This window comes from Candidatus Schekmanbacteria bacterium (genome assembly GCA_016219965.1).
In the GTDB taxonomy this organism is placed as follows: domain Bacteria; phylum Schekmanbacteria; class GWA2-38-11; order GWA2-38-11; family J061; genus JACRJM01.
In genome coordinates this window covers 1-57,671 of record JACRJM010000014.1, presented here as the reverse complement: position 1 = coordinate 57,671, position 57,671 = coordinate 1, and the positions used below count along the sequence as shown (strand labels likewise).

The 57,671-nt window shown below is 40.4% G+C and carries 52 protein-coding genes and 9 tRNA genes (1 of these 61 running past the window's edge); 38 read left to right on the top strand and 23 right to left on the bottom strand.

Features of this window, described 5'->3' with window-relative positions:
• The 3 genes in view from HZA77_13075 to HZA77_13065 are tightly spaced (at most 2 nt apart) and all read left to right on the top strand, a layout consistent with a single transcriptional unit that may run on beyond the window.
• On the top strand, positions 1-1,667 hold the 3' portion of the coding sequence (locus HZA77_13075; GenBank protein MBI5376358.1) for a VWA domain-containing protein. The gene continues 79 nt to the left of window position 1, outside the view; only the last 1,667 of its 1,746 coding nucleotides appear in the window; its start codon lies off the left edge, out of view; its stop codon occupies positions 1,665-1,667.
• Between the two features lie 2 nt (positions 1,668-1,669).
• Entirely contained in the window at positions 1,670-3,163 is a 1,494-nt protein-coding gene (locus HZA77_13070; GenBank protein ID MBI5376357.1) for a BatD family protein, read from the top strand.
• Complete coding sequence (locus tag HZA77_13065) at positions 3,160-3,933, top strand: tetratricopeptide repeat protein (GenBank protein MBI5376356.1); 774 nt, start codon at positions 3,160-3,162, stop codon at positions 3,931-3,933. Before HZA77_13070 ends, HZA77_13065 begins: the two co-directional genes overlap by 4 nt.
• A 133-nt stretch (positions 3,934-4,066) precedes the next feature.
• On the opposite strand, the gene recA is transcribed toward HZA77_13065, so the two are convergent.
• Together recA and HZA77_13055 are read right to left on the bottom strand one after the other, a co-directional pair.
• Positions 4,067-5,101, bottom strand: a complete 1,035-nt coding sequence (recA, locus tag HZA77_13060; protein MBI5376355.1) for a recombinase RecA — start codon at positions 5,099-5,101, stop codon at positions 4,067-4,069.
• Between the two features lie 86 nt (positions 5,102-5,187).
• Positions 5,188-6,342 (bottom strand): FAD-binding oxidoreductase, encoded by a 1,155-nt coding sequence (locus HZA77_13055; GenBank protein MBI5376354.1) that lies wholly within the window; start codon positions 6,340-6,342, stop codon positions 5,188-5,190.
• Between the two features lie 103 nt (positions 6,343-6,445).
• Here HZA77_13055 and HZA77_13050 point away from each other — a divergent pair, with 103 nt between their 5' ends.
• Together HZA77_13050 and HZA77_13045 are read left to right on the top strand one after the other, a co-directional pair.
• Positions 6,446-6,874: a 4Fe-4S dicluster domain-containing protein gene (locus tag HZA77_13050; GenBank protein MBI5376353.1), complete on the top strand. Its 429-nt coding sequence runs from the start codon at positions 6,446-6,448 to the stop codon at positions 6,872-6,874.
• 20 nt (positions 6,875-6,894) lie between these two features.
• Positions 6,895-8,790 carry an aldehyde ferredoxin oxidoreductase family protein gene (locus tag HZA77_13045; protein MBI5376352.1) on the top strand — a complete coding sequence of 632 codons (1,896 nt, stop codon included), beginning with the start codon at positions 6,895-6,897 and terminating at the stop codon, positions 8,788-8,790.
• Here HZA77_13045 and HZA77_13040 read toward each other — a convergent pair.
• From HZA77_13040 to HZA77_13025, 4 genes are all read right to left on the bottom strand, one after another.
• A complete protein-coding gene (locus HZA77_13040) occupies positions 8,781-9,017 on the bottom strand; it encodes a hypothetical protein (protein MBI5376351.1) in 237 nt (78 codons plus the stop codon). The genes HZA77_13045 and HZA77_13040 overlap by 10 nt on opposite strands.
• 485 nt (positions 9,018-9,502) lie before the next feature.
• Positions 9,503-10,588, bottom strand: a complete 1,086-nt coding sequence (locus HZA77_13035; protein MBI5376350.1) for a hypothetical protein — start codon at positions 10,586-10,588, stop codon at positions 9,503-9,505.
• Positions 10,585-11,568 (bottom strand): ParB N-terminal domain-containing protein, encoded by a 984-nt coding sequence (locus HZA77_13030; protein ID MBI5376349.1) that lies wholly within the window; start codon positions 11,566-11,568, stop codon positions 10,585-10,587. The genes HZA77_13035 and HZA77_13030 overlap by 4 nt, the downstream gene beginning before the upstream one ends.
• Positions 11,550-12,383 carry a glycosyltransferase family 2 protein gene (locus HZA77_13025; protein ID MBI5376348.1) on the bottom strand — a complete coding sequence of 278 codons (834 nt, stop codon included), beginning with the start codon at positions 12,381-12,383 and terminating at the stop codon, positions 11,550-11,552. Before HZA77_13025 ends, HZA77_13030 begins: the two co-directional genes overlap by 19 nt.
• A gap of 65 nt (positions 12,384-12,448) precedes the next feature.
• Between HZA77_13025 and HZA77_13020 the strand changes: the two genes are divergently transcribed.
• Both HZA77_13020 and HZA77_13015 read left to right on the top strand, forming a co-directional pair.
• Entirely contained in the window at positions 12,449-13,177 is a 729-nt protein-coding gene (locus HZA77_13020; GenBank protein MBI5376347.1) for a nucleoside phosphorylase, read from the top strand.
• A gap of 92 nt (positions 13,178-13,269) precedes the next feature.
• A tRNA-Gly gene (locus HZA77_13015) sits at positions 13,270-13,341 on the top strand.
• A 27-nt stretch (positions 13,342-13,368) separates the two neighbouring features.
• Here HZA77_13015 and HZA77_13010 read toward each other — a convergent pair.
• From HZA77_13010 to HZA77_12995, 4 genes are all read right to left on the bottom strand, one after another.
• Entirely contained in the window at positions 13,369-14,376 is a 1,008-nt protein-coding gene (locus HZA77_13010) for a 7-cyano-7-deazaguanine synthase (protein ID MBI5376346.1), read from the bottom strand.
• Positions 14,373-15,530 carry a 1-deoxy-D-xylulose-5-phosphate reductoisomerase gene (locus tag HZA77_13005; protein ID MBI5376345.1) on the bottom strand — a complete coding sequence of 386 codons (1,158 nt, stop codon included), beginning with the start codon at positions 15,528-15,530 and terminating at the stop codon, positions 14,373-14,375. The genes HZA77_13010 and HZA77_13005 overlap by 4 nt, the downstream gene beginning before the upstream one ends.
• Before the next feature lie 17 nt (positions 15,531-15,547).
• Positions 15,548-16,423: a CoA ester lyase gene (locus tag HZA77_13000; GenBank protein MBI5376344.1), complete on the bottom strand. Its 876-nt coding sequence runs from the start codon at positions 16,421-16,423 to the stop codon at positions 15,548-15,550.
• A gap of 165 nt (positions 16,424-16,588) precedes the next feature.
• Positions 16,589-16,825 (bottom strand): DUF4926 domain-containing protein, encoded by a 237-nt coding sequence (locus tag HZA77_12995; GenBank protein MBI5376343.1) that lies wholly within the window; start codon positions 16,823-16,825, stop codon positions 16,589-16,591.
• A 351-nt stretch (positions 16,826-17,176) separates the two neighbouring features.
• Here HZA77_12995 and serS point away from each other — a divergent pair, with 351 nt between their 5' ends.
• Together serS and HZA77_12985 are read left to right on the top strand one after the other, a co-directional pair.
• A complete protein-coding gene (serS, locus tag HZA77_12990; GenBank protein MBI5376342.1) occupies positions 17,177-18,445 on the top strand; it encodes a serine--tRNA ligase in 1,269 nt (422 codons plus the stop codon).
• Between the two features lie 87 nt (positions 18,446-18,532).
• Entirely contained in the window at positions 18,533-19,183 is a 651-nt protein-coding gene (locus HZA77_12985) for a sulfite exporter TauE/SafE family protein (GenBank protein ID MBI5376341.1), read from the top strand.
• 2 nt (positions 19,184-19,185) lie between these two features.
• Here HZA77_12985 and HZA77_12980 read toward each other — a convergent pair whose 3' ends face one another.
• Together HZA77_12980 and HZA77_12975 are read right to left on the bottom strand one after the other, a co-directional pair.
• Positions 19,186-21,033 carry an O-antigen ligase family protein gene (locus HZA77_12980; GenBank protein MBI5376340.1) on the bottom strand — a complete coding sequence of 616 codons (1,848 nt, stop codon included), beginning with the start codon at positions 21,031-21,033 and terminating at the stop codon, positions 19,186-19,188.
• Between the two features lie 14 nt (positions 21,034-21,047).
• Positions 21,048-22,787: a hypothetical protein gene (locus tag HZA77_12975; GenBank protein MBI5376339.1), complete on the bottom strand. Its 1,740-nt coding sequence runs from the start codon at positions 22,785-22,787 to the stop codon at positions 21,048-21,050.
• A 335-nt stretch (positions 22,788-23,122) separates the two neighbouring features.
• Between HZA77_12975 and HZA77_12970 the strand changes: the two genes are divergently transcribed.
• The 5 genes from HZA77_12970 (at position 23,123) to HZA77_12950 (ending at position 27,537) form a co-directional block, all read left to right on the top strand.
• A tRNA-Ser gene (locus HZA77_12970) sits at positions 23,123-23,224 on the top strand.
• Between the two features lie 392 nt (positions 23,225-23,616).
• Positions 23,617-24,258, top strand: a complete 642-nt coding sequence (locus tag HZA77_12965; GenBank protein MBI5376338.1) for an HNH endonuclease — start codon at positions 23,617-23,619, stop codon at positions 24,256-24,258.
• A gap of 924 nt (positions 24,259-25,182) precedes the next feature.
• Positions 25,183-25,896, top strand: a complete 714-nt coding sequence (locus tag HZA77_12960; protein MBI5376337.1) for a hypothetical protein — start codon at positions 25,183-25,185, stop codon at positions 25,894-25,896.
• Positions 25,897-26,039: 143 nt separating this feature from the next.
• Positions 26,040-26,390 (top strand): hypothetical protein, encoded by a 351-nt coding sequence (locus HZA77_12955; GenBank protein ID MBI5376336.1) that lies wholly within the window; start codon positions 26,040-26,042, stop codon positions 26,388-26,390.
• A gap of 85 nt (positions 26,391-26,475) precedes the next feature.
• A complete protein-coding gene (locus HZA77_12950; protein MBI5376335.1) occupies positions 26,476-27,537 on the top strand; it encodes an SUMF1/EgtB/PvdO family nonheme iron enzyme in 1,062 nt (353 codons plus the stop codon).
• 651 nt (positions 27,538-28,188) lie between these two features.
• On the opposite strand, the gene HZA77_12945 is transcribed toward HZA77_12950, so the two are convergent.
• From HZA77_12945 to HZA77_12930, 4 genes are all read right to left on the bottom strand, one after another.
• Positions 28,189-28,578 carry a hypothetical protein gene (locus tag HZA77_12945; GenBank protein ID MBI5376334.1) on the bottom strand — a complete coding sequence of 130 codons (390 nt, stop codon included), beginning with the start codon at positions 28,576-28,578 and terminating at the stop codon, positions 28,189-28,191.
• A gap of 23 nt (positions 28,579-28,601) precedes the next feature.
• On the bottom strand, positions 28,602-29,198 hold the full coding sequence (locus tag HZA77_12940; GenBank protein MBI5376333.1) for a tyrosine-type recombinase/integrase: 597 nt from the start codon (positions 29,196-29,198) through the stop codon (positions 28,602-28,604).
• A gap of 380 nt (positions 29,199-29,578) precedes the next feature.
• On the bottom strand, positions 29,579-29,734 hold the full coding sequence (locus tag HZA77_12935; GenBank protein MBI5376332.1) for a hypothetical protein: 156 nt from the start codon (positions 29,732-29,734) through the stop codon (positions 29,579-29,581).
• 14 nt (positions 29,735-29,748) lie between these two features.
• Positions 29,749-31,308: a hypothetical protein gene (locus HZA77_12930; protein MBI5376331.1), complete on the bottom strand. Its 1,560-nt coding sequence runs from the start codon at positions 31,306-31,308 to the stop codon at positions 29,749-29,751.
• A gap of 308 nt (positions 31,309-31,616) precedes the next feature.
• Between HZA77_12930 and HZA77_12925 the strand changes: the two genes are divergently transcribed.
• The gene (locus HZA77_12925) at positions 31,617-31,829 is read left to right on the top strand and encodes a helix-turn-helix domain-containing protein (protein ID MBI5376330.1); all 213 of its coding nucleotides are present in this window, start codon (positions 31,617-31,619) and stop codon (positions 31,827-31,829) included.
• Positions 31,830-31,863: 34 nt separating this feature from the next.
• On the opposite strand, the gene HZA77_12920 is transcribed toward HZA77_12925, so the two are convergent.
• Entirely contained in the window at positions 31,864-32,577 is a 714-nt protein-coding gene (locus HZA77_12920; GenBank protein ID MBI5376329.1) for a hypothetical protein, read from the bottom strand.
• A 164-nt stretch (positions 32,578-32,741) separates the two neighbouring features.
• Between HZA77_12920 and HZA77_12915 the strand changes: the two genes are divergently transcribed.
• The 6 genes from HZA77_12915 to HZA77_12890 all read left to right on the top strand — a co-directional run bounded on the left by HZA77_12915 (position 32,742) and on the right by HZA77_12890 (position 35,866).
• Positions 32,742-32,951 (top strand): helix-turn-helix domain-containing protein, encoded by a 210-nt coding sequence (locus HZA77_12915; GenBank protein ID MBI5376328.1) that lies wholly within the window; start codon positions 32,742-32,744, stop codon positions 32,949-32,951.
• An 11-nt stretch (positions 32,952-32,962) separates the two neighbouring features.
• Positions 32,963-33,430: a hypothetical protein gene (locus HZA77_12910; GenBank protein ID MBI5376327.1), complete on the top strand. Its 468-nt coding sequence runs from the start codon at positions 32,963-32,965 to the stop codon at positions 33,428-33,430.
• Between the two features lie 27 nt (positions 33,431-33,457).
• Positions 33,458-33,679: a hypothetical protein gene (locus HZA77_12905; protein ID MBI5376326.1), complete on the top strand. Its 222-nt coding sequence runs from the start codon at positions 33,458-33,460 to the stop codon at positions 33,677-33,679.
• 26 nt (positions 33,680-33,705) lie between these two features.
• Positions 33,706-34,182, top strand: a complete 477-nt coding sequence (locus HZA77_12900; protein ID MBI5376325.1) for a hypothetical protein — start codon at positions 33,706-33,708, stop codon at positions 34,180-34,182.
• 532 nt (positions 34,183-34,714) lie between these two features.
• A complete protein-coding gene (locus HZA77_12895; GenBank protein ID MBI5376324.1) occupies positions 34,715-35,776 on the top strand; it encodes a site-specific integrase in 1,062 nt (353 codons plus the stop codon).
• Between the two features lie 3 nt (positions 35,777-35,779).
• Positions 35,780-35,866: transfer RNA gene (locus tag HZA77_12890), tRNA-Ser, on the top strand.
• Between the two features lie 35 nt (positions 35,867-35,901).
• Here HZA77_12890 and HZA77_12885 read toward each other — a convergent pair.
• Both HZA77_12885 and HZA77_12880 read right to left on the bottom strand, forming a co-directional pair.
• Positions 35,902-36,180 (bottom strand): TIGR04076 family protein, encoded by a 279-nt coding sequence (locus HZA77_12885; GenBank protein MBI5376323.1) that lies wholly within the window; start codon positions 36,178-36,180, stop codon positions 35,902-35,904.
• A 20-nt stretch (positions 36,181-36,200) separates the two neighbouring features.
• Positions 36,201-36,473, bottom strand: a complete 273-nt coding sequence (locus HZA77_12880; protein MBI5376322.1) for a TIGR04076 family protein — start codon at positions 36,471-36,473, stop codon at positions 36,201-36,203.
• Positions 36,474-36,620: 147 nt separating this feature from the next.
• Here HZA77_12880 and HZA77_12875 point away from each other — a divergent pair, with 147 nt between their 5' ends.
• From HZA77_12875 to HZA77_12850, 6 genes are all read left to right on the top strand, one after another.
• Entirely contained in the window at positions 36,621-39,017 is a 2,397-nt protein-coding gene (locus HZA77_12875; GenBank protein ID MBI5376321.1) for a hypothetical protein, read from the top strand.
• A complete protein-coding gene (locus tag HZA77_12870; GenBank protein MBI5376320.1) occupies positions 39,014-41,815 on the top strand; it encodes a hypothetical protein in 2,802 nt (933 codons plus the stop codon). Before HZA77_12875 ends, HZA77_12870 begins: the two co-directional genes overlap by 4 nt.
• Positions 41,816-41,935: 120 nt before the next feature.
• Positions 41,936-42,025: transfer RNA gene (locus HZA77_12865), tRNA-Ser, on the top strand.
• Positions 42,026-42,177: 152 nt separating this feature from the next.
• Positions 42,178-42,251 (top strand) — tRNA-Arg (locus HZA77_12860).
• A 19-nt stretch (positions 42,252-42,270) separates the two neighbouring features.
• Entirely contained in the window at positions 42,271-43,143 is an 873-nt protein-coding gene (locus HZA77_12855; protein MBI5376319.1) for a carbon-nitrogen hydrolase, read from the top strand.
• A gap of 46 nt (positions 43,144-43,189) precedes the next feature.
• A complete protein-coding gene (locus HZA77_12850) occupies positions 43,190-44,191 on the top strand; it encodes an agmatine deiminase family protein (protein ID MBI5376318.1) in 1,002 nt (333 codons plus the stop codon).
• A gap of 105 nt (positions 44,192-44,296) precedes the next feature.
• Here HZA77_12850 and HZA77_12845 read toward each other — a convergent pair whose 3' ends face one another.
• On the bottom strand, positions 44,297-46,078 hold the full coding sequence (locus HZA77_12845; GenBank protein MBI5376317.1) for a diguanylate cyclase: 1,782 nt from the start codon (positions 46,076-46,078) through the stop codon (positions 44,297-44,299).
• 110 nt (positions 46,079-46,188) lie between these two features.
• Between HZA77_12845 and HZA77_12840 the strand changes: the two genes are divergently transcribed.
• The 3 genes from HZA77_12840 to HZA77_12830 all read left to right on the top strand — a co-directional run bounded on the left by HZA77_12840 (position 46,189) and on the right by HZA77_12830 (position 51,965).
• Entirely contained in the window at positions 46,189-46,422 is a 234-nt protein-coding gene (locus tag HZA77_12840) for a hypothetical protein (protein MBI5376316.1), read from the top strand.
• Positions 46,423-46,585: 163 nt separating this feature from the next.
• Positions 46,586-49,666, top strand: a complete 3,081-nt coding sequence (locus HZA77_12835; GenBank protein ID MBI5376315.1) for a hypothetical protein — start codon at positions 46,586-46,588, stop codon at positions 49,664-49,666.
• Between the two features lie 31 nt (positions 49,667-49,697).
• Positions 49,698-51,965, top strand: coding sequence for a beta-propeller domain-containing protein (locus HZA77_12830; GenBank protein ID MBI5376314.1), 2,268 nt, complete (start codon positions 49,698-49,700; stop codon positions 51,963-51,965).
• Between the two features lie 37 nt (positions 51,966-52,002).
• Here the strand turns inward: HZA77_12830 and HZA77_12825 are convergent, their stop codons facing one another.
• The 3 genes from HZA77_12825 to HZA77_12815 all read right to left on the bottom strand — a co-directional run bounded on the left by HZA77_12825 (position 52,003) and on the right by HZA77_12815 (position 53,322).
• On the bottom strand, positions 52,003-52,329 hold the full coding sequence (locus tag HZA77_12825; GenBank protein ID MBI5376313.1) for a nucleotidyltransferase domain-containing protein: 327 nt from the start codon (positions 52,327-52,329) through the stop codon (positions 52,003-52,005).
• Positions 52,302-52,694 carry a HEPN domain-containing protein gene (locus tag HZA77_12820; GenBank protein ID MBI5376312.1) on the bottom strand — a complete coding sequence of 131 codons (393 nt, stop codon included), beginning with the start codon at positions 52,692-52,694 and terminating at the stop codon, positions 52,302-52,304. The genes HZA77_12825 and HZA77_12820 overlap by 28 nt, the downstream gene beginning before the upstream one ends.
• Positions 52,695-52,833: 139 nt before the next feature.
• A complete protein-coding gene (locus HZA77_12815; GenBank protein MBI5376311.1) occupies positions 52,834-53,322 on the bottom strand; it encodes a Mut7-C RNAse domain-containing protein in 489 nt (162 codons plus the stop codon).
• Positions 53,323-53,372: 50 nt separating this feature from the next.
• On the opposite strand from HZA77_12815, the gene pabB reads away from it, so the two are divergent.
• The 8 genes from pabB to HZA77_12775 all read left to right on the top strand — a co-directional run.
• Positions 53,373-54,761 (top strand): aminodeoxychorismate synthase component I, encoded by a 1,389-nt coding sequence (gene pabB, locus HZA77_12810; GenBank protein ID MBI5376310.1) that lies wholly within the window; start codon positions 53,373-53,375, stop codon positions 54,759-54,761.
• A 99-nt stretch (positions 54,762-54,860) separates the two neighbouring features.
• Positions 54,861-55,718: an aminotransferase class IV family protein gene (locus HZA77_12805; protein ID MBI5376309.1), complete on the top strand. Its 858-nt coding sequence runs from the start codon at positions 54,861-54,863 to the stop codon at positions 55,716-55,718.
• A gap of 279 nt (positions 55,719-55,997) precedes the next feature.
• Positions 55,998-56,630, top strand: coding sequence for a nucleotidyl transferase AbiEii/AbiGii toxin family protein (locus HZA77_12800; protein MBI5376308.1), 633 nt, complete (start codon positions 55,998-56,000; stop codon positions 56,628-56,630).
• A 230-nt stretch (positions 56,631-56,860) separates the two neighbouring features.
• Positions 56,861-56,932: transfer RNA gene (locus tag HZA77_12795), tRNA-Thr, on the top strand.
• 62 nt (positions 56,933-56,994) lie between these two features.
• Positions 56,995-57,077: transfer RNA gene (locus tag HZA77_12790), tRNA-Tyr, on the top strand.
• Positions 57,078-57,146: 69 nt separating this feature from the next.
• Positions 57,147-57,220, top strand: a tRNA-Gly gene (locus tag HZA77_12785).
• 27 nt (positions 57,221-57,247) lie between these two features.
• Positions 57,248-57,320: transfer RNA gene (locus tag HZA77_12780), tRNA-Thr, on the top strand.
• 51 nt (positions 57,321-57,371) lie between these two features.
• Positions 57,372-57,671, top strand: a 300-nt coding sequence (locus HZA77_12775; GenBank protein ID MBI5376307.1) for a 50S ribosome-binding GTPase, incomplete at its 3' end; no start/stop codon positions are given.

Genomic DNA, 57,671 nt, shown 5'->3' with positions numbered 1-57,671 from the left:
GAGATACCAAAAGAAAAGCATTCCTCTTTTACGGGGATTCTCTTCATAAAAAGCTTTTCCCGGCTGACAATTACAAAGTGAATGCAGTTAAAGCGACCCTGATTCTTGTTGCTATAGTCCTGATGGTTGCCGCACTTTTAAGACCGCAGTGGGGTTTCAAGTGGATTGAAAAAAAACATGAAGGCGCTGATATACTTATCGCACTTGATGTTTCAGAAAGCATGCTTGCCGGAGATCTGGAACCTAACCGTTTGGAGAGGGCAAAGCTGGAAATAAAAGATATGCTTAAGATTGCCGGAGGAGACAGGGTCGGGCTTATGGTTTTTTCAGGGGATGCATTTCTTGTTTGTCCTCTTACACTTGATTACGGGACTGTAGCGGCTTTTCTCGACGATATTAATACTGATACTTTATCGGCGGAAGGGACCGCTTTTGACCGTGCCATAAGAAGATCAATCAATGCTTTTGACATGAAGAAGAACAACAGCAAGGCAGTAATATTTTTAACCGATGGTGAAGACCATTCTGCTGAAATGTCTCTTGCAGTTGATGATGCCGTGAAAAACAAGATCAGGATATTCTGTGTTGCTATGGGTACAGAAAAGGGTGCTCCGATTCCAATGAAAGATGGTGTATTTAAAAAAGATTCTTATGGGAATGTTATCGTTACAAGGCTTAGTCTTGAGCCGCTGAAAGCTATGGCAGTAAAAACAGGGGGCTCTTTCGTGATCGGAGAGCTTTACAATAATACCCTTGAAGAGTTGTACAACGGCGATATCAGGAAAATGCCAGGTTCGAAAGAACAAAGCGGAGAAAAAGAAAAGAAATGGAATGAAAGATATAAGTTGTTCCTGATACCTGCTTTTGTCCTGCTTATATTGGAATATTTTTATCAGGGGGGAGCTGTCATCAACGGTAAAGAAAAGAGATGGAAGTTTTCCTTTCTTATTCTGCTGGCAATTCTTTATTCAGGGAATGCAGAGTCCTCGGTGCTCTCTGGCGATATGACGAATATATTCGAGTCATATAATGGGGAAAAATATGAAGATGTCCTTGAAAAATTATCAATGGAAGAAATCGAATCCCCCCAAAATGTATATATAAAATATAATATTGGGAATTGCCTTTATAACCTGAAACGTTACAGAGATTCCGAAAAATATTATAAGCTTGTTGTCAAAATGTCTGCTGACAGGGTGCTTATGGAAAAAAGTTTTTACAACATGGGGAATGCCTTTTTCAGAGAAGGAAAAATTCTTGAAGCGATAAAAGCATACAGTGAGGCTTTGGCAATAGATGGAAACGATTCTGATGCAGCATATAACCTCGAGTTTGCAAAAAAGAAATTGGAAAGTATTTCAAAAAAGGAAACGAGTTCTGTTAAGAACGCTATGAATGAGAATGACAAGACTCAGAATCTGATGAAAGAGGATAAGAAAATGAATGATGATAGAAATCCTGATTTAAGCAGTAAGGATTCGGGCAGTACTAATACCAGCAAGTTGAACGAAGGCAGAGACGAGACTGCAACGACTAAAAGATCCATATCAAGAGCAGAGGCTGATGCTTTTCTTGGGAGTATCACCGATAGCAAGAAAAAGGTATTGTCCCGCCAGATCCAGTCAGGTTTTCCTTCATCGCAACCCGGAACGGATAAAGACTGGTAAGAATGAAAAAAATCAAAGGACTATTTTTATTATTTATTGCATTTTTAAACGCATCTCTTCTTCCTGCGGTTGCTCAAAAATCTTATTCAGCAGAAAATGCGGACAATGAAAGCCAGCAGGTCTTTTCAGAGGGGAAAGAGATTTTTGTAAAAGCCGAGGCCTCACCTTCCAGAGCGTATGTAAATCAGCAGATAATCTACAGCCTCAAATTCTACAGAAGAGTACCGGTAAAAAATGCGTCACTTGAAAGGCAGGTGTTTGAAAGATTTATTTCAGAAGATATGGGGACAGACAAGGAGTATCCGGTAACTGTTGCTTCTAAGGAATATTATGTATATGAGAAAAACTTTGTTCTCTTTCCTACGAAAGCAGGAGAGTTTAAAATTCCGTCTGCCGGAATAACCTGTGATGTGCTGGTCCGGGTTGGAGAAAATTCCGGAGATTTTCTGAATCCATTTTCTAGCAATCTGAGGGGTGAAACACATACATTTATTTCAAATCCTGTAACTGTTGAGGTTATGGAGGTTCCTGAAAATGGGCAACCTGCCGGATTCAACAATATGGTCGGGAAATACAGCATAAAGGCAGAATTATCAAAAACCAGAATCAATGCAGGAGAGACAACACTGTTGACAATAACAGTGAGTGGGAAGGGAAACATAAAAGATGTGGTTCTTCCTCTTTTGCCGGAAATAACAGGAGTAAAGGTTTATGAGGAACAGCCTGTTGTTACGCTTTTTAACAGCAGCGGAGTTTATTCGGGCGAGAAGGTTTTTAAGAAAACGCTTGTTTCTTTCAAGGGGGGAAAAATAGTTATTGATCCTGTAAGAATCTCATTTTTTGATCCTGAAGAAGGAAGATACGAGTCTGTAGAAACAAAAAAAATATATGCTGAAATTGCCGGCAGCTCAAAATCTGAAACAGAAAATGCTTATACACTTCAATCTCCGGAAGGCAGTCATGCTAATGAGGTTAGACAGATCGCTTTTGACATACTGCCGATAAAAACTTCCCTCAATCCTTCCATGTCTTATTTGAAGTTCCATGAAATTAAGACACTGATGATGTTGCTGATAATCCCTCCGGCAGGTTATGTCTTTCTGCTTGCATGGCAGAGGAGAAGACGCAGGTATCGTGAAGACATCAGATTTACGAGAAGCGCAAAGGCTTTAGCTAAAGCGATGCACACACTTAAAGATGCTGAAGAAAGATTGTCCGAAGGAGCTGTCATGGAGTCCTGTGAGATGACTCTCAGGGGGGTTAAAGGTTATTTTGGCGATAAATTCTGCGTAGAAGGAGAGGCCCTTACAGGCAAAGAATTGTGCGATGTCCTTTCTGGTGCCAATATCAAAGAAGAAAAAAAGGATGAAGTGAAAGAAATAATCAATGATTTAGAACAGATGATCTTTGCTTCCAATGCTGTCTCACAGGAGAAGACAAAAAAAATCATTAAGATTGCGCGAACGTCTATAACCGATTGTGAGAAATTATTATGACCAAGGTTATATTGAAGATGTTATGCTTCTTCTTTCTGGTTATTATGTCTTTTGAATGTTCTGCTGAGGTTAAAGAAAGACAAGAAAGTATTTTTTTGGAGGCAAACAATCTCTATGCTGCCGGGAAATATGAGCAGGCTTTGAATAATTATATGAAGATTGCTGAAACAGGATTAAAGGATGAAAATTTATTTTACAATATCGGCAATTCCTATTTCAGGCTGGGGAGGACAGGATTAGCAATACTCTACTATGAAAAGTCCATTATACTTAACCCAAGGGATCAGGATGTTGCTGCAAACCTTCAATACGCAAAAAAAATAATTGTTGATAAGATCGATGAGAGAGGAAGCGGCAGGTTGTTAAAAACGTTATTCCTGCATGATGTTTTAAGCCTTAGAGAATTAGTTTCCCTGTTTCTTTCTCTGTATCTTTTTTTCTGGGTGCTCCTGATCATAAGGATTAAATACAAAAATGTCTGGACTGGGAGAACCGCACTCTCCTGTTTTCTGCTCCTGTTGTTTTGTGCTGCTTCGCTTGGCTCAATCTACTGGAGTAACAACATATATGAGAGAGCAGTCATAACCGACAAAGAAGCAGATGTAAGGTCAGGAAATGATGTGAATTCTGTAACATTATTCAGGCTTCACGAAGGAAGTGAAGCCTTTGTCCTTGATAAGAACGGCAGTTGGGTGAAAATCGAACTTGAAGACGGCAAAAAAGGCTGGATTCAGAAATCATCTATCAAAAACATCAGCGACAATCTTTGATCTGTTTTAAAATTTACTGGATTATGTATGACTCATGGCTTGGCAGTTCCGCTTTGGCACTGACCAGCAGGTGCCTGCCGCGGAATCTGCCAAGCCTGCTCATTAGAGTAATCTGATGAGGGTTATAAATATATTATACTTCCTGTTCCGGAACTTTGACCTTTGTCAGTCCTGATTTAAGGTAAACTTCTTCCTTTATCTTATTGCAGATATCAGGGTTTTCCTTAAGGAAGACTTTTGCATTATCTCTCCCTTGACCTATCTTTTCCCCTTTATAGGCATACCAAGCCCCGGCTTTTTCAACTATGTTCATTTCAGAAGCCTTGTCTACCAGGTCTCCTTCCTTTGAAATCCCCTCGCCGTACATAATGTCAAACTCCACTTCCTTAAATGGAGCGGCAAGTTTGTTTTTCACTATCTTTACCCTGGTCCTGCTCCCTGTTATCTGCTGCCCGTCCTTTATTGATCCGATCTTGCGGATATCCAGTCTTACAGATGCATAAAACTTGAGGGCATTTCCACCGGTAGTTGTCTCAGGATTTCCGAACATTACGCCTATCTTCTGTCTTATCTGGTTGATGAATATCATTACTGTGCTTGACTTGCTGATAATCCCGGTGAGTTTTCTTAGCGCCTGTGACATAAGGCGTGCCTGAAGCCCCATGTGGCTGTCCCCCATCTCTCCTTCTATCTCTGCACGGGGCACGAGAGCTGCTACGGAATCGATGATAATTAAATCAATGGCGCCGCTTCTTACAAGAGTTTCCGCTATTTCAAGCGCCTGCTCTCCTGTATCAGGCTGTGATATAAGAAGCTCATCAGTGTTGACGCCGAGTTTTGCAGCATATATGGGGTCAAGGGCATGCTCTGCATCTATAAAGGCGCAGTTTCCTCCAATCTTCTGGGATTCTGCTGCTGCCATGAGTGCAAGTGTAGTTTTTCCAGATGCCTCAGGACCGTAGATCTCGATTATCCTTCCTCTCGGCAGGCCGCCTATACCCAGAGATATATCCAGCCCGATTGAACCGGTAGATATTGTCTGTACGTCCAATGCCTCCTTTGAGCCAAGTTTCATTATGGCTCCTTTCCCGAACTGCTTTTCTATCTGAGAGAAGGCTAAATCCAGTGCTTTTTTCCTTGATTCTTTTCCAGTTTCTTTTTCTGCCATGTTATACTCCTTATGCTTTAATTAGCTTTTAGTTGCTAATTATTACATTTGCTAAAATAAAATATCAAGACTTATCTGTGGGAACATCATATAACGCCCTTTTCAGAAAGAGCAAACTTTTTATTAAACCTTTCGAGATTAAAAATTTCTGCTTTCACCCATGTGATGGTTTTCCCATTTATAATTTCTGACAACAGCTTTCCTGCTGAGGCAGAGTGCATTATCCCGTGTCCGCTAAATCCTGCTGCAAAATAAAATCCTCCGAGCTCCGGAGATTCGCAGATTATGGCATTCTGGTCAGGGGTGAGTGTGCGGACACCTGCCCAGCCCGTAACTATTTCTGTCTCTTCAAGCTCAGGGACGCGGTTAATCGCTTTTTCCACCATTACAGGAAGGCTTTCCCAGTCAAGTGTGCAGTCGACTTCTTCTGTTTCATTTTTGTCTGCAGCGCTTAAAAGAAGTCCTCCGCTTTCTGGTCTGAAATAAAAAGGATTGTCGAAATCAATTGTAATAGGAGAGTCTTTGGGAACAATGTTTGTAGGTGCTGTTATAAAAACATTTCTCTTGAAAAGGGTTACAGGAATCTCAAGACCTGCAAGACGTGTTACCTTTCCCGCCCATGGACCTGCTGCATTGATGGCGTTCCTGCAGTTTATGGTTTCTCCCGAGCTTAAACAGAGTGTAAACATTCCGTCTTTTTCTTTTCTTATATTCACAACCTCTGCTGAGGTTTTTATGACAGCGCCGAGCTTTTTTGCAATCCTTAAAAACCCATAGAGAATTCCGTGAGGGTCTAAGAATCCGTCGTCAGGTGTGAGCAATCCGCCAATGAGGTCCTGCGTATTCAAATAGGGATACCTTTTTTTAAGTCCTTCACTGTCAAGCAGGTTTTGTCTTATGCCTAATGACGAAAGGAGCTCAGATATGTCAGAAAGATCTTTCATTGTAGCTCCCTCTGATGCCATGAGAAGGTAGCCGTTCTGTTTGAAATCAAGCTCTATTTGAGCCTCTTCTTCCAGATGTTTTAGTATCTCCATGCTTTCTATGGTCATCTTTATATTGGCAGGTTCGGAGAACTGGCACCTTATCCCGCCCACACTTCTGCCTGTTGAACCTGTGCCAAGCATCTCTTCTTTTTCAAGCAGGATACTGTTGGTGTTCCCGCTTTTTGCGAGATGGTAGAGTATGCTTGCCCCGATTATTCCACCGCCTATGATTGCATTTTCAAAATATTTTTTCATAAAGACCTTTATGCAAAAAATGTTCTTCTTCTTGTGATGCCTTAGAGAATTCTTGCCTTTTATAATACAAATTTTATAGTGTTAGGAGTAAATTCTTTCGCTAATGAATGATATAAAGAAAATAACTGTCCTTGAGAAAGTGTTTCCTGATAACTGCTCCGGGTGCAGACTTTGCCAGGCAATCTGCTCATTTGAGCACGAAGGCTCTTTTGCCCCGTGGCTTGCAAGAATTATTGTAATAGAAAAAGACTTCCGCGAAACAACACCCCATACCTGCAACCTTTGTGAAGAACCGGTATGTATTGCCTGCTGTCCTTTTGATGCACTTTCAAAGAGCTCAGAGAATGGCACAATTATTCTGGATGAGAAAAATTGTACGGGTTGCGGAAGATGCGTAAGGGAATGTCAATATAAGGCGATTGTTTTTGATGACGAGAGAATGATCCCATTGATATGCAACCTTTGCGGAGGCAATCCAAAATGCGTTGATGTCTGTCCGAGAGGAGTCCTTTCTTTGAGTAATAAAACTTAATAAGTGAAACGGGTGAAAAAATGTATGGCTGGACCGGAAAAATCCTGATTGTTGACCTCTCTAACCGGAAAGTTTCAATCGAGGATACTGATATCAATCTGGCAAAGAAGTTCCTTGGAGGCCGGGGGCTCAATTCCTATTTTCTTTATAAAGAGGTGAAAAACAGGATAGATCCTTTCGACCCTTCAAACGTACTTATTTTCGGAGCAGGTCCTCTTGCCGGGACGCTCATGCCTGCATCCTGCCGTTTTACGGTTACCGCACTTTCGAGCACAACAGGCGGGCATGGTGACGCCAACTCCGGGGGAATGTTTGCATCAGAGATTAAATACGCCGGGTTTGACAATATTATTTTCAGGGGAAAAGCTGACAAGCCTGTTTATCTCAGGATAGACAGGAAAGGTATTTTTATTGAAGATGCCGGGGAGTTATGGGGAAAAGATTCCTGGGATACGCAGGCAGCACTCAGAAAAAAACTTGGCGGCGAAGAATACCAGATAGCATGCATAGGCATCGCAGGAGAAAATCTTGCACGAGTGGCAAGCGTTATGCACGGTCTTAAAAGAGCTGCTGCTAAAGGGATGGGTGCTGTCATGGGTTCAAAAAACCTTAAGGCGATAGCAGTGAAAGGGTTCAAACCATTAAAAGTGGCAAGGAGCAAGGAATTTGCTGACAAGGCATTGAAAATACTTAAAAGCCATATCCGCGGTGATATGACTCTCTATGGGACAACCGGTGGAGTAATCCCTGAGGTTAAATCAGGTTATTCTCCGGCATCAAAGAATCTTCAAACTACCGTGTTTGAAGGTATAAAGTATATTGATCCCCGCATATTGCGTGAAAAATATATTACAAAAGTAAAATCCTGTTATGGATGCAGCATCAGTTGCGGAAGACTTTATGATGTGAAAGAGGGAGAGTTTTCAGGGCTTGATGGTGAGGGACCCGAGCTTGCAGCCCTCTGGTCATGGGGGACGCAGCCGCAGGTTGCTTCGCTCCCGGCGATATTGAAAGCTGATGTTCTTAGCAACCGTCTTGGCGTTGACTGCATCGAAACCGGCAACACCATAGCCTTTGCGATGGAATGTTATCAGAGAGGTATACTCACTAAAGAAGATACTGACGGTCTTGAGCTTGACTGGGGGAATTATAAGACTGTTCATACGCTGATAGAAAAGATCGCAAAGCGGGAGGGAATAGGCGACATATTATCTGAAGGTGTTGAAAGGGCTTCCCAGAAGATAGGCAAAGGATCTCATGAGTTTGCCCATACAATCAAAGGGCAGAGTGTTTCATCTGATATGAGGGTAAAGCATGGGATAGTGCTTGGCTATGCGACATCTACAAGGGGAGCAGACCATCTGAGAGGACTTCTCATAGATGATGTGATGCCTGTTGAATATATAAAAAAGAACTTTGGAGAAGAAGCTCTAAAATCAAAAGGTGTCGTGGGGAAAGGAAAGGCTGTCAGATGGATACAGGATATAACAACTGTTCCTGACTGTCTGGGGTTGTGTAAGATTTTTTATATATTAAGCGCAGGATACTCGGTGTTTACCTTTTCAGATTTTGCTGAGATGCTGACTTTAGCTACTGGCGAGGATTTCTCAGCTTCTGACGTGGAACTTGCTACGGAGAGAATCTATAATGTTGAAAGAATGTTCAGTGCTCGCACCGCAGGCTTTATGAGAAAGGATGATACTGTCCCTGAAAGATTTTTTCGCGAACCTACTGACGGCGGTTCATCAAAAGGACAGAAACTGGACCGGGATAGATTTGAGATAATCCTCGATGATTATTATTCAGCCCGCGGATGGGATAAAAGTAACGGGTTACCTACCTATGAAAAGCTTAAAAGCATAGGCCTTGATGACATAGCAGAAGACACGAGAAAGTTTACTGATAATTATCTGTAAATCTTATCTATGTGGCAGCGCTTGCAATTTTCCGGTTCGTGCGGATGTTTATTAGGCAGAGGGTGAATCTTGCCGGGGCCATGGCATTCCAAACATTTGTCATCAATTATATACTCTTTATGTGTTTCATCTTTAGGCAGTGATGGTATTTCTTTTGAAGGCAAAAGATTAAGTATTATGATCATGAGGATTGCGCCGGCAATAAGTAAATAAGTACTTTTCTTCATATATATTTTCTCTCCCAGTTGCGGATGGTTTCTAATACAAATAGTATTTGTAGTCAAGCCGCAACTAACATTTTTCCCGCTAACTTATTAATTTAATTAAGCAGATGCTGTGCGAAAAATAGACTGAAAATTAAATTTCTAAGACGACTTGACAAACTGCATTTAAATACTAAGTTGATAATTAGACGAGGATATAAAAACTGCACTGCTCGTGAATCAAAGATTGAATCAACACTTAACAGAAAGGATCCAAAACTGGATATTGTGATTCCCTTAAATATGTAAGCAAAAGCTTACTGGGAAACCTTAAATCCGGCGGGAGATCCTAAGAAAAAAGAAGGGTTCAAGAATGACACAGCAGGAGCAGTCTTAAAGCCCCTCATCAAAGATCAAAACTTGATCGCCCCGCTTCACTAATATTAAGTATGGGCGGAAGAAAAGGATGAGGGGCTTTAATTTTGTCACATCAAAGAAATTTTATCACATCAAAGAAATAGAGGATGAATCTCCCTCATATCCGCAGGTCGGTTTAAAAAAACATTATCCCATATAAAATCCCGCTCCATACAAAGATAAACAGGAACTTTGGGGGCTGTTTTTTTTATCATGTTTACCATTTTGCTGAATATTTCTTCCCGTACCGGACGTATATACCTGTACTTCCCGTCATGACACATTGCGAACTCGTTGTAAAATATATCTGATATTGGGAATCTTTCTTTCATGATTGTCTTTAATTCCTTGGAAAACCTCAGGCATCCAAGGCTTATCCATGCAATTGATGTTCGCTCAACTTCTGAAAAAAGCTTTTCTATGACATGACTGTAATCTTTTTCCCAGCCATTGTATCTTATAATGGGATCAAAATGGAATGAGAGGCTGAACCCATTCTTCTCACAAAGTGCTGCTGACCTGATTCTCTCATCAAGCGATGCGGCTCCTTTTTCATCTGACTCGATTAGGCGCTGAGGGTTAAGAGACCAGCTTATTACGATATTTCTTGCTCCTATGTTTTTTAATAGGTTTTCAATGTTTGTTGTTTTTGTTTTAAATTCAAATATGATGTTATCTTTCCCTTTAATGAAATTCATCAGCTCAACAGATGTTCCTGATATTATGTCAAGCGCAAGGCTGTCGGCTAACTCCCCTGTACCTATTCTGATTGGATAATTCCTGTTTCTGCTTAATTCTGCTTCAATCTCTTTAAAAGCATTTTCAATGTTGGTAAAAATTGTAATAGCAGGATTGTTTTCAAGATATTCCTGCAAAATACAGTATGTGCAGTCAATGGGACAGTTTGTTGCAAGATTGATTGTGTAATAATTGCAGCATATAACTCCTTTGGTCCCCGGACATTTTTTTAAGAAATTCCCTTCATTTTGTGCGAGGTAGAGAATTTTTTTCCCATAAGATATTGGATCATTTCTTGTCGACCTGATCTCACTTATAATCTCTTCCTTTACAGCAGTTATGACCGGCACTGCGCTGTAAGCGGAACAGACTTTTTTTGTTATAGGTGATGAAAGGGAATCAGGGTGAACATATATCTTTTCTATGTCAGGAAGCATCATTGATTGATTTTGGTTGATTTTGGTTTAACCTTGAAAAGGTTTTTTATTTTAGAGTAAAAATTGTCAGAAGAGATAATTCCTGCAGCTTCACCGAGATTCTCAGCATTTTTTACAGTGATCTCGATTTTTATTTCATCCCCTTCAAGAAGTTCCGGCAATTTCACTTTCACAAGACCTGCTTTTGACAAGCTTTTTTCAGTTTCCCTGATATTCTTTTTGAGATTTTCTTTTTGAGGTGAGCGTATATCTCTTAAAAGTTTCAAAATCTTTGCTGTTTTCTCAGCTTTTATTGTTTCTTCGTTTCTCAAAATTGACTGAATATCTTCTCTGTCAATAATATCTTCTGTTGAATTTTTTTGAATATGGGCAATTTCTTCAATAAGTGTCACTGCTTCAGTAAAATCATTATGGCTCATCAAACAATTTTTAATCAGATTGAAAAATTTAGTCTGGGAGTTTTTCTGCCACGATGAAATAGATGAGGATGTTTTTAAAGGGATTTTCTTTTCAAGAATAAATGATTTTAGCTCTTTATCAAGCTTTTTAAGCAATCTGTATTTTTCATGCATGGCGAAGTTTTCCGGAATGCCCAACTTACGGGAATATGTTTTTACTATTTCTTCCTTTGAAAGTTTAAAATGATTTTCCAGAACTGATAAAATGTTTGAAACCTCAAAATCATTTAATCCTCTTATCAGGCGGTTTTCATCAATTGATATCTTCAGAGCATCGAAATCAGTGATTTTATTTCTCTTGTAGATAAAAGCCGGTATATCCTGCCAGTTAAGTTTTTCCGCTGCCCGAAATCTCCTGCACCCTGAAAAGACCATGTAGCCTTTTTCCGATTCAATCACCTGTACCGGGGCAATGATACCTATCTTTTCAACCGATAAAAGAATATCTCCCGGCAGTTCAGGGAATGAATTCTCAAAATAATCTGGGATGATTACTTCGCCTAAGTTTATAAATTTAAATTGCATAAAATTTTCTCATAAATTTGTGCTTCTGAAATCTTTCCCCTTTTTTTGAAACCCTTCGAAAGTATAACGCATTTTTTTTTAAGCTCTTCAATAACATATTTTTTTTGTTCTTCAGGCAGTTCACTGTTTAGGAGTTTTAAAAGAGCCTCGACCCTGAACCTGTCCATCCCCCAATATTTTTTCGAAAGCTGGTCGGAATGGCCTCCTCTTTTTACTATCAGTTTCTTTTCAATAAAATGTATTTTATATTTCAATGCTATCCTGAGCCAGAGATCATAATCTTCGCAGACTTCAAGGCTTTCATCGAAGAAACCGACGTCGTCAAATACTTCGCGTGCTATCATAACCGACGAAGCGCTGATTATACATAGAGGCAGGCAATATCTAAAAATATCACCAGAGTATTTTTTGTGATGTTTGCTCTGGTTTAAGTGTTCACCATTTTTAAACCACTTTTCATCCGTATAACAGATTTTAAAATCAGGATTTTTCTCCATGAAACTTACCTGCTCTTTCAGTTTGTCTCTATGCCAGAGGTCATCTGAGTCAAGAAAGCATATTAAACTTCCCCTGCTATTCTTTATTCCCTGATTCCTTGCAGATGAAACACCGCTGTTCTTCTGATAAATATATTTTAATTTGTCTTTAAAGGATTCAATGAAAGGTTGAATCTTTGAACGAGTGTTGTCAGTTGAACCATCGTCAACCACTATCAACTCAAAGTCGTGAAATCTCTGTGCAAGCACTGACCGGATTGCCTCGGCTACAATCCATTCCCTGTTAAAAGTTGGGATTATTACAGACACAAGCGGCATCACTTCATTCTCCGGAGAAAGAATTTAGATTTCAATGTCTATAGGATTTGGGTTAATATTTCAATATGGATGACAGATTTATCATAAAACCGAAAATTGGAAAGAAAGACCCCATTCTTCCGGAAAGGGTGATAATTGTACCAACTTTCTCAATGTTGGAGCTTCTTGTCCCCGGCGGCAAAAAGAATATGAGTAAGCTCGGTGTTCTTGAAAACACCTTTTTCAGTTTAATAAAAAGTGGAAATGTTGAAGCTGCGGTTTGTGGACCTGTAATCGGGGCTCCTGCTGCTGCCATATTAATGGAAAAAATAATTGCCTGCGGTGGGAAGAAGATTTTGTTTTTCGGCTCCTGCGGTGCAATAAGCCCTTCACTTGAGATAGGCGATATTTTTATTCCTGATGGCGGTATCAGCGAGGAGGGGACATCGGTGCTTTATCTCAAAGGGGAAAAGATACTTTCTCCTTCAATGGAAATTCTTTCAGCACTTGAAATAGCTCTAAAAAAATCTTCCCTGTCATATAAAAAAGGAAGAGTCTGGACGACTGATGCTCCCTTTATGGAAACGGTGGAGAAGGTAGAATACTATTCTTCGTTGAGTGTGCTGGCTGTTGATATGGAGTTTACCGCATTGTGTGCAGTGGCAATGTTCAGACAAGTTTCCTTTGCCGCCCTCATGGTTGTTTCAGACATACTTTATAAAAAAGAATGGGCACATGGTTTCCCGTCAGCTAAGTTTAAAGATGGGAAGACCAATGCAGTAGAAATCATTACAAAAGTTTTGGCAGATATATAAGCATAGAAATTAAGAAACGAAATTAAGCAGCTAAATTAAGTAGATTGACAAGCGGGTTTAAGTTTCTATAATGCGTACCTTAATATTCTTCTGCGGGCGTAATTCAGCGGTAGAATGCAAGCTTCCCAAGCTTGACGTCGTGGGTTCGATCCCCATCGCCCGCTTTTTTATTTTACTAATCCCCTGCTTTTTTATGAAACCATCGTCCCTTCAACAAATTCCTGCGAAGCAGAGCTAACCGTGATAGAGCTCGTTTCTCCATCTGCACCGCGGCTTATACTTACAGTGATTTTCCCATTATTCTCTTTAGAATAGCGGGCAATGATACTTGCAGATATCTCGATAAAATCATCAGGATTTACGGCTCTCAATAATCCTGAAGGTCCGCTGACATCTACAGGTTCAAACCAGACATCCCCTTCCCTCAACATTCCCCTCATGGCGATATTTTCAACCTCGCTTCTTCCTATGACAAACTTTGCGCCATGTGCGAGTCTGAAATGCCTGCCGGTTTTAAGCAGATTTATGTCTCCTACTGTCACGTCTTCCTGATTGTTGAAAAGGTCTCTTAACCTTATTGAAAAATTAAAATCCGTTAGAAGGCATCCACCCGCCGGGCAGGGATAGTCGTTAATTCCTAATTCCTCGGCAAGCTCAAATTGTTTTTTGCGTGACCGTCCTGTAATTGCAGGAAGCTTTTCTCTGTCAACCCATCCTTTTTCTTCCGGTATTGTAATCGGGAAATGTTTTGCTGATAGTGGGCGAAGTAATATTCCCTTTAGCCCGCTTTCCCTGTCTATTATATTCATGGAGTCACGTCTTTGCGACATTGGGCGCTGTCCTAAGACTTCGCCGCTTATGATGAACTGCGCACCTATTTCTTCCATATGTTTCTTTGCTATAGTGTGCATGTGGATCCTGCAATCTATGCAGGGATTCATGTTCTTTCCATAACCGAATTTTGGTTTCCTTATGACATCAAGATAATCTTTGCCGACATAGACAACCTTAAGCTCAACGCCGAGTTCATCGCATACACGGGACGCTTCGCTGAGACACCCTCTTTTCTTAGATGTGCAGAGGCAAAAAGGAGAAACAAAGTTTATGGCTGAAACCTCGACCCCCTGTTCCTGTATGACCTTTACGGCAAGTGTGCTGTCGAGACCGCCTGATAAAAGTGCAAGTGCTTTGATTTTCATATTTTGTCTATCAGTTCCTTTGCTTTTTTTCGCCCCCACTTATCAGCATTGAGGACATCATCTATTGTTTTAACCTTTTTTACAGTGTGAGCATCCATAGTTTTGCTCGTTATGTCTGCAATACTAGTAAATGATATTTTTCTTTCAAGGAAAGCATGCACGGCAATTTCATTTGAAGCATTTAAAACCGCAGGCATTGTCCCTGAAATCTTCCCTGCCTTGATGGCTAGCGTTAAGCATTTAAACTTTTTCATGTCAGGCTCGCGGAACGTCAAAGTCCCTTTTTTTGCAAGGTCAAGGGATGCGTATTTATTTTCGAGCCTTTCCGGATAAGAAAGTGCAAATGAAATAGGCACCCTCATGTCAGGCATTCCTAGCTGTGCCACAAGAGAGCCGTCTATATATTCCACCATGGAATGTATTATGCTTTCAGGATGAATGATCACGGAAATATTCTCAATATCTATGTCAAAGAGCCATCTTGCCTCAATCGCCTCAAGCCCCTTGTTCATCATTGTGGCGGAATCTATGGTTATCTTTTTCCCCATCTTCCAGTTTGGGTGTTTTAGCGCATCATCCGGTGTTACTTTTTTAAGTTTTGCAGCATCAACATTCAGGAATGGCCCACCCGATGCTGTAAGTATGAGCCTTTTTATATCTTTGTGTCTATGCCCTTCCATGGACTGGAATATCGCGCTGTGCTCGCTGTCAACTGGAAGAATCCTTACATTGTTCTTTTTCGCTTCCCTTGTTATCAACTCTCCGCCAACCACAAGTGCTTCCTTGTTGGCAAGGGCAATAGTCTTTCCTGCTTTAATCGCCATGTAGGTTGGTAAAAGCCCAGCGGCTCCCACCATTGCAGAAACGACAAGGTCTGTTTGCTCAGCGGTTGCTATTTTTATAATCCCCTCCATGCCGCTTAATACTTTTATGGATGAGGGAAGCTTCTTTCGTATTTTTTCAGCTTCCTCCTCGTCAAAGAGGGCAACCTGCTTTGGCTTGAAATACTTTGCCTGCTCGACAAGTAACGCAGCGCTTCTATTTGCAGCAAGTCCTGTGATCTCGTATTTTTCAGGGAACCTCCTGATAACATCAAGGGAGTTTACTCCTATTGACCCTGTTGAACCGAGAATGGCTATTCGTTTTTTTGGCATAATTTCAAATTGTAGGACTAAATCAATCCTGCTTTCTGCGCTTTCGCAAGCACCCTCTTTGCACTGTCCACGTGAAGTTGTTCGATAAGTTCTCCGTCAACTTCGATGGCACCTTTTCCCTGCTGTTTTGCTATTTCATAGGCATCGATTATCTTCTTTGCCCGCTCTATCTCATTTTCAGTGGGGCTGAATAGTTTGTTGACCGGTCCTATCTGTGCCGGATGGATGCATGATTTTCCGTCAAAGCCAAGATTCACCACGAACTGCGTGTGTTTCACAAGCCCTTCCTCGTCTTTTATATTGAAGAACGGCGAGTCAATCGCATCAATCCCTGCAACGCGCGCCGCGATTACAATCCTGCTTAATGGATAGACTGCTTCAAGCCGCTCGAGCGTTATCCTCCCCGTCATCTCCTTTGTATAATCTGCTGCGCCGAATAAAAGAGCCTTAAGGCGCTTCGATGATAATGCAATGCTGTCAATATTGACTATTGATTTTGGGCTTTCGATCATGGCATGGAGATTGGTGCTTCCTTCTTTTATGCCTGCCTCAAGCTCAGCTTCTTTTACGAGAACCTCTACGGCAATCACATCATCCGCCATATTTACTTTTGGTATCACTATGCCGTGGGGCCTTGCCTTCACAACAGCCTTTATATCTTCCTTCCCGTATGGAGTGCCGAGGGCGTTTATCCTCACGTTTTTTTCTTTTTCGCCAAAATCAATGTTCTTCAACGCCTCTGCTACTGTGGCGCGTGCCGCATCCTTCTGCGCCGGCGCTACCGCATCTTCAAGGTCTATTATTAATGAGTCAGCTTCAAGCCCGATTGACTTTTGGATCATCTTATCGCTTGAGCCGGGAATATAGAGCATTGTTCTTCTCAGCCGTTCCACGATCATCCTCCTCGTTAATTTATTGGTTTGAGTTTTATTTTATAAGACTGGCCTTTATATATCCTGCTGATATTTTTTTCAAATCTTAAAATAATATGGCAATGGAAAGTGAGATCTGTAGCATGACACAGGAAGGTGTTAAAGTTGATGGGAGAAAACCATTAATCATACAGTCTGCTGGGCTATTTCTCTCACATGCAGTATTTCTCTATTTTTCATCAACCTAATCTCATTTGCAGAAAGGGTGAGGACTGCAATGGTTTTCCCGTCGGCGGTTACAAACTCAATTTCATAAGTGTCCTGATTTTTATAACAATGCACTACAACCCCAATATCACCCTCTGTCAATCCATATTCTTTGATGTTATGGGTTAAGACAACAGTATCTAATTCTTTTATCATTTTTTACCTCCTGTGTATTTATATCGGATAAGCTGTCACTAAACGCGGAGCCGTTTCCCCTTTCTCAATTATCCAAACTGTTTTTATTTTTATGGTGCTCCCATTGGGCGACTGTATAATACCTTCAATAACATATTTTATTCCATATGATGATTCTATAGTTTCTTTTATATCTTCCTTTTGTGCAATGGATCTCCTCAAAAGCATCACATTTTTCAATGTACCGTATATCAAATTAATATTACATTCTGAGTTCTGTCAAAGTCAATTTTAAAACCTAAAGAGATTGACTTGATTAGTTCTTAAATGGTAATAAAGACGCGTTTTACATTTATATTAATGTGGTGAAAAATGCTTGATATCAAAAGGATACGGGAAGAAAGAGATAAGGTTTTAAGCGGGTTGGCTGCCCGTCACGCCAATTTTCCAATTGATGAGCTTGTACAAACAGATGAGGAAAGACGCGCCATAATAAAGGAAGTCGAGGATCTTAAATCTGCAAAGAACAAAGCATCTGAGGCAATCGGATTAAAGAAGCGCCAGAAGCTTGATGCAGGAGCCGAGATAGCCGAGATGAAAGAAGTGTCTGACAGGATTAAGTCTCTCGATGAGCTACTGGCAGAAAAAGAAGCAAGGATTGAAAGCCTCATCCTTGAGATACCAAATGTCCCCCATGAAAGCGTACCAGATGGAAAAGACGAGCATGATAACAAGGAAGTGCGGAAATGGGGAGAGCCGCGGACTTTTGATTTTGAGCCAAAAAACCATGTAGATGTAGGGACAGCTCTTGGGTGGCTTGATTTTGAAAGGGGCGCAAAAATAAGCGGGGCGCGCTTCTGCGTTCTAAGCGGAAAAGGGGCAAGGCTTGAAAGGGCATTAATAAATTTCATGCTTGATGTCCATACCAAAGAGCACGGTTACAACGAAGTCCTTCCTCCATTTCTGGTAAGTCCGGTAAGTATGAGAAGCACAGGACAGCTTCCAAAGTTCGAGGAAGACCTTTTTAAAACAAGTGACGAGCTTTATCTTATCCCCACTGCGGAAGTGCCGGTGACGAACATCCATCGTGATGAGATACTTGCTGAAGATGCGCTTCCGGTTAAATATGTTGCCTATACGCCATGTTTCAGGCGTGAGGCAGGCACATATGGAAAAGAAACACGGGGATTGATAAGGCAGCATCAGTTCAACAAGGTTGAGCTTGTGAAATTTTCAAAGCCTGAGACATCTTACGATGAGCTTGAAAAATTAACCAATGATGCTGAGATGATATTAAAGAAGCTTGAGCTTCCTTACAGAGTTGTAGCTTTATGTTCCGGCGATTTGGGATTTTCATCCGCCAAGACTTACGACATAGAAGTATGGCTTCCTTCGGGAAATAAATATGTTGAGATTTCGTCGTGCTCTAATTTTGAGGATTTTCAGGCGCGCCGCGGCAACATCAGGTTCAGACGAAAAGAGAGCGGCAAGGTCGAGCTTGCATATACATTAAACGGCTCGGGGCTTGCAGTTGGGAGAACGCTCGTCGCAATACTTGAAAATTACCAGCAGAGCGATGGCTCTGTCATAATCCCGAAGGCTCTAAGACCTTATATGGATGGGGTTGAGAAGTTAGAGTAGCTAGCCTAACCTCATCACTAATGTTACTGTAATAACTCATCTGATTAAGATTCCTTATAATAAATTTGTGGTTGGAGATTTATGATGTTGTCTAATGAAATTGTGATTCTTTTAATAACTGCCGCTTCAATTGGTTTCTTTCATACGCTGATGGGACCTGACCATTATATCCCGTTTGTAGCAATGGCCAAATCAGGGAAATGGTCTATCTACAAAACCACATGGGTTACAATACTGTGCGGAATCGGTCATGTTTTAAGCTCTGTTATTCTTGGTTTTATAGGGATTGCCTTAGGAATCGCGGTAAAAAAATTGGAGATAGCTGAATCATTCAGGGGGAGCATTGCCGCCTGGGTGCTTATTGCTTTTGGCTTTGTTTATTTTGCATGGGGACTGCGGCGCGCATTTAAGGAACATATTCACGGACATTCACATGCTCATGCAGACGAAACAAAAAATATGACGCCATGGATACTGTTTACGATTTTTGTTTTTGGTCCATGTGAGCCTTTGATCCCGATATTAATGTATCCTGCCGCAAGGAACAGCCGTCTTGGACTTATATTAGTTACAAGTGTTTTTGCTGCAGTTACTATTCTTACGATGCTTGCTGTTGTCATTACCCTGTCATTGGGAATAGCTCGTTTGCCTTTAAACAAAATCGAACGCTATACCCATGCTTTGGCCGGTGCTACAATATGCCTTTGCGGAATAGCGATACAGTTTTTCGGGATGTAGACTCAATCAGCTTTATTTCCGGTATTATCTGAGCTTGGCTTCAATCGAAGGTCATCAATATTTTTTAGGATTTGCAATGTGTTATCCTGAAATAACTTTGTTTGCCCGCTCTCCTGATTAAGATTTAATACTTTAGAAAACTCAGCGACTGCCAAATCTACTTTATTCTCTTCAAGGTATATTAATCCGAGCCTGTAGTGTGGTGTCACAAGTGAAGGGAATTCTCTGGACAATCCCTGCCATTCTTCAATCACAGTGACTTGGTCACTGATTTTATCTAAGATATTGAGGCGCAGAAAGACGTCATCAAAGTTAAAATAAAGTTTCGACGCAGCATCGAGTTCATTCAAAGCCTCAGAGTTCAGTCCGGCAGCAACAAGTCCTTTTGCATAATCAGATCTTATTTGTCCGATTTCCGGAAGACAAACAGTGGCAATCTGCAAGGCTTCAATTCCGGAAGCATTTTTCTTTGATAATAAAATCTTACCTTTAGTCCAAAGAAGATTTCCCAGAGTAAATCTCACTCCCTGGGTTAAAGCCAGCAACGCAATAATTAAAATTGTGACTATGAAAGCTGCAATTTTAAGGCGATGCTGTAAGCGCTTTTTATGCCCGCTGAATGAAATGCTCTCCTGATTTCCGGACATCATCCATCCAATAAGAAACCAAAAAAGCATAAAAGTCGCCGGAAGTTGAAGCGGCGAGTCGGCAAGTCCATGCAGGAATAGCGCCGCAATCGCAGCTCCAATTCCCCGGGACAAATCTTCTTTACGTCTGTATGATAAGTAAATTGCCCAAACAATAAGCGACAGATACAGAAAAACAGTAAGCAGGCCTCCTTCCACAGCTATCTGGAGCGGCTCGTTATGCATGAAACTTATAGTTCCCAGCGGCATGAAAGCTGTAGAGCTGCCATTTATGATGCGGGCAGCTGCAAGCGGATAAGATGGTAAAAATCCTCCGATGCCAACGCCGGCAAATGGATGACTGGCAATCAGGAACAAAGCACCTTTCCAGAGAAATATACGTCCCCGCATCCAGGGTAATGTGAGAAAATAATCGTTGATACCGGCAAAGATAAGAATGGCAAGGCTGGTTAATGCTATGGCACAAAGAATCAGCTTTCGGACTTTAGGCTCCAGTCTGTTGCCAAGTAGGAAATAGATTATTATTCCGCCAATCATAGACAGGATGCCTGCTTTAGAGAAGGTAACGATTGTCCCTATAATTATTAGAAGGGTTGTGACATTGTAAAATAACTTTTCACGGCGGTTATCTGAATTACCGGTGAGCGCAAATGATATTGGGACAAGAGGAAGAAGAAAGGCCGCTGCCCAATTGGGGTTGCCGAATGTCCCCGGTGAGCGGAATTCAGCAGTTGTAAAATGAGTATTGGTCAGAAACTTTAACCCTGCTGCCTGGAGGATTACGATTATCGCGCAAAATGCGCCCAAAGCCAGGATGACTATAATGCCTTGTTTTTTATAAGCTGGTTTTTCTTCAAGAGCCAGCGCAGTTAAATAAGCAAATGACAAACCCATTAAAAGACGCAGAGCCCCTGCCATATGTAGAACCATAAATGGAGTAAAGCAAACCGGAAGAATTATTGCTGATGCTGCGAAGGCAGTTGCAGCAATAAATAGAGTACGCTCCTTTGGAATGAATGAAAGAGGGGATTTTTTTATCGAAAAAAGAAATGCCCCACTCAGTAAAAGCAGGGCAAATCCGCTGAATCCCCACTTGGACAGTCTGTATGCCCCTTCATACCCCGGAGTGACAAACAAGGCGATAATTCCAACCGAAGCAGAAGCGATCAATGATTTCGACAGGGCCTTAGACAGAGGAATCATTTTTATTTCATAATCTATAACGGATGGCAATCCGGATCATCGGTGATATCATAGTATATTACTTCTAACCGTGAATCACCGGTATTCCCCGTGTCTTTAAGAAATCCAACGATACTCTCCAGTGTGCTCCATCCCGGAACAAGACTGCCGACTCTGACGGTTGTCGCGCCCACCGCATCTCTCTGATTTTTGAAAACCTTACAAGACTGTGGGATTGAGTCAGATATAGTACGCCAGCTCGCAAGAGCTTCTCCATTGTCATCGGTCTGAGTCGGGGTCAGGTCGTAGTTTCCATGGTCCTCAATGCCACTTGACACCGACCACTCAATCGGTTTTCCAGCTATCGGTCCCTGGTGAGGAAGTGTGCAGTTGCCGACATTTTCAAGCATCCAGCGGTCAATCGCCAGGTAGTTGTTGTAGTAGTCGTCCATGAATGTCAAGGTCATGCTCACCGAGGTAACATTGGGGGTATCAGGGTTATGCATGAGCAATGCAGGGTTATTGCTCACAGTAACTTTATGTCCGTAGAGCAGGAGCGAGGCGCAAACACTTACCTGCGCAGCTTCCTTCTCTCCCAGAGGTACCTCCACAACGTCCTGAACCTCGCTGGTTACCTTATCCTTGATCTGATCCTTAACATAATCAACGATTGGATCAATGGCGCCAGCGTGAGCTGTTATGGGAGTTGAGGCAGCCGATTGAGCAGCTCCAGCTTCCGGGGACATAATGCTGTAGAGCAGAAGTGTGAACTGGAGAGGATCAAGATAATCATCTCCCCAAATCAGGTCGGGTGTTTTAGGGGGAAAGCGTTTCGCCCTTTCCTGTCCAAGGGAATGCACAAGAGCCGGAAGTCTCTCCCCTGATTTATACGGAACACCAGCCTCATCCGGGGATGTATAGGCATACTTAGAAAATATCAGACTCAGGATGTCCTTAGTAATAGTTTGACCGTAGAAGCTGTATGGGAATTTCAGCGTCAGTCCCTGTTCATTGAGACCGTCAACAAAGGCATCCACAGTGACAACGGTATTGTCATTATATGCATCTGCTATTCTTTCCGCCTGTGTGGTTGTGAATAAGGGCAAGCCCTTGCTTAGTCTTGAATCAGCAGTGGTCAAATCGCTGTCCCCCAATGTAGGGACGTCAAACGCCGCCATCACTCCAATGATGTATGACTTGATATCTTCATCTGCAGCCAATGCATCATAGATTTTTTTAGTAACTTCGTTTATGGCATTAGGGCTGTTTCTTGAATTGCTGCACTTTTTACTCTTTCCTTTTAGTTTCCACAACTTACCCTTTTGGGTTTTTGTCATATTTATCGAAGCACACTCTGAATAAGAATCTCCAATGGTTATAGAAATATTCACAGGGGTAACTGTCCCGGAGAGGTCAATTTCTTCAGCATTAACAGAAAAATATTTTCCATTTTTTAAAATTATCTTTGTTATCCCATTAGTTCCTGATGCTGCTTGGTATGTTTGTTTTGCGCCATTTTTTACAAACGAACCTGCGGTGATGGTTTCAGAATAGGTACCTACCTGAATTGTTAGATCAACTGTGGTTAAATCAGATACCCGTGGTGTAATTTTTCCTTTAATCGCAAATTTGTTATTCCCTTCTGTAAAATAAAGCTTGGCACTTGTAACAGTTAAACCGGATGTTTGCGCAGAGGTTTGAAAATGAAACAGTCCGCTCATTAATAGAATGATGCTTAAAAGAACAGAAAACTTTTTTACTCTAAGATTGCACATTGCCAGTCTCCTGAAAATTGTTAATGTGTCATTTCACAAAAGTTTACAGGATAGCAGCAGCACGACCGGGTCCGGGTAAGGTAAGAATTCGAATAAGCGCAACAATTATTTAACATATCATAATATCTAAAAATACTTATTAAAGTGATATATATTTATTGTAAATTTAGTCAATTGATATCAAGCTTGTCTGGTTTATTTGACATCGATGAATATGACGTTGACAAATTTGTTTTCCTCGTTAAAAGGTGATAGAAATAAATTTGTATTTGTCAGTGGGAACAAATCAATTAAGTGGATTTGCGCTGCAAATAAGTAGTTGCAAGATTTATTCTGGAGAGGTGGCTGAGTGGCCGAAAGCGGCGGTCTTGAAAACCAAATTTAGGGGGTTAGCCTAAGTTTCTGAATCAATTAGGAATATGGGCTAACCCTTTCTTTTTATTGTCGAACTTCTTTTCTTTCCTGTGTTCTCTGTATATCTCATTATTCAAGGTTTTTTCCTCAGAGTAGTCACAATATGGTCACAAGAAAATGACAGGGGTACCCCCCCAAATGAGTTGGAGTGTTTATCATATCCCCTTCGCATTTTTTAGAGCAAATTTTTAAAAAGGGGTGTTCCTTTGTTTAGTCAATTTTTATTGACGACTTTTTTCAGCGATTATATAAAACTGCAAAGAATAGAATAAGTATAATAATTAATGTTAACCATTAAAATACAGAATAAGGAGGATCCATGGACGAGACCACATCATTACCATCTCAGGCAGTTACAGTTGAGCCATCACCGAAAACTCTAATTGAAAAATATCGACAGGACTATCATGATGCCATGCAAATGATTGATGTGCAATCCGGTGAAGAGATAAAATCGGGTCATGAGATGAAGGGAATAGTGACATTCACTACAGCATTAACAAAACTTAAAGAGATTCATCAACAATTATCAACTTTTTATGGTCTTTTGTTCCGTTTCTCGAAGGTGTTACAGCAAAATGATTCTCAGCGGCTAAAACAACTTGGGCATGAAATGAAGCTAACTTTGGAACTGGCAAACGAAATGTTGAAACCTGGATTTACAGGACAATATACTGATGAGATGTATGAAAAAGTGGTTATAATGAGCTTCCATGAGATTGGATTGAATAAACAACATTGGTACTTAAAAGAAATTTTTTTGCTAGAAATTGAGTATATGTTGGACGCCCTATCGATCCTAATTGAACCCGACTTCATGCCGATTGCAAGCATTGACGATTCATCCTCAGAAGAAAATACAGACAGATATATTTCATCAGAAGTAAAATTAAACGTATGGCGACGCGATCAGGGAAAGTGCGTTGAATGTGGTAGTAAGGAAAAGTTAGAATATGATCATATTATTCCAGTTTCAAAGGGGGGGAGCAATACAGAGCGCAATGTCCAACTTCTCTGTCAAACATGCAACAGGCAGAAGTCCGCGGCAATCCAATAAGTTTAAGCTGATAATAAGTCTCGTAAAAAAGAGATAAAAAACTTTTAGTCTAAGTAATTTACTTAGTATTGAATGTTTTATATTTCTTATTATATTTTTCAAATATTGTGTAATGAAAGTGTTACCCCACCCCTGTTCTCACTATATATTTTTCAAAATTTACTGAATGGGGTTATTGACCTCCGGTTCCTATAGGTAAAAATACCGGTTGACTTATTTGAAAATATTACTTTAAATATGAATCGGGTCAAATTATAATAAACTAATTAAAAATATTTAATTATTAATATATTATAATATAAAACTATTTTGACTCAATGTTAAACTTCATTTTTATAAAAATTCTTTATCCAATTACTATCTTTTTTTTATTTGGATGCATTTTTTATATTATTCTAATAACAATTAAAAGACAGAACAATAAAAATAGAATCAGATTAATTGTTGCAACAGTTTTGCCACTAATAATATTAATATTCTCTTTAATACCTACTGAAAATACGACAAACTCTATCAAAGACTTATTTAGCAGTTTAAAACCATTATACAGATTTATAATAGGCGCTATTACTGGCTTTATCATTCTTGAGTTAGGGAATTTTTTTTGTAAAAAAGATACTGAAATTGGAATTGCACTTTATGTTTTATTTTTATCTATCATAAACACATTTATTTTATATTCTATAATAGAAGGGATGCTGAATAGTTTACATATCTTACTTCTCGGAATAATAGTTACAGGATGTATTCATGTAATCTTTAAAGGTATTCCTGAGTTTACTAATTCAAAAATTTAATAACTGTTTTTATTTCATATTTAATCATGGGTAAATGATTAATATTATTTTATTTAAATTTACCAAAAAACTTTTCATAAAATGCCCCAAAAATACGTTTACATTAATAGAGAATTATAAATATAAAATGAAAAATCTTAAAATATTCCATTTAAAAATAATTTTACTTTTCACAATTTTATTTAGTGTTTGTCAGGGGTCAATCTTTGAGAACCAAGCTGAAGAAAAAATTTTACTTATAGATAATTGGTCTAATTTTATGAATAACAAATACAATGAATTGCGAAAGATAATACCATTAAGAAACAGAAGACCGAATCTTCCCGAAAGAGGCGAATTCGAAAAAAGTGTAGATTATAACCGTAGAGTTGATGAAATTGAGAATTCAATTAGAAAAGAATATCAGAGTTCGATAGAAGATTTTTTCAGACCAACCTATCGTTTTAAAGGATTTAAGGTTAATTTAGGCCAATATGACTCTGACAGAGAATATTATGATTATGCTAACGTAGACTTTGGTGTTCCGAATGTTTTTTTATGTATTGATTCTGGACTCCACGATTGGATAGGAATGATTAGGAAGGTTGTCATTAAAAACGCTAAGTATTCTGAGGATCAATGCACGATGATAAACATAACATCTTTAAAGGTTTCTATAGATGCAGCACCTACGTGGAAGAAAAATCAAGATTTACTTCGTGTTGATATAGATTTTAAGTTTTATTATCCTATAGAAAAAAGACAGGCTCCAGGTCATCCAGAAGAACCTGTTTTATCTATAGGCTTACAATCTGTAAAATTATATTTTGACGGAATAATAATTGAGGAGTGGAATAACTAACAACTATTTGAGAGTATCTCTCGTGCCTTACCAATACATTATCCTGCTATTCACCAGTATAAAAACCGTTTTCTTTAGAAAATCTACACAGTTATTATGAATTAATTATCTTATTTTTTTGATAATTATTAAGGATTGCTAAAGTGAAAAAAAATGAAGATGAGCGTTTATCTGAATTAAGAGGGTGTTTAGGCGTTTTCGGTGGAATTATTACGATTGGAATTGTAATCTTGCTTTTTGCAAATCCTAAGACAATACTTCTGATCATATTCGTAATATATGATTTCCTCGGGCCAAAAACTACAGTTACCAGCCGTAACCCTTTTTTCCCAATGCTTGCAACACGAAAAACTGAATCCTCCTTTTTAGTTAAATTCTTACAAGTCTACGGTGGAGTAGTTTGGTGGATTATTTTTCCTATTTTTATGTATTTTTGCATTAAGGGAATTCGAAAAAACATGAAAGAAATTAAGAGAAGGATAAAGAAGGAATGAAAAATATCCTATTTCTTTAGAAAAATAATATAGTTATTATGAATTAATTATCTTATTTTTTTGATAATTATTAAGGATTGCTAAAGTGAAAAAAGATGAAGTTGAACACACGAGAAAAGAAAATGCAGAGCGAAAAGCACGCAAAGAGGTAGGAAGGCTTGCTGAGGAGAGAATACAACATCAGAAAGGCAGAAGCGTCAGAATATTTGCAGAGATTATAGTTGCGATTGTTGTCATTCTATTTATTGTTATTGATAATTCCCAGCGTCAGACCTCTGATACTAATGCAACTGTCAACGCGCCACTGGTTGAGTATCAGGAAACTGCTAAAATTGAAGAGACAAAAAGAAAGGCAGTAGAAGAGCGACTTAGGTCTGAGGAGGAGAGAAAGAGAATTGAAGAAATAAAGATTCAACTTGACGCAGAAAATAAATGCTTTTCGGAAGAGAAAAAAAGAAAAGTGCTCTCCCGCATAAAGATGGTGTTTATCCGGGGTGGCGAGTTTGAGATGGGTGACACGTTCGGAAACGGCAATTCGGATGAGAAGCCTGCGCATACAGTAAGATTAGATGATTTTTATATGGGAGAGACTGAGGTGACGCGGGCACTGTGGGAAGAAATAATGGGAAGTACAGCACCGAGCAGTTTTTTGAAAAGCCGTTATCAAAGAGAAGACTTAGAGCCTGTTAGCAATGTGAGTTGGAATAAAGTACAGGAGTTTCTAAAAAGATTGAATGAAATGACAGGAGGGAATTACCGCCTGCCTACTGAGGCTGAATGGGAGTTTGCTGCACGTGAACGCGGCAAGCATATTAAATATGGTAATATAAGTTCTGAAGATTATGCTTATAGAGGAAATCTTGTAGTTGAAGTGAAAAGTGAGATACCGAATGCTCTTGGTTTGTATGACATGTACGGTAACGTTTGGGAATTATGTGCGGATTGGTATGGAGAGAAATATTATGAAGATAGTCTGAGAGATAACCCTAAAGGTCCTGAATCCGGTAGTTATCGGGTGAATCGTGGTGGTTCTTCTTCGCTCATTAGGGGTGGAACTGGTGGCTTTAGGTGCAGCCTACGTCGAGCTATAGACCCGAACGCGTTAGCAGATGCAATCGGGTTTCGGGTCGCCTGCAATTCTAAGTAGTTGTTTTCTGGTTTTTGTTTTTCCCTGAGATAAGTTGAAAATAGTGGACACCAAATAAGTCTGCATCATCCCCCAGTGCTTTAATCCGGGGAGTTGAGGGCAAGCATGAAAGATACTTAACCCATCTATTTCGTTCAAGGCAAGGGGAACTATGGGTAAGATTGAGAATTCATGTTTAAAAGCCTAAAACCCCCTCATTTGTGCCGTGAAAAAAGAGTAAATTTTCATAACATCAAACATATTTTCTTTATTGTTTTTCATATCATTATTATTGTTTCATCCATTTGAAGTGAAACCACCACAACAGAAAGTCTTGGCAACCCCTAATGTGAGGTAAGTTTTTGGACAGGTTTCAGAGTTTAGAAAAGACCAATATCTTCTCGATACTCAAACAGGGGGACTTTGGCAAATTATCGTTGAGAAAGATGAGCAGAGACTCTTGCAAAAGGATTCCTGTTCTGCCTACCCTTCAAATTTCCCGTCCACCACGGCACAAAAAGATAGTTTTTCAACATCAGAACACGAGTTTTGACTTTGAACCATAGTTATGCCTTACCCGGAAAAAGAAAAGGAAGTTTAGGTGCATTTTTCTGACATTTATACTAAGAGATCATGGAAAGTAGCTATCGAGTTTTTTATCTGCTCAAAGCTTCAAGGTAATCCCAAGAGTGTAAGAGTAATTTTAGCAAATTTTAACCTTATCCTATGATCTGGTATTTCAACAAAAACTCTTTTCTTCTTTCCTCTCGGATGTCCTGATGAATCTTCAGAATCAATCAGTCTAACTGCAATCGTTTTTTTTGCATCAAGGCCCTCTTTAATGATGGCCACTAAGTCGTAAAAAGTGACGTTTTTATCCCCTAAAGACTGGTCTAAGGCGTCTTGGACACTACTTTTGCCTACGATACGACTTATCTGTTTCCGAACTGTGCTTTCAGCATATCCTGCACGCCTTGCAGCTTCTGAAGCTGATAAGCCTTTAATCATTCCTATTATTAGCAATCGGTCTCTGACTGAAAGTTCTTTTATTCCATTAGCCATAACAGAAGTCTTGGCCTTCCTGTTTATAATTGGTTAGCATACACACTTCTTATTTCTTCAGGCTGAATGCAAAGATAAGTCTGGGTCTGCCTCTGCGTGCTGTGGTTAAAGCATTCCATAAGCTCTGGGAGTCCCACCCCGAATGTTACTCGCTGATGGTAGCCAAAAGTCTTCCTCAATGTATGGCTTCCATAGTTGCCTTTTAAGTTGATAGTACCTGTCCACTGCTTGACTAACCTGTGAACCGAGGGAATTGTCAGCACCGCTCCACGCTGCGACTTAAACAGGTAATCGGTGTCAAGATATTTTACAGATGCCAACAGCCTTTCTATGGCTTTTATACAGGTTTCATTTAAAGTAATCCTCCTTATCTTGGCAGTCTTCTTCTCTTTGACTTCAATTTCATCCATTGGTTTCAGGCCACGCACCTGTCCGGCTTTAAGCCTTAACAGATCGCTTGCTCTAAGATTAGTATTTATTCCGATCGTGAACAGTGCATAGTCTCTTGGGTTATCAGCAAGCAGCTTTTTAATTGCCTTAATGTCCTTCAAATCCTTAATAGGCTCCACCTTTATCTGTTGACCCTTCTTTGGATGGTTTCTGTTTTGAAATTTTTTCATATTATATTTACCCAATAATTAGTTAAGTATTTATAATATAATATATATAACTTAACAAAATATTCAAGGGTGTTTTCTTATGGAGTAAGTAACTATTTGATTTTAATTAAGAGAATATAAGCTGGTTAACTTTAAGATATAAGTTAGCAAGATGTTTTAGAGGCAAGTAGAATGATATTTTTACAAAGTGAGGAATTCTACTGAAACTGATTGTGGAATTAGTTTGAAACTACATAGGGAATTCTGCTGAAACTCGCCATCATCTCCACCACAGCACAAATGCGTTGTTTTAAGCCCCGACAGCAAGACTTTTTTCATACCAAAAGTATATGGCTTGCCTTGAATGGAATAGAGGGCTTGAGTGTCCTTTATTCCTGCCCTCAGCTCCCCGGATTAAAGCACTGCGGTATTATACACGTTGACTGATTAGGCCCTGCTCCTGTATCGCTCTTGCACACGCCGAGGACTGCTTCTTCAGGAACAAGCTTCACTTGCTTGATAGTTGGTTTCTTGTAAGCCTTCTTTGGGTTATCCATAATAATCGCCCGATTTAATTTTTTTTTGTCTTAGATTTCTTTGCTGCAACTGGAACCTCAACAGGGCCATGCTGTGTATTGCCTGTATTGCTGTCTATATCCTCAAGCTTATACCAGTAGGTCTTTCCTGCCTCAATCTTCTTATCCTTGAAAGTATATGACGCACCTTTAGTGCTGCTTCCTTTTGCCTTGATGAGCTTCTTGTTAATCTGTATATACTTGCTATCAATAGACTCTGAACGCCGAATATTAAAACCGAGGTTGTCGAGTTCAGTTCCGGTCTCCCATTTGAGTACAACTTTCTTGTTAGATTGATTAGCTGTGAATGAGGAGAGAGTAATTAGTGTCGGAGGTGGATCACAGACATCACCTTGCCCATTGTTATTGTAATCTGCTTGGTCTGGGTTGTAATCATTAGGGCAGTTATCGATTGTATCAGGTATCCCATCGCTATCGAAGTCAGAAGCAGGAAAGATCTCAACAGGTTCGTCTCTGATTGTAGTTGTTCCGTCTCCTACTTCTCCGTAAGCATTATATCCCCAAGCCCATAAGGAACCATCTGATTGTAATGCTATATGATGGGAACCCCCTGCGTCAAAAGATACCCAATCATTATTTACGTCTACTCTTATTGGAGTTGTTGAAATATTAATCGTTCCAATAAATAAGTTACTGCCCCATGCCCAAAGTGTTCCATCTGATTTTAAAGCGAGACTATGAGTGTCACCTGCGGCAATAGAAACCCAGTCTGTATCAGTGCCAACTTGGGCAGGATACTCTCTTACTACATATCCAGATGTTCCATCTCCCAATTGGCCAAAAGAATTGCTACCCCAAGCCCATAATGTTCCATTTGATTTAAGAGCAATAGTGAAATTATTTCCAGCTGAAATTTTACTCCAATTAGTATCACTTCCAATTTGAACAGGGGAACGTTTATTAATTGTTGTGCCATCGCCTAATTCAGCATTTTCATTTTTCCCCCATGCCCAAAGTGTCCCATCTGATTTTAAAGCAATAGTATGGGAATCGCCAGTTGAGACAGAACTCCATTTATTATCCGTTCCTATTTGAATTGGCGAGGTTTTTTTGTTTGTTGTACCATCACCTAATTGACCAAAACCGTTAACACCCCAAGCCCAAAGCGTGCCATCTGATTTCAACGCAATTGTGAAAATAAAGCCAGCGTCAATTTTACTCCAATTAGTATCAGTCCCAACTTTTGTAGGAATTGTCTCTATTTTGTCTGTTAGACCTCCCCATTGCCACCATGTACCATCTGTTTTTAATGCCGCGGTGTGACTTTTACCTGCGGCAATAGAAACCCAGTCTGTATCAGTGCCAACTTGGGCAGGATACTCTCTGTATACTGCAAAACCAGATAATCCGTCTCCTAATTGACCACTTTCGTTTCTACCCCATGCCCATAATGTTCCATTTGATTTAAGAGCTACACTATGTGCATGACCTGCTGAAATCTGAGGTTCAATAGCTGATGTATTACAAGGAATAAAAAAGCTTAGAGAGGAAATAAATAATAGAGAAACAAATAGACTTATCTTGTTAGACTTCATCAGTAATACCCCCCGAAAAGAAAAACTTAATTTAGTAAAATCAACATCATAAATGCAAAACTAATGCCATAATAATCTTTATAATTATAACTAACTGATTATAAAGATAATGCAGAATTAATTGATTTAATAAGAGTGATTCAGTCATGTATAATAGTGTTCAGTATAGCTGACAGTTTTTTACTGACAATGCTAACTATCTGATATTCTAAGGCTAAAAGTGTATAAAAACCCGACGGAGTTAATAGGTATATAATACAATTGACAATAGTTGCTGCTTATTTATAGTTATTGCTCATTCAGGAGATATAGAAATGAAGATTCTCACAATACCTGAAGTTGCAAAGCTATTGCAAATTAATATGCACACAGCCTACCGCTATGCAAAGGAAGGTAAGATTCCCGCTGTCAGGATTGGCGGGTCATGGAGAGTTCGAGAAGAAATTCTTGAACAATGGCTGAAAGAAAGATCTGGCAATACAACAGGGGCATTAAATGGTAAGAAAGTAATTGCAAAATGATTTCAAAAAAGTTGCAGTTCTGCCACCTTATTTTTTAACTTTTTGAGCCTTTTAAAAGCCCATATTTTTTCCTCATAATTTCTCGTTGTATTTTCCTGTAACCTTCTGGATCAGCCTCCCTTCGTTTTCTTGATAATGCCCGGGAGGTGCATTTTTGATTGCAGTAAAATTTGGGCTTTTTAGAAATATGGTAAAAATATTTACCACACTCTTTGCAAGTTTTTATTGCTTCGCATAGAATCCCATTAAGAGAATGACATAGGCTGATTTTTGCAAACTCAACAAAAGAAAGAACCTCATCTTTCTCTTTTGGTTCGGAAACGCTGTAAGTGATAATAAAACTTCCATCATCTTTGCTTAAATTCAAATCGGCGGTTGCAAACGTACGAAGCAAATAAACCCTTTCAGGATTAATTATGGAAATAAAAAAGTCTTTTAATTCTGCCTGAATATTTTTTATATTTCTTTTCCATATCGCCTCATCATTCCATTTCATCGAAAAATCAGTCGGTATGGCAGTGTCTCCATCATATTTTGGCTGCTTTTTATTCTTTTTATTTCTTTCGATATTATGTGTTGGTGTAAAATTTGAATTGAGTTTGTATTTATGATCTGGTTGTCTTAAATAATACCGAGCTTCCAGAATCAATATGCTTAATTCCAAATCATCCATTTGGTCTAAGTCTTTAGAAATAAAATCCAAATGCCATTTTAACAAGTCTATCTTGTAATTTTTTTTATAGTTCATAACGCCCTCCTCCAAATATTATACATATTATATGGATAATATTGTGTTGTCAATAGATAATCAATTAGAAAACGTAATAATAATTAGATTGCATCAATATATATTGACAGTAGCTAATAAATAACATATGCTATTTTTAAACTTAATGAAGAAAGGAAAAAACTATGGGTACAAACAATCACGAATCAGCGTTTATTTCAGTTAGTGAGGCGGCACTTTTCCTGAATGTTTCTGTAGCAAGCATTCGGCTTTGGAGTTGGTCTAATAAATTACCGCACTACCACCTTGGCCGCAGGGTTGTATTTAAAAAATCTGATCTAATGGATTGGGCTGATAGTCAATTTCACTCTGAAAAGAAAATGGGATCCTTTTGAGGGTTGGGATAATGGAACTTAAAAAACTATACGGGGACAAGTTTATAGTAGAGTACGATGAAGCAGCTAAAATTGATGGGAAAAAGCCAGAATATCAGATAATCAAATGCTGCAAGCGTGCCGGTAACTTTTATGTAATTTCCTCTTCTAAAAAAATCATTGGCTTTTGGTGCATAAAAAATAGGTTGAAAAAAAAATTACTGAAGCTCTTTCCTGAGATGAATTTGCTTAGAGAAGGGGATGATAATGTTTCAATCCTCGGGTTACCGAGTTCTATTTTCTTGAATGTTGCAAGCGTGGCAGGAGCAAAGCGGAAAAGAGTCCTTTCAGATAACCACAAGAAGAAACTGCTCAGCACATCCAAGAATTACAGATTTTCACGGCACAAAATGCCAATTTTAAAGGGTCAGGAAACTAAAAAAGGGAGTGAGGCATATCCAACCAATGGTAAAGACATAACTTCTCCTTCTATAGATTAAAAACTACAATTTAGAAAGATGAATGAAATGAACAAAGAAATATCAAACCTCGGGCTTAGCGCTTATTTGATGGTAAGTGGATTTCAACTTCTCCAGGTTAAGCCCAGCGGCAGGCGGTCAGTCTTTGTTTTTAAAGATGATGGCAATATCGAAACTGAAAGTTTCCGCTTCTTTAACAAACAAGTGAAATGCGAACCGGTATCTTTTTGGGAAGCACTAAAAACCTTAAAGGCAATGGCTGAAAATTAAATAAAATAAATAAAAGGACATATAAAATGAAATTAAAAGAAGAAAATTCTGATGATGATTTGATTGAGGTAGAAGGAGACCACAAGACATTATTGGCTGACGGGGTTTACATTGGCAAGTGTATCGAGGTTACGTTAGGTTCTTACTATGGCAAACCTAAAATAATTCTTGGGTTTGAAACTCGTTCAAATCCACCAGTGCAGTGCGAAGACGTTGTGTATGCATATCTGAATTTTTCAAAGAAAATTTCACGCTCATCAAAACTTTATAAATGGATTGTAGTTGCAACCGACGGGAATCCTCCAGTTCGACGGGACAGATTCAGCCCAAAATCCATGTTCTTGGGGAAGTTCTTCCGCTTTTCTACAAGAACCAGCGATAAGAAATTTCGAAATGGCGAACCAACCCCTGCTGTATTGCACTATTCCGTTCTTGACGAGCTTATGGAGCTAATTGATGAGAAAGATTTGTCTGCCTCGATAGAAAAGAACAGATCATATTAGTAAGGGGGCGTCGCCATTATGCCATTAACTTCTATTATACTATTAACTATATATATAATATTGATTCCTAACCCAATGCTTCCCCTGTGCTTAAGCTTTTACTTGCACTTAACCTATTCTTGCGCTTATCCTAATTCTTATACTTGGCTTTTGCTCTTACTAACGCCTTTGCCTTTGCTTTTTCCTCCACCACTCTACTACCTACCAGAGTGTTCTGTAACTGTTTGTTATAAAAATGAATATTTAGACCCTCTTGGCAAAAATATCCAATCCTTGATTACTAAAATTATTTCTGAAATGGAGGCATGATGAAGAATGAGTAATTCTTTTTTATTCCCCTCTTCACTATTTCCATTAACTTCAATTTCCGACTGTGGGGTACCCCCTCCTAAATATCTTGGTCTGGTAGATTGCCATTTGTGCAAGTTGGGAGATCCACCTTGACGACTGAATTTTACGGCATAAGATTAAAAAGATGTTCTAAACCGCTTCAATCCAACAAGGCTAACATGAAAGGGGGTGAATAAAAAAAATGAGTGTCTATTGTAGAAAAGGTAAGTGGTATATTGATTTTTATGTAAACGGCTGTAGGGTTAGGGAGTGTGTCGGAAGCAGCAAAGGAGAGGCAAGCAGAGCTTTGGCTGTCAGGAAAAGCGAAGCGATACAGGGGAAGTTTTCTTTTCATAAAGCAAAGAGAAGTTCCTTGTTTGCTGAGTTTGCAGAGGAATATTTGGCTTATTGCCGAGCTAACAAGAAGTGTCCATCAAGGGATGCGACTTCTCTTAAAGTGCTTATTCCTTTCTTTCAGGGGAAAAGGCTTTGTGACATTTCAGCGTTTGACGTCGAGAAGTTTAAACTTTTTCGTAAAAAACAAGTGACAGGAGCCTCAACAAACAGAGATTTGACTTGCCTGAAATCCCTATTCAACAAGGCCGTGAAATGGCACAAGGCAGAAGGCAACCCGGTTGTTGAAATCAAGTTTTTCAGAGAAGATAACATTATTGAGAAGATTCTGACACCTGATGAGCTTGAACGGTTGTTAGCTGAGTGTAATCCGCATATAAAGCCGATTATCCTTACAGCCGTTCATTCAGGCATGAGACTGAATGAAATACTTAGTCTTGAATGGCAGTGTGTTGATATGCAGAAAAAGACTATTACTGTCATTCAGTCAAAGAGCGGCAGGAGTAGAAAAATACCGATGAATATGACATTGACAAATTTGTTTTCCTCGTTAAAAGGTAATAGCAATAAATTTGTCTTTGGCAGTGGAGACAACCCGATTAAGTCAGTGCGCACTGCGTTTGAGTCAGCTATTAAGCGGTCAGGTGTTCCGAAGGTTAGGTTCCATGATCTCCGGCATCTATTTGCTACTCGTTTGGTGGCTGCTGGAGTTGATTTAGTAACAGTGCAACAACTTTTGGGACATTCGACGATTCAAATGACAATGCGCTATGCACACTCAAGCGCAGACAGTCAGAGGCGTGCTGTAGAGTGTCTTGAAGATGGTGTTTTTGAAAAAAGTAGTCACAATTTGGTCACAAGACAGAAAAAGGCTGATAACGTAGTAGCCTTAAGTGCTTGTAATACATAGCTTGGAGAGGTGGCTGAGTGGCCGAAAGCGGCGGTCTTGAAAACCGTTGTACCGGTGACGGTACCGTGGGTTCGAATCCTACCCTCTCCGTTTCAACCCTTCAATTTTAACGATTGAAGGGTTTTTTATTTTGTCTCTTTAATCAACTCCCTCGTCAGCGTTCCTCTCACATCATTTATATAGTCAGGGCAGCGGACTTCCATGCTGTTCTTGTCAGGGAGGAACCAGACTTCTCCGTCATGATAAAATACATGTATCCATGGATAAATAGAGCGGTAGAAATTCCCGCACATGTTGTCGGTCTTTATTGTTGAAATGTCGTAAGTGCCTCCTACCTTGCACCCTGCCATGCAGGTTCCCCCAACATGCGTGATGGTGAGCGACAGTTTATATTTGCCGGGCATATTGTTCTCCTTTCCCAAGATTATTCTTCTTTCAGTTTCCGTTCAAGGGTGCCGCGAACATCATTTATATAATCTGGACAGCGCACCTCCATCCGGTTCTTGTCAGGAAGAAACCAGATTTCGCCACCATAATCGAACGTACAAAGAGTAGGGAAGAGACTGTGGTAGAAGAATCCGCAGAGGTTATCAGTCTTTATGGATGAAATGTCATACTTCTCTCCTACCTTGCAGCCAGCGTTGCATTTTCCTGATATGCTGGTGATAGTGAGTGTGAGGCGATATTTGTCAGGCATAGATTTCCCCTCCAATTTAAATGTAATCAGAGAATTCAGATTAAATAGTATTTTTTAAAACTGTCCATGCAATTTTATTGTTAATTCCATAATTGGGGTTGACTAATTCAGCAGTTAGAAATAGCATAAATACATTAAAATTTAAAAATGATGAATAAATTAACTAAAATAGTAATTATTTCATTAATCATAACATTCCATAGTTTATTTTCGTTAAATGCTTATGATTTAAATCTTATTTATGCCTATGGCGGAGCTTTTCTTGATATAAAAGTTTCAGGAAATTATGCATACGCTTCAACGGTAAACGGCCTTAAAATACTGGACATATCAGAACCATCTTCACCTGTGCTTACCGGCGCATATGTCACTTCAACGGCAGTTGCGAAAATAGATGTTGCCGATGGGAAAGCATATCTTGCTTCAGACAGTGAAGGGATATTCATTATAGATGTCACAAATCCCACTTCTCCTTCCCTTCTTGGAACATATGGAAGCTCAGGCGAGTTTCAAAAGCTGTATATTTCCGGCGATATTCTCTATGTCGCAGACAACGACAACGGTCTGCTGATAATTGACGTGTCGAATCCGTCTGCTCCCACGCTTGAGGGAAGCTATGAAGAGACAGATTATGTTTTCGATGTTTATGTTTCAGGTACAACGGCTTTTCTCGCTGCATTTTCTGATGGACTGCTTATAATCGATGTGACCAATCCTGCCTCGCCTTCTCTGCTTGGGACCTATAACACCACTTCCTTCGACCCGGTTTCAGTACAGGTGGCAGGGACGTTTGCATATCTTGTTTCAGATTATGGCTTAAAAATAATCGATGTCAGCAATCCTGCAGACCCTTCTCCGGCAGGTTCCTATTCCCGGTATAATGAGTTTTCAGATGTCAATGTTTCGGGGACTAAGGCATATATAAATGAGGTAGATCAGGGGATGCTTATAATAGATGTGAGCAATCCGTCAGCGCCGTCATTTCTTGGCATCTATGAAGAAACATTTATGGGGAGTATTTTTATAGGTGGAGACACTGCATATATTACCAGTACTGACACCGGCGGATTTATAATCGTTGATGCGGGAAATCCGGAATCACCTGAGCTTGCCGGAGAATACAACGAGTCATCCATGACAAGCGAGATTTACGGTTATGGGAATGTCGTTTATATTTTTGGGGCTTTAAACGGCATGGGGATAATGGATGTGAGCAATCCTTTGACTCCGGTATTTTCAGGCATCTATGAACGGGAACAATTCAACGGAAAAGCTGACTTTTATAAGAACAGGGTTTTTCTGTGCCTTGGAGAGAGCGGCTTCGAGATAGTAGATTTAAGCAAAGCATCAGAGCCCAGGCATATAGTCACATACAATGATTATCCGGCGGCGGACATTTCAGTTGACGGCGATAAAGCTTATATCGTTACAAATGTGTATGATGATTTTAAAATGATAATCGTTGATGTGAGTCATATAAAAGAGCCTGACAAGATTGGCTCTTACAAGTTCGAAGGAGACTACGTTTCAGTAAGCACAGTCTATGTGACAGATGATATAGCGTATGTTACCGGCATTGATGAAGACCACAACGAAGATGATTTTTTGGAAGTTCTCGATGTCAGTTCCCCCGGCGATATCACAAGACTTGGATACTATTACAACTTTGGCAGGATATTTTCCGTAAAAGGACATAAGGGATACGGCGCAGAAGGGAAAGAGTTCTTTATTGCTGATGTGACGGATCCAGGGACAATTCAGAAGACAGGAACGTATTCATTAGACGGATATATTTCTGATATACATGTTGAAGGAAGACTTGCCTATGTGACCTGCTATGATGAAAGTCTCTTTGCAGTCCTTGATGTAAAAGACCCGAAAACCCCGGTTTTACTTTATTCCTATGAGACGACAGGCACACCTCTCGGGATTTCGGTTACCGGTAATACGGTTTATGTCGCTGACGGCGGCGGGGGGGTGAAGGTTTTTGGCATTTCGGACACTCTGGCTAATCCGCTAATATCTCAAATCAGCAGTAACAAAGGGACTTATGATAATAAAATAACAATAAGTGGTTCGGGTTTTGGTGAGGTCGAAGGAAAGGTCGTATTAAAGAGCGGTGATGAAGAAACAGATTGTGGAATAGTGAAATGGGGGAATGAGGAAATAAAGGTCTCGTTGCCATGGGGAGTAAATCCGGGGAAATGCGAGCTGTTTGTAATCTCTTCAAACGGTGTCAGAACAGAAGACGGTATAAAATTCAAATATCTTAAACCGGCACCGGCAATCAAACACATAACTCCTAAATCTGCCGGGATAGGGGAAGAAGTGATAATAACTGGAGAGAATTTTGGCCCTGCTCCCGGTTCCGATGGAGCAGAAGGGACGAAACTTCTTGTTACAGGTGGCTCAGCAAGCGTTGTTTCATGGGGCAATGAGTCAATAACTGTCATGATTGATAATGCTAAGAATAAACAGATGGGATTTGCCATACGCACAAAGTATGGCAAAAGCAAAGTAAAAAAAATCAAGGTGAGTAAGTGAAGACAAAGATAAAAAGAATAACTTTTTTTTCAGCCTCGATAATTTTCCTTCTGATGTTCCCTCTTACTGGGAACGCCGCCCTTGATTTCAAACTTGTTGGGACGTACGGCGGTTCGTTCAATGACGTGAAGGTTGAGGGTAAATATGCGTACATTGGAGGCAATAATGGTCTGGTCATACTTGATATATCGAATACATCGTCACCGGAACTAGTTTCTCATTACAACACGTCTTCGCCTGTCAACAAGGTGTTTGCGGTTGACGGCATAGTCTATCTTGCCGCCGGAGAGGAAGGGATCTTCATCGTAGATGCGACAAAACCTTCCAAACCGAAATTGTTGAGCTCATACAATACTCATGGCTTTGCGCTTGATGTCTTCGTCACAGGGAATAAGGCTTATGTTGCGTCGGGTGGCGGAGGTCTTGTGATTGTTGATGTGAAAAAGCCTTCAAAACCCAGGAAGATTTCAACGTTCAGAAAATCTTCCACTGCCTGCGGTATATATGTGGCAGATGGTATTGCATATATATCTGCCGGTTACGGCGGTCTTGTGCTGGCGGATGTGAGCGATCCATCAGATCCTGATTTGATTACAACTTATTCCGGCTGGGGGAACTATGATTATATTAACAATGCATTCGTTTCGGGTGATACTGTCTATGCAACAGGGAGGGATTCAGGTCTCGCCATAGCTGACATAAGCAGTGGGACATATGTATCTACGTTAAGCTCAGTAGCCCTGTCCTTAAAGGCTGAGGCGGTGTCAGTTTCAGGTGACAAGGCTTACGTCGCAGCAGGTGAGGCAGGTATTGCAGTAATAGACGTAAGTGATCCGTATTCACCTTCTGTCTTAGGGGTGTATGAAACAAAGGGAAGAGCCCATTCCGTTTTTGCAAGCGGCAATACGGTCTTTGTTGCTGACAAAGAAAGAGGGTTTATTATTATTAGCGCTGTTGGTCTTGAAGCTCTCCCAATACTAGGGACTGCTGCCTCCGGTGGAGAAGTTTTAGAGATAGAAGTGGTCGGCAGCAAAGCATATTCAGCATCAGGTTCAGGAGGACTTGAGATTTTTGACATAAGCAACTCATCTTCGCCATTGCTTTTGGGGACTTATAAACCAAGCCATTCAGTCACAGGTCTTCATGTTAAAGGCGGATATGCTTATCTAGCTTTGGGACGCCTTGAGATAGTTGACATTACAACTCCTGATTCGCCCGTATTGAACGGTCAGTTAGATATGGAGGGTTATCCTCTTGATGTCTATGTTTCAGGAACTAAAGCTTATGTAGCTTCGAGCACCGGAGGTCTTCATATAGTGGATGTTTCCAATCCATATGTGCCTGACCTTTTGGGAACCTACGACATGACAGGTTACAGCAGCAGTGCAACGGATGTGGTAGCAGTAAATGATATTGCTTATGTAGTGTCGGAATATGAAGGCCTTTCAATCATTGATGTGAGCAACCCCACATCACCACAGCTTCTAAGTCAGTTTACTGATTATTGCGGCAATTATCAGAGCCTGTATGTTGAAGGAAATACTGCCTACGTTGTTTCACAGAATCTTTACTATCCATACTGTTCTACCGGTTTACTCATAATCGATGTGTCGGATCCGTCAGAGCCCGAGCTTTTAGGCGTTTATTTTACCAACAGTGCAACTGACATTCATGTCAAAGATTCGGTTGCTTATATATCAGGTACTCAGGAAGGCATTACCATGCTTGATGTCAGCGACAGCACATCGCCGAAACTTTTACGCTCGTCCAGCATAACATCGAATGATATTTTTGTCGCAGACTCTAAAGCCTACGTCGCTTCAGGTTCAGAAGGGCTTAACATCATTGATTTAAACGGTGGTGGTTCGCCTCTTCTTATAAGTTCGAATCCTTCCTCCGGGTATGCGCTTGGAATAGATGTATCGGACAGTAAAGCATATGTTTGCGGAGGAGACTCAGGACTAAAGATAATTGATGTCAGCTCCCCTCAACTGCCTCAGTTTCTTGGAAGTGAAGATTCTGTTTATGCGCTTGGTGTGGATATCTCAGATTCAACGGCCTATATTGCCAGCGGTGATGAAGGGATTTCTGTAGTCGATGTGTCAACTCCTTCAAGCCCATCTGTTTTAAGCACGCTTGATACTGATGGTTTTGCCAACGGTATCTTTGTATCAGGCCCGACTGCCTATGTTGCTGATGGCGAAGGAGGACTCGTAATAATAGATGTCAGCACTCCTTCAGGTCCGCAGTTATTAAGCTCTATTGTAACAGACATCTACGCTGTCGATGTGCATGTATCAGGAACTACCGCATATTTGGCAGATATCGATTCATCGGTTATAGCGATAGATGTGAGCAATTTGTCGTCTCCTATAATCTTAGGAGCATATGAAGGGGTTCCTGCAAGAGGGGTATTTGCTGACGGAACTACGCTCTTTATCGCAGCCGGGCATGCAGGGCTTGTCATTGTTGATGTGTCTGAGCCGGCAGCGCCTGAGCTGATAACTTCTATAAACACAGAAGGCAATGCTGATGATGTAATTGTGTCGGAAAATGTCGCATATGTTGCAGATATGGACGGAGGGATAGCTGCGATTGACGTTAAAAAACCGGCATCTCCCAAGCTCCTTGCAGTCTATGATACCGATGGAGATGCCGTTAATGTTTGTGTTGCTGGTTCGAACGTTTTCGTTGCCGATGGAGAGGGAGGAGTTAAGATTTTGGAAGCTGTAAAAAAGAAAAAAAGCAAAAAATCTTATCATTCAGATAATACAGGGAAGAATAAGAATAAAAAATAACAGGAACTGCCTCCACCTGACAGCCTCTGGCTTTCAGCTTTTATAATTCAAATCAGTTTTACACTTGTTTTTCAAAATACTTTTGGTTATAGAAGAAAGTCGCATTTAATTAAATCACTTGGAGAGGTGGCCGAGCCGGCTGAAGGCAGGCGCCTGCTAAGCGTCTGTACCGGGAGACTGGTACCCAGGGTTCGAATCCCTGCCTCTCCGTTGTAATTTTGGTGAATATTCTTTACCAAAGCCAAGGTTTGAGTAGCAGGCGAGGAAGCAGTCGGTGAGCAAAACGGAGCATACTTTCTGTATGTGAGTATTTGCAAACCGGCTGATGACAAAGCATGATGCCAAATCTTGGCTTTGGCTCTGCGCCCATAGCTCAACTGGATAGAGCGACAGACTACGGATCTGTAGGCTGGGGGTTCAAATCCTCCTGGGCGCGTTCCTCTTTTATCAATGATATGAAAAAAAAAATTAAGATTGGTCTTGTTCAAACAAAGTCCGGCAATGATGTTGCGGCAAATCTGAGTAAGGCCATTGTCAAAATAAAGGAAGCCGCAGGAAAAGGTGCAAAGATCATATGCCTGCAGGAGCTTTTTAACACCATTTATTTCCCGCAGGAAGATAAAATCAATGCCGCCAGATTTGCAGAGCCTATTCCCGGGAAAATTACTTCAACGCTTTCTGCTCTGGCAAAGAAGCTTAAAATTGTAATAATCGCCCCTATTTATGAAAAAGGTGCAAACGGAAAATTCTACAACTCTGCCGCTGTCATAGATGCTGACGGAAAAATCATAGGCACATACCGGAAGATCCACATTCCCCATGATCCTCTTTTTTATGAGAAAACATATTTCGAGCCGGGCAATAAGGGCTACGGAGTATTTAAGACAAAGTATGCGACCGTTGGCGTGCTCATCTGTTATGACCAGTGGTTCACCGAGGCAGCGAGAATAACAGCCCTTCAGGGAGCAGAGATTATTTTTTATCCGACAGCTATCGGCTTCATCAGGGGACATAACTCTGCTGACGGCGACTGGCACGATGCATGGGAAACGATACAGCGCGGACACTCAATTGCAAACGGAGTGCATGTAGCGGCGGTGAACCGTGTAGGTACGGAAGGGAGCCTTAAGTTCTGGGGGCAATCCTTCATCTCCGATTCATTCGGCACTGTATTAAAGAGAGGAAGCGCCACAAAGGAAGAGACGATTGTTGTTGAAGTTGACCTTGCAAAAAATAAGCAGATACGTGACGGATGGGGCTTCCTTAAGAACAGGAGGCCTGCGATGTATAAATCTATTGTGAAAAAGATCACAAAGAAGATTAAATGAGGATTCTCTCCAAATGAGTAAAACACCTTCTGAACTTGGCTATCGTATGCCTGCAGAATGGGAAAGACATAGCTCAATATGGCTTTCCTGGCCGCATGACCCGATAACTTTTCCTGACAGGATTGAAAGGGCGGAGGAGATTTATTCACAGATAATCCATGCTATCCATGAGAGCGAGGTAGTAAATCTATTTATAAAAGACAGCTCGATGAAAGAACGCGCAATTGGATTGCTAAAAGAAAAAAAGACAAATCTTGAAAGAATCAACTTCCATATTTATGACTACGCAGATGTCTGGTTTAGAGATTATGGGCCAATTTTTATTGTAAATGACACCGAGAAAAAACTCGCCATGGTTCACTGGCGCTTTGATGCATGGGGTGGAAAATATGAGACATTGATGAAGGACACAGTGATTCCTTCGGTAATAAATAGCGCCATGAAAATCCCATGTTTTACACCCGGCATAACACTTGAAGGCGGTTCCATTGATGTAAATGGCAAAGGAACATTGCTTACAACAGAGCAATGCCTTCTTAACACAAACCGAAACCCCCATCTTTCCCGCAGTGAGATAGAAAAATATCTTAAAGATTATCTAGGCGTAAGGCATGTGATATGGCTCAAGGATGGAATAGTGGGGGATGACACCGACGGGCATATAGATGATATTGCGAGGTTCATTAGCTCTCAGACGGTTGTATACGCCTTCGAAGATGATGAGAATGATGAAAACCATGAACTCCTTAAAAAGAACTTTGAGATCCTCCAGAACTCAACTGATCAGGACGGCAACAAGCTTAAACTTGTGAAGCTCCCCATGCCCGGTTTCATTGGCGACGAAGAGGGAAGGCTTCCGGCAAGCTATGCTAATTTTTATATTGGAAACAAAGTTGTCCTTGTGCCGGTCTTTGGACATGAGAATGATGAAAAAGCGCTTAGGATTTTGCAGGAACTTTTTCCGTTAAGAAAGGTTGTTGGAATCAACTGTCGGGATTTAGTTTACGGACTTGGGACCCTTCATTGTATCAGTCAACAGCAGCCTTAAAGGGGACGCAACCCTTTTTTACTTCTTCACATCAGAAAGCTATAAAAAGGGTTGCGTCCCCTTTAAGATTTAAGATTATAAAAAGGGTTGCGTCCCCTTTAAGATTTAAGATTCTGAGATGCAGACTCTGTTCTTCCCCGTCTCCTTAGCATTATAAAGGGCATCGTCAGCTTTTGTCACAATGTCGCGTATGATGGTGCCGTTCTTTGGGCATGCAGAAACACCAATACTGACAGTCACTGAGAGTTTAAGATCATCGTCAGTCTGAATGATCATCTCGTTGACGTTTTTTCTTATTCTTTCTGCAACGGTAGCAGCCGCATTTGTTGATGTTTCCGGCAGTATGACTGCGAATTCCTCTCCTCCATATCTGAAAGGAAGATCAATATTCCGTATTGATGTTTTGATTGTTTCTGCAACTTTCATAAGAACTGTGTCGCCGACAGGATGTCCATAATTGTCGTTGACTTTTTTAAAGTTATCTATGTCGAGCATCAGCATGGCAAACTTCTGTCCATATCTGTTGAACTTGTTTATCTGCTCTTCCATCCTTGAGTGGAAATGCCTGATAGTATAAACCCCTGTCAGCTCATCAGTTATTGCCATGGTATAGAGGAATGCATTTTCAAATGCAACAGAGGCATGGTTCCTTAAGGCGTTAATGAGCTCCCTGTCAGAATCCCTGAAGTTTTTATCGGTCTTCATGACAACGAGAAGCCCGAGATTCTGGTCCCTTATTCCGAGAGGCAGATAAACGATGTGATTCTCTTCAGTTAAATAAGCGTCGAGAGACCCCTTCTTTTTAAGATTTTTCAGCATCTCATTTGTAAGCCCTTTGAATGGAGGATTTCCATTTGGCTTCAAAGTGTACAGATGATTTTCCGGCGCATCTCCATCTTTATTTTTTATCATGATTTCGAATGTTTCATCTTGTCCGGATTCGGTTACAAGCATGGTAGTGTTGGCTTTTAAAACATCATTTATAAGATCAACGATTATGTACTTGAGTTCTTTAAGGTCTATTGTCTTGCTTAACCGCTCAACGATTGTATAAAGAAGATTAAGCTGCGAAGTCATGCTCTTTATTTCTTCGATATTGGTTCTTATGTCTGCGGACATATTGTTGAAAGCCTCTGAAAGCTCTGCAAGCTCGCCGCGCCCGCTGTATTCAATCCGGGCAGAGTAATTCCCCCGTCTTATTTCGCGTGTGCCGTTTAACAGGTTTGCAATGGGTTTAGTTACGAACTTCTCAGTTACTATGGAAATGATGACAATCATAAAAACAGATGCAATGAGAGCTGAGAAGAGTAATCTTTTCTGAACTGATGATATAAGAGTGAATGTTCTCTCCACGGATTTTTCGGTAAGGAGTATTCCGAGAAATTTGTTTTCAGTGCCGTGGCATTTTGCACATTCTTTCTCGTTCCATATGGGACTCACGCTTCTTAAAAATCGGTTTGCTCCGTCCTTTTGGACAAGGATGGTCTGTGTAGTGGGTTTTATGGAGCCATTGTCCCCATGACAGCCTGCACAGGTTTCATCGCTTTTGGAAATTACGGTCCCCACCTCTTTTTTTATAGACGAATATTTTATTACTCCCTCTTTATTTATGATATTCACCCGCAGGAGCTGGTTATTCTCTACAGACTCCTCAAGGGTTCGTTGCAGAACATCTTCAGAAGTTTTCAGCATCTGGAGTTTGAGGATAGATTTTAAAGTCTCGCTGGTTGCCGAGGCTTCAAGGGAGGAGTCATTAAGCAGAGCGATCTTCTGAAAATATCCGATCCATAACATTGAAGTTATAAGAGACGCTGCGAATATGGCAAAAAGTCCAAAGATAAGTTTGGTTCTAAGACGGTACAGCCATTGCGATCTGTTGTTTATCAAATGTTCTCCCCCAACTTTTTTTCTATTTTACTATTAGACTTAGTCTACTGTCTATCAATCTGTTAAGCAATCTGTCAACCTGCTGCCTTTATTTCTTGACCGGTTAATCTATGGAAGATATAGTGCGCGTTACCATGACAGACGTAACAATGAAAAATTTCATAAGCCTCACAGACGCCGCACATCTTCTTGGTGTCACTAGATTTACCCTGCGCAACATTATCTATGATGGGAATTTCCTCTCAGGTCATTTGATAGACAAAGAACTCTTTTTCAAAAAAGACGAATTTGAGGAAGTTATAGAGAAGATAAAAGAAAAGATTTCTGAATTGGCAGAAAAATAGTTAACTGCACAAAATCCGCTTAAATTTCCCAATGTTGTTTTAGAAAATGATTGTTTTTTTTTAAAATTGTATAATACTTAATAAAGTTGAAGCTCATTCCAATCACTTTATTTAAATAATTAATAATCTTATGATGCTACCAGCCAAAAGATTTGTTTTGTTTATGCTTGTCTTCATCTCTCTTGCATTCAATTCATTTGGAGCAGGTGTTGATATTAAAACCCTAGGATTTTTAGGAGGAAGAAATTATAATGATATTGTAGTTAGCGGCAATTATGCTTATGTTGCCATGTCAAATGGCTTGGTTGTGTTTGATATTTCAAATTCTTCAGTCCCTATCAAGGTTGGAATCTATGGAACCAAAGATGAAGCAACAGGCATTTTTATTTCCGGCACCACAGTATATCTGGCAGCACAGTCAGCAGGGTTAATAATTCTCGATGTGTCCAATCCCTCTTCTCCATCTCTTCTTGGGTCATACGATTCACCGGGGATTGCTGAGGGTGTCTATGTTGTGGCTGCTAAGGCATATTTAGCTGATGGTGAATCAGGTCTTCAGATAATAGATGTGTTTAATTCCTCTTCTCCCTTTTTTCTAGGTTCATATGATACACCCGGTACTGCTAATGGTTTATATGTTTCCGGTACTACGGTCTTTGTGGCTGATAATAATAAAGGTCTTCAGATAATAGATGTATTAAATCCATCTTTGCCAGTGTTGATTGGGTCATACGATACGTCCGGCTATGCTAATGGTGTCTATATTTCAGGCACAACGGCCTATGTAGCTGATAGTTATTCAGGTCTTCAGATAATAGATGCATCAGAACCGTCTTCACCTGTTCTTCTTGGTTCCTACAATACACCTGGTCGTGCTTATGATGTCTATATTGTCGGTACCACGGCATATGTAGCAGATAGTTCTGCAGGCCTTCAGATAATCGATATATCCAATCCATCTTCACCTGTTCTTCTTGGCTCATACGATACGTCCGGCAGTGCTAACGGAGTATATGTCTCCGGAACTACTGCATATGTGGCCGGAGGTTATGGTCTTAAAATATTAGACGTATCAGATGTTTCTCCACCTGCGTTGAGTGGTTCATATAAGTTTAATGCAGAAGATGTATATGTATCGAGTACAACAGCCTATGTGGCTGATTATTTTTCGCTTCAGATAATAGATGTATCAAATCCATCTTTACCTGTTCTTCTTGGTTCCTACAATACATCCGGTTATGCTAATGGTGTCTATATTTCAGGCGCTATAGCATATGTAGCAAATGGTTCTTCAGGTCTTCGGGTAATAGATGTATCAAATCCGTCTTCTCCTGTTCTTCTTGGTTCATACCATGCCTCTGCATCTGATCTTGCTTATGATGTCTATGTGTCCGGGACTATTGCTTATGTGGCAAATGGTTCTTCAGGTCTTCAGGTAATAGATGTATCAAATCCATCTTCTCCTGTTCTTATTGGAATATATAATACATCTGGTAAGGCTTGTGGTGTATATGTTTCCGGTACAACGGCATATGTGGCTGATAGTTATTCAGGTCTTCAGATAATAGATGTATCAGAACCGTCTTCGCCAGTGCTTCTTGGTTCATACGATATAACGGATTCTTGGTCTCGTGGTGTCTATGTATCCGGAACTATGGCATATGTGGTTGGAGGTGATGGTCTTACAATATTAGACGTATCAGATCCGTCATCTCCGGAACTTCTTGGCTCATACTATACATCCGGCAGTGCTAACGGAGTCTATGTTTCCGGCACTATGGCATATATGTCCGGTAGTGATGGTTTCCAGATAATAGATGTATCAGATCCATCCTCTCCGGCTCTTATTTGGATATACGATACATCCAGCGGTGCTAACGGAGGAGTATATATATCCGGAACTACAGCCTATGTCGCTGATTGGGATTCAGGTCTTCAGATAATAGGCTTATCAGGTTTTTCTCCCCCTGTGTTGCTTGGGTCATACAACAGTCCGGAGCCAAGCACTGCCCGGAATGTTTATGTATCCGGAACGACAGCCTATGTGGCTGACGGTGATTCAGGTCTTCAGATAATAGATGTGTCAGAGCCATCTCTTCCTGTTATCGTTGGGTCATACGATACCCCAGGCTATGCACAGGGTGTATATGTTTTCGGAACTACCGCATATGTAGCGGATAACAAATCAGGTCTTCTGGCAATAGACATATCAGTTCCATCTTTGCCGGTTTCGCTTGGAGAATTTGTCACACCTAAAAATGCTTATGGAGTATATGTAAACGGGGAAAAGGCATATGTGACTGATTATAACGGGCTTGATATAATTGATATATCCACGCCTGCTTCCATGGTCTTTCGTAGTTCATATTATGCGCCTAATTACGAGCCTAAAGATTATTTACAATTTTTAGATGTTAAGGTTTCCGGTACAAAAGCATATTTGGTGGATGGTGATTCAGCGCTTCAGATAATAGATGTGTCTGATCCATCATTACCTCTACTTCTCGGTTCGTACTTTGGTCCGCATAGCTCTGCTAAAGCCGTATATGTTGCAGGTAAAAAGGCATATGTAGCTGGTAGCGAAGGTCTTCAGATAGTAGATGTATCAAATTCCTCTTCGCCTGTGTTTCTTGGGGCTTACTATGCCTCAGGTAATCCCAAGGATGTATATGTTTCCGGGACTACGGCATATGTAGCTAATGACAGTGCAGGTCTTCAGATAATAGATGTGTCAGACCCCACTTATCCCAAGTTGCTTGGTTCATACGATACACCAGGCAATGCCCAGAAGATCTTTGTTTCTGGTTCCAAGGTTTATATTGCTGATGGTTCCGGCGGTCTTCGTATAATTAAGGTGTCTAATATAGACAAGAATTTCCCTGACCTTGCTGTAACGAATGTTAAAGCACCAAAGAGCCTAGTGCGGGATAGCAGTTATTCATTGACGGCTATGGTTAAAAATAAAGGGAAAGCCGTTGCTGAAGTTTCTGGTGTTGATTTCTATTTATCTAAGAACAATAACAAAGATCCTGAATCAGTAATTTCAGATATTTGGATTAACTCGAAATCTATTAAGGCAATCAAAAAGGGAAAGTCCACAAAGGTCACCCTGAAATGGAACGTGCCAAAGACTGTGCCCAAAGGAAAATACTATATCAAAGCCTTCTGTGACAGCGGCGGCACCATAGTCGAATCAGACGAGAACAACAACGTCGCCGTGTCAGGGAAGGTTACGGTTAAATAGGATTTCTTCTATCTGTAATAGAAAGGAGATTGTGAAAATTTTTCCAAACAAAAAATTTGTTTTGTTTGTCATTGTCTTCATCGCACTTGCATTCAATTCCTTCGGTGCAGGGGTAAATATTAAATCTTTGGGTTTTTATGGAGGCACAACAGATTATAATGATGTAGTAGTAAGCGGAAGTTATGCCTATGTTGCAACGTCAAATGGTTTGATTGTGTTTAACGTTTCAAATCCGTCCGCTCCCACGAAGGTTGGAACATATGGGACTCAGGATAGAGCAATAAGTGTTTTTGTTTCCAGCAACACGTTATATTTGTTAGGTTCTTCATCAGGGTTGATGATTTTTGATGTATCAGATCCCTCTTCTCCGGTTTTGCTTGGTTCATACGATACACCCGGCTCTGCTCAGGGAGTATATGTTTTGGGGACTAAGGCATATATAGCTGACGGGAGTTCAGGCCTTCAGATAATTGATGTATCAAACCCCTCTTCTCCGTTGCTTCTTGGGACATATGATACTCCTGGTTCTGCATGGGGTGTATATGTTCTTGATACAAGGGCATATGTGGCTGATTATACTTCAGGGCTTCAGATTATAGATGTATCAGTGTCATCTTCTCCTATCCTTGTTGGGACATACGATACGCCGGGGCAAGCCAATAGTGTTTATGTATTAGGGAGCACAGCATATGTAGCTGATGGCACTTCAGGTCTTCAGATAATCGGCATATCAGATATATCTTCTCCGCGCTTTCTTGGTTCATACAATCCTTCTTACTCCACTGCCAGTGAAGTATATGTTTCCGGTACAATGGTATATTTGGCTTATAAAGATTATGAAGACTATTGGGCGCCAAGTCGTCAGATAATAATTGACGTATCAAATCCATATTTGCCTGCTGAAGTTTCATCATACGATACGCCTGGTACAACTTCTGTTGCATATGTGTTGGGAACGACTGTATATGTGGCTTGCGGAGGCGGATATTATAATAGCTCTTCGAGAGGTCTTCAGATAATAGATGTATCCGATGTTTCAAATCCTGTGTTAAGCGGTTCGTACATTGAGCTTCCCGGTAAATCTAATGATGTATATGTTTCCGGTGAAACAGCATATGTGTCTGATGATAAGTTAGGTTTTCAAATAATAGATGTATCAAATCCAACTTCACCGGTGTCACTTGGTAGTATTTATAGCTCAGTTGATGGTGTATCTGTTTCCGCTAATACGGCGTATGTGGTTGGTGATTTTGGTTATGGTCTTAATATAATAGATATGCTGAACCCTGCTTCTCTGGTATTTCGTGGGTCGTATGATATGTCTGTTTCTGATCTATCTGTTTCCGGTAATATAGTTTATGCAGTAGATGGTGAATCAGCTCTTCAGGTAATAGATGTATCAGATCCTTCAACGCCGTTGCCACTCGGTTCATACTTCGGTACTCATAGCTCTGCTCAGGGGCTTTATGTATCAGGTAATATAGCATATGTGTCTGGTTATGGACTTGAGATAATTGATGTATCTAACCCTGCTTCGCTTGTGTTTCAAGGTTCATACGATACAACTGCTTATTTGGGGTATGACGTATTTGTTTCAGGCACGACTGCATATGTGGCTGGTTCTGGAGGTCTTAGGATAATGGATGTATCAGATCCTACTTCAATTGAGTTTCTTGGTTCATATGCCATATCTGGCTGGGCTAATGATATATATGTTTCAGGCACTACTGCCTACGTGGCTGTAGAAGGAGATTATAGTCTTTCAGGTCTTCAGATAATAGACGTATCAGATCCGTCTTCTCCTAAGTTGCTTGGAACATATAATACACCCGGTGATGCACGGAAAGTATTTGTCTCTGGTTCCAAGGTTTATATTGCTGATGGTTCTGGCGGGCTTCGTATAATTAAGGTGTCTAATATAGAGGCAAATTTCCCTGATCTAACTGTAACGAATATTAAAGCTTCAAAGACGCTGAAAAAAGGAAATAGTTATTTCTTAACGGCTACGGTTAAAAATAAAGGCAAAGCCGCGGCAGAAGTTTCTGGTGTTGATTTCTATTTATCCAAGAACAATAACAAAAACCCCGGTTCAGTTAGTTCAGATATTTGGATTAACTCGAAATCTATTAAGGCACTCAAAAAAGGAAAATCTGCAAAGGTCACCCTCAAATGGAAAGTGCCAATGAGTGTGCCAAAAGGAAAATATTATATCAAAGCCTTTTGCGACAGCGGGAGCATCATAGTCGAAGAAAATGAGAACAACAACGTCGGCGTGACAGGGAAGGTTACGGTTAAGTAGAAATCATTATTTCAGCTATATTTTCTGTGTGCATTAATTAACTTATCTCTTTCAGTTCAAACCCATTTTTTATAATCTCTTTTACAAATCCATTATCCTCGGTGAAATCTTCAGGTCTGAACGGATGCACCTCTATTCTTGAATCTGTCTTTAATTGAAAAGGGATTAGCATTTCTCTGTCGTAAAATGGAATGCCCGAAAAATCCGGTGAAACAATGGCGACATCAATATCACTCCATTTGCCTGCATTCCCCCTAACATAAGAACCAAATAGCAGTGCTTTTTCAATCCTGATATTTGCATCTTTTAATGTCTTGAGAAATCCTTCCAACACTTCTACGGCTTTATCTGTGATAGCAGCCATGAATGCATACCCTTTATTTTTGTAAAATATTCTTCTGCAAATTCTATTGTGCATAATTTATAGAAACTGAATTTTTGGTCAGGATATCTTGCCTCAATATTAAAATCGTTTATTTTCATTAATAATTGTTTTTGCTCGTCAGACAAGGGCAAAGCAGTTTGTTCTGCCAGTCTTAATATGTTGTGAATCTTTGGAGGAGAATCCTTATTATCCCGTAGATAAAAAGCCTTGATTGTTTTTTCAATAACTAGATGCCCTAAGAACAGACACCAGTCGTATTTGCCATTTTGGTAGAGTGTCTCTGCAGCTTCAAGGTCATGCGCAGCTGATTGAAGCCAGTATTTGATATTTTGCTCAATATCCATAATCACTTTTAGTAATAATCCTTATTTAATTAATAATATCTTGCTGATTGTTGTTATGTCAAAATCTATTTAAAAATCGAGAAGATAGAGCTTACCTCAATGTGAGGAAATGCGAAGCGACTACTAACGAAGCATCATGTTAAATATTGCATTTGCTAAAAGCGTTCAGCAGCCGTTTACGAAGCTTTGTTACATGTGACCCCTCCCAATAGATGCGCGAACAGGCAGGGCATTTTGTAAAATGAAGAATGTTGTCATAGATATAATCAGGGACTTTGCCATACACATTTTCACGCGATACCGCTTCAACAGGGATGTTGCAGTAAAGGCACCTGCACAGCTTATCAACGTTAACCGTAAGTCTGAACTTTGTGGCAACAGCCCTGAACTGCTTTTCAACAGCATCATCTTCAATAAAGAAAAACTCAGGCGGAGAATATATTTTAAGAAACTTTGTATCCCGTGTGAGGACTATCCTTTTTTCTTCCCTTGCAATCCTTAAGAATGCGCTGAAATCGCTTCCCTTCCGGTAATCTGCATCGAATCCTGCCATGCGGAGCCAGCGCGCAAGTTTGCCAAGCATTGAATCAGCGAGAAATTTCAATTGAACTTCACTATGGTTTGACATAATGTTTCCGCCTTGGATGTCTAATATTCATTCTCTTATTGGAGAAAGCTTTGTCAAGAGGGAGCGGGAAAAAATTTATACTTGCGATAAAATCTCCGGGCATCAGTCCACATGAATTGTTTAACCAGATTCGAAGCGCGGAACATTGTTTTCTTCTTGAATCAGGGATGCCGCACGGGAATCTCTCCAGATATTCCATAATGGGGGCGAACCCTTTTTTTACATTAAAAGGTAAGGGAGGAAGTGCAGGCGCCCCGCTTCATGCGCTGAAAACTTTTTTTAATAAGTACAGAGAGGCGGAAACCATTCCGGGTATTCCATACAATGGCGGCGCCGTAGGTTTTCTGGGATATAACCTAAACTCCACCCTTGAAGAAAAAGTAAAACCCTTTCACCCAGACAGGCCGGTGTTGCCTGACCTTTATTTTATGTTCATGGATAGCGGCGCAGTGTTTGACCATATTAATGACAGTCTCTTTATCTTCGCTCTTCCCATTGTAAGCGCGAAGAGAGCTGAAGAGAAGTTTGATGCCCTGAAAGCCGCTTATGAAAAGGCACTGTCTTTAAAAAGCTGTCTTAAGGCTGAAAATCTTAAGACTAAAAAGATGAGTGGCAAAGGGATTGTTAGAAAAAAATATCTTACAGATAAAAAGGATTATCTTGCTTCAATAAAGAAGGCTAAGAAATATATCAGCGCCGGTGATATCTATGAAGTGAATCTCTCGCACAGGATGGAGATTGAATGCAGTAAAAAACCATGGGATGTTTATTTGTCATTGAGAGCAGGGGACCCGACTCCTTTTGCCGCCTATATGAAATTTGGAAAGCTCACAATAGTTTCCGCATCGCCTGAAAGGTTTCTCTCACTGCGGGGTGATAATCTAGAAACAAGACCTATCAAGGGAACGATGCCGAGAGGAAAGACAATAGCTCAGGACAAAAGGCTAAGTGAGAAGCTTGGCAGCAGTGTGAAGAACCGCGCTGAGAATATAATGATAGTTGATCTTTCCCGCAATGATATCGGAAGGGTCTGTGATTTTGGTTCCGTGAAGGCGGAAAAGCTGATGGAGATTGAAGGTTATTCCAGAGTGTTCCAGATGGTATCAACTATAAGCGGGAAACTTTCAAAAGGTAAGGATGCTTTTGACTGTATCAGGGCATGTTTCCCCGGAGGCTCCATGACAGGCACACCAAAGATAAGGGCAATGCAGATAATAGAAGAGCTTGAGCCGGTGCGCAGAGGGATATATTCAGGGTCGCTGGGATATATTTCTTTTAACGGTGATATGGATTTAAATATTATCATAAGGACTCTTGTTTTCTGGCGCGGAAAAGCATACCTTCAGGTCGGTGGCGCCATAGTCGCTGATTCAAACCCTGAGAAGGAATATATGGAGACGATGTATAAGGCGGAGTCGCTTCTTGAAGCGCTCAAATAAATTTATTATGTCTTGGCAGTCCTGCTCTGGCACTAAACAGCAGGTGCCTGCCGCAGGAACTGCCAAGACAATCATTAACAACGCAGTATGGAGCGACTTATGAAAGTTCTCGTTAGTGAAAAACTTGTTGATGAAAAGAAAGCATTTATACCGATTTCAGACCGCGCGTTCCTCTATGGAGATGCCGTGTTTGAGACAATGCGTTCATATGGCGGCAAAGTGCCTTTTCTTGGACGTCATGTTGAAAGGTTAAATAATTCCCTTAATGGGCTTAAGATAAATTGCAGGGTTTCTGAAAAAACTATCAGTGGGAAAATCATCAGGCTTCTTAAAGCAAACAAGCTCGCTGATGCCTGCATAAAGATAATGATAACAAGGGGAGATTCAGAGGGCGGGGTTGCTGTGACAGGAAAAGAAGTTCCCCGTATTGTCATTACTGCTTCAGCTTCCAGATTCTATCCTGAAAAGTTCTACAGCGATGGAATGAGCGCAGTTGTGGTTAATACAATGAAAGTCCCGTCAGTCTGCCTTGATTCAGGATTTAAGACCCATAATTATCTTAACAATATTGCTGCAAGACTTGAAGCATCTGCTAAATGTGCTGATGAGGCGATCATGTTAAATATCAAAGAGTATCTTTGTGAGACATCTGTGGGGAATCTTTTCTTTGTGAAAAAAGGGATTCTCTACACACCGTCTCTTGACTGCGATATCCTGCCGGGGATTACGCGGGAAGCGGTGATAGATGCGGCAGAGAAACTCGGGATTAAAGTAAAAGAGGGGAAATACCGGATTGGCAGCCTGAATAACGCAGAGGAATGCTTCATGACAAACAGTATTGCAGAAATTATGCCAATAACGAAAATTGACGGTAAAAAAACCGGCGACGGCAAGCCGGGGACGATAACTCAATCACTCCACAAAGCCTATCTTGATGGTTTGATATTTGGATTTTAAGTTGGAATTAGAACTTGCTTATACTATAATATAAAATATGGACATATTTAAGAAACCATATCTTTTCTGGGATATTGATTATAAAAAAACTGATTTAATAAAAAACAAAGATTTTATTGTAGGGAGAATTTTGTCCCGGGGAGATGTTGATGATTTCCGCTGGGCAGTGAAATTCTACGGGAATGAAGAAGTAAGGAATATTTTCCTGAAAAAGATGTCAAGACTGGACGCCAAATCCAGTAATTTTTTTTGTGTTTATTTTAATATTAAAAAACCTGAATGCACACCGAAGCAATCAATCAAAAAACAAAGCGCGTCCTGGAGAATATAGGCTCACACAGCTTTATTCTTGGTTTTTATCTGGCTGGTGGGACATCTCTGGCGATTCAAATGGGGCACAGAAAATCGCTTGATCTGGATTTTTTTTCGAACCATTCTTTTTCAGCGGCTGACATCAAAAGAGAATTATCAGCCTCCGGCAAATATCTGATGAGCTATGAGGATGAAAAAACTTTGGATGGGGTTTTAGACGGAGTTAAAATCAGTTTTTTCCGTTACGACTACGAGAGCCTTTATCCTCTGGTTGATTTCGGGAAAATAAAATTAGCGGATATACGGGATATCGCGGCTATGAAAATAGCTGCAATTTCTTCACGAGGCAGCAAAAAAGATTTTATTGATCTTTATTTTCTGCTGAAAAAATATTCTTTGGAAGAGATGCTTGGATTTTTTGAAAAAAAATATAGCGGGATAAAATATAACAAGATGCATATTTTAAAAAGTCTGGTTTTTTTTGATGATGCTGAGGAAGAACCAATGCCTGTTATGCTAAAATCTGCAACATGGGATAATGTTAAGAAAAAAATAATAAGCGAAGCCAAGCGATTTCCGGATAAGAAAACAAAGATGTAACTTCAAAGTGGCATTTCCCTATTTTATCTTCCAGTCTTTAAGCATAATAATCAATTATACTATACAGAATTTATATGATATTTCATTTTTCAACATTTTGCAGATTTTATTGCCTATTGTTAACGAGTTTAAATAAACAAATTTTTCAATAAATTCTGCTTGACAACATCTGATTATTGATACTATATAGCGAGTTTTACTTGAGGAATCAGACAGGTGGAGTGTGTGATGCCGATGTAGCTCAATGGCAGAGCAGCTGATTTGTAATCAGCAGGTTGGAGGTTCAAGTCCTCTCATCGGCTTGAACTAACCGAGCTCCATGCCAAAGTATGAAGCCATCTAAAGTAAATTTTCTGTCTGGTAAGGGGAGGTTGCCGAGCGGCCAAAGGCAGCAGACTGTAAATCTGCCGGCGAAGTCCTTCGGAGGTTCGAATCCTCCCCTCCCCATTACAAAAGAAAACGAAGAAGTGATTTTCTGATTCTTTTTAAATTTGATTTAAAGAAGTTTTTGGTTTTGCGGGAATAGCTCAGTTGGCTAGAGCATCAGCCTTCCAAGTTGAGGGTCGCGGGTTCGAATCCCGTTTCCCGCTTTCGGAGAAGGATGATTTTTATGAGGTGCCCACGTAGCTCAGGTGGTGGAGCACTTCCTTGGTAAGGAAGAGGTCACCGGTTCAAGTCCGGTCGTGGGCTTGATAAAGAAACGGATTTCATAAAATAGAATTTTTTAGGAGGGAGGGAGAGATGGGAAAAGAGAAATTTGAGCGTACGAAGCCGCATTTGAATGTGGGTACGATAGGACATATAGATCATGGTAAGACGACATTGACGAGTGCGATAACTAAGGTGCTGAGCGTAAAGGGTGGAGGCAGCTACGTTCCCTTTGATCAGATAGACAAGGCCCCGGAAGAGAGGGAGCGCGGAATAACGATCGCTACAGCACACGTTGAGTACCAGACAGACAATCGCCACTATGCACATGTTGACTGCCCCGGTCATGCAGATTACGTAAAGAACATGATAACAGGAGCAGCCCAGATGGAT

Bases quoted from the DNA above. Each gene is read 5' to 3' on its own strand.
- HZA77_13070 (MBI5376357.1), top strand. From the start codon at position 1,670: ATGAAAAAAATCAAAGGACTATTTTTATTATTTATTGCATTTTTAAAC.
- HZA77_13065 (MBI5376356.1), top strand. From the start codon at position 3,160: ATGACCAAGGTTATATTGAAGATGTTATGCTTCTTCTTTCTGGTTATT.
- recA (MBI5376355.1), bottom strand. From the start codon at position 5,101: ATGGCAGAAAAAGAAACTGGAAAAGAATCAAGGAAAAAAGCACTGGAT.
- HZA77_13055 (MBI5376354.1), bottom strand. From the start codon at position 6,342: ATGAAAAAATATTTTGAAAATGCAATCATAGGCGGTGGAATAATCGGG.
- HZA77_13050 (MBI5376353.1), top strand. From the start codon at position 6,446: ATGAATGATATAAAGAAAATAACTGTCCTTGAGAAAGTGTTTCCTGAT.
- HZA77_13045 (MBI5376352.1), top strand. From the start codon at position 6,895: ATGTATGGCTGGACCGGAAAAATCCTGATTGTTGACCTCTCTAACCGG.
- HZA77_13040 (MBI5376351.1), bottom strand. From the start codon at position 9,017: ATGAAGAAAAGTACTTATTTACTTATTGCCGGCGCAATCCTCATGATC.
- HZA77_13035 (MBI5376350.1), bottom strand. From the start codon at position 10,588: ATGATGCTTCCTGACATAGAAAAGATATATGTTCACCCTGATTCCCTT.
- HZA77_13030 (MBI5376349.1), bottom strand. From the start codon at position 11,568: ATGCAATTTAAATTTATAAACTTAGGCGAAGTAATCATCCCAGATTAT.
- HZA77_13025 (MBI5376348.1), bottom strand. From the start codon at position 12,383: ATGCCGCTTGTGTCTGTAATAATCCCAACTTTTAACAGGGAATGGATT.
- HZA77_13020 (MBI5376347.1), top strand. From the start codon at position 12,449: ATGGATGACAGATTTATCATAAAACCGAAAATTGGAAAGAAAGACCCC.
- HZA77_13010 (MBI5376346.1), bottom strand. From the start codon at position 14,376: ATGAAAATCAAAGCACTTGCACTTTTATCAGGCGGTCTCGACAGCACA.
- HZA77_13005 (MBI5376345.1), bottom strand. From the start codon at position 15,530: ATGCCAAAAAAACGAATAGCCATTCTCGGTTCAACAGGGTCAATAGGA.
- HZA77_12995 (MBI5376343.1), bottom strand. From the start codon at position 16,825: ATGATAAAAGAATTAGATACTGTTGTCTTAACCCATAACATCAAAGAA.
- serS (MBI5376342.1), top strand. From the start codon at position 17,177: ATGCTTGATATCAAAAGGATACGGGAAGAAAGAGATAAGGTTTTAAGC.
- HZA77_12980 (MBI5376340.1), bottom strand. From the start codon at position 21,033: ATGATTCCTCTGTCTAAGGCCCTGTCGAAATCATTGATCGCTTCTGCT.
- HZA77_12975 (MBI5376339.1), bottom strand. From the start codon at position 22,787: ATGTGCAATCTTAGAGTAAAAAAGTTTTCTGTTCTTTTAAGCATCATT.
- HZA77_12965 (MBI5376338.1), top strand. From the start codon at position 23,617: ATGCAAATGATTGATGTGCAATCCGGTGAAGAGATAAAATCGGGTCAT.
- HZA77_12960 (MBI5376337.1), top strand. From the start codon at position 25,183: ATGAAAAATCTTAAAATATTCCATTTAAAAATAATTTTACTTTTCACA.
- HZA77_12945 (MBI5376334.1), bottom strand. From the start codon at position 28,578: ATGGCTAATGGAATAAAAGAACTTTCAGTCAGAGACCGATTGCTAATA.
- HZA77_12940 (MBI5376333.1), bottom strand. From the start codon at position 29,198: ATGAAAAAATTTCAAAACAGAAACCATCCAAAGAAGGGTCAACAGATA.
- HZA77_12935 (MBI5376332.1), bottom strand. From the start codon at position 29,734: ATGGATAACCCAAAGAAGGCTTACAAGAAACCAACTATCAAGCAAGTG.
- HZA77_12930 (MBI5376331.1), bottom strand. From the start codon at position 31,308: ATGAAGTCTAACAAGATAAGTCTATTTGTTTCTCTATTATTTATTTCC.
- HZA77_12920 (MBI5376329.1), bottom strand. From the start codon at position 32,577: ATGAACTATAAAAAAAATTACAAGATAGACTTGTTAAAATGGCATTTG.
- HZA77_12915 (MBI5376328.1), top strand. From the start codon at position 32,742: ATGGGTACAAACAATCACGAATCAGCGTTTATTTCAGTTAGTGAGGCG.
- HZA77_12910 (MBI5376327.1), top strand. From the start codon at position 32,963: ATGGAACTTAAAAAACTATACGGGGACAAGTTTATAGTAGAGTACGAT.
- HZA77_12905 (MBI5376326.1), top strand. From the start codon at position 33,458: ATGAACAAAGAAATATCAAACCTCGGGCTTAGCGCTTATTTGATGGTA.
- HZA77_12900 (MBI5376325.1), top strand. From the start codon at position 33,706: ATGAAATTAAAAGAAGAAAATTCTGATGATGATTTGATTGAGGTAGAA.
- HZA77_12895 (MBI5376324.1), top strand. From the start codon at position 34,715: ATGAGTGTCTATTGTAGAAAAGGTAAGTGGTATATTGATTTTTATGTA.
- HZA77_12885 (MBI5376323.1), bottom strand. From the start codon at position 36,180: ATGCCCGGCAAATATAAACTGTCGCTCACCATCACGCATGTTGGGGGA.
- HZA77_12880 (MBI5376322.1), bottom strand. From the start codon at position 36,473: ATGCCTGACAAATATCGCCTCACACTCACTATCACCAGCATATCAGGA.
- HZA77_12875 (MBI5376321.1), top strand. From the start codon at position 36,621: ATGATGAATAAATTAACTAAAATAGTAATTATTTCATTAATCATAACA.
- HZA77_12855 (MBI5376319.1), top strand. From the start codon at position 42,271: ATGAAAAAAAAAATTAAGATTGGTCTTGTTCAAACAAAGTCCGGCAAT.
- HZA77_12850 (MBI5376318.1), top strand. From the start codon at position 43,190: ATGCCTGCAGAATGGGAAAGACATAGCTCAATATGGCTTTCCTGGCCG.
- HZA77_12840 (MBI5376316.1), top strand. From the start codon at position 46,189: ATGGAAGATATAGTGCGCGTTACCATGACAGACGTAACAATGAAAAAT.
- HZA77_12835 (MBI5376315.1), top strand. From the start codon at position 46,586: ATGCTTGTCTTCATCTCTCTTGCATTCAATTCATTTGGAGCAGGTGTT.
- HZA77_12825 (MBI5376313.1), bottom strand. From the start codon at position 52,329: ATGGCTGCTATCACAGATAAAGCCGTAGAAGTGTTGGAAGGATTTCTC.
- HZA77_12820 (MBI5376312.1), bottom strand. From the start codon at position 52,694: ATGGATATTGAGCAAAATATCAAATACTGGCTTCAATCAGCTGCGCAT.
- HZA77_12815 (MBI5376311.1), bottom strand. From the start codon at position 53,322: ATGTCAAACCATAGTGAAGTTCAATTGAAATTTCTCGCTGATTCAATG.
- HZA77_12805 (MBI5376309.1), top strand. From the start codon at position 54,861: ATGAAAGTTCTCGTTAGTGAAAAACTTGTTGATGAAAAGAAAGCATTT.
- HZA77_12800 (MBI5376308.1), top strand. From the start codon at position 55,998: ATGCACACCGAAGCAATCAATCAAAAAACAAAGCGCGTCCTGGAGAAT.